General features: G+C 41.5%; 48 protein-coding genes, 3 tRNA genes and 1 pseudogene (1 of these 52 running past the window's edge). 23 read left to right on the plus strand and 29 right to left on the minus strand.

Features of this window, described 5'->3' with window-relative positions; all coding sequences use genetic code 11:
* Nucleotides 1–1,288 (minus strand): annotated as a pseudogene (locus Q1W14_RS04895) (PAS domain-containing sensor histidine kinase); the annotation flags it as partial.
* Nucleotides 1,289–1,764: 476 nt separating this feature from the next.
* Nucleotides 1,765–1,848 (minus strand) — tRNA-Leu (locus tag Q1W14_RS04900).
* A gap of 157 nt (nucleotides 1,849–2,005) precedes the next feature.
* Here Q1W14_RS04900 and Q1W14_RS04905 point away from each other — a divergent pair.
* Nucleotides 2,006–3,091 (plus strand): mannose-1-phosphate guanylyltransferase, encoded by a 1,086-nt coding sequence (locus Q1W14_RS04905; RefSeq protein ID WP_300699672.1) that lies wholly within the window; start codon nucleotides 2,006–2,008, stop codon nucleotides 3,089–3,091.
* A 99-nt stretch (nucleotides 3,092–3,190) separates the two neighbouring features.
* On the opposite strand, the gene Q1W14_RS04910 is transcribed toward Q1W14_RS04905, so the two are convergent.
* The 3 genes from Q1W14_RS04910 to Q1W14_RS04920 form a co-directional block, all read right to left on the minus strand.
* A complete protein-coding gene (locus Q1W14_RS04910) occupies nucleotides 3,191–3,583 on the minus strand; it encodes an HIT family protein (protein WP_300699673.1) in 393 nt (130 codons plus the stop codon).
* A 54-nt stretch (nucleotides 3,584–3,637) separates the two neighbouring features.
* Nucleotides 3,638–4,102, minus strand: coding sequence for a transcription elongation factor GreA (greA, locus tag Q1W14_RS04915; protein ID WP_300699674.1), 465 nt, complete (start codon nucleotides 4,100–4,102; stop codon nucleotides 3,638–3,640).
* Nucleotides 4,103–4,291: 189 nt separating this feature from the next.
* Nucleotides 4,292–5,443 (minus strand): DUF4369 domain-containing protein, encoded by a 1,152-nt coding sequence (locus Q1W14_RS04920; RefSeq protein WP_300699675.1) that lies wholly within the window; start codon nucleotides 5,441–5,443, stop codon nucleotides 4,292–4,294.
* Nucleotides 5,444–5,655: 212 nt separating this feature from the next.
* Between Q1W14_RS04920 and pnp the strand changes: the two genes are divergently transcribed.
* From pnp to Q1W14_RS04945, 5 genes are all read left to right on the plus strand, one after another.
* The gene (pnp, locus tag Q1W14_RS04925; RefSeq protein WP_300699676.1) at nucleotides 5,656–7,866 is read left to right on the plus strand and encodes a polyribonucleotide nucleotidyltransferase; all 2,211 of its coding nucleotides are present in this window, start codon (nucleotides 5,656–5,658) and stop codon (nucleotides 7,864–7,866) included.
* Between the two features lie 170 nt (nucleotides 7,867–8,036).
* Nucleotides 8,037–8,597 carry an RNA polymerase sigma-70 factor gene (locus Q1W14_RS04930; RefSeq protein ID WP_300699677.1) on the plus strand — a complete coding sequence of 187 codons (561 nt, stop codon included), beginning with the start codon at nucleotides 8,037–8,039 and terminating at the stop codon, nucleotides 8,595–8,597.
* A 123-nt stretch (nucleotides 8,598–8,720) separates the two neighbouring features.
* Entirely contained in the window at nucleotides 8,721–9,656 is a 936-nt protein-coding gene (locus tag Q1W14_RS04935) for a FecR family protein (protein WP_300699678.1), read from the plus strand.
* 250 nt (nucleotides 9,657–9,906) lie between these two features.
* A complete protein-coding gene (locus Q1W14_RS04940; RefSeq protein ID WP_300699679.1) occupies nucleotides 9,907–13,230 on the plus strand; it encodes a TonB-dependent receptor in 3,324 nt (1,107 codons plus the stop codon).
* 17 nt (nucleotides 13,231–13,247) lie between these two features.
* On the plus strand, nucleotides 13,248–14,891 hold the full coding sequence (locus tag Q1W14_RS04945; RefSeq protein ID WP_300699680.1) for a SusD/RagB family nutrient-binding outer membrane lipoprotein: 1,644 nt from the start codon (nucleotides 13,248–13,250) through the stop codon (nucleotides 14,889–14,891).
* Between the two features lie 174 nt (nucleotides 14,892–15,065).
* Here Q1W14_RS04945 and buk read toward each other — a convergent pair whose 3' ends face one another.
* Nucleotides 15,066–16,127, minus strand: a complete 1,062-nt coding sequence (gene buk, locus Q1W14_RS04950; RefSeq protein ID WP_300699681.1) for a butyrate kinase — start codon at nucleotides 16,125–16,127, stop codon at nucleotides 15,066–15,068.
* A gap of 10 nt (nucleotides 16,128–16,137) precedes the next feature.
* Nucleotides 16,138–17,085, minus strand: coding sequence for a phosphate acyltransferase (locus Q1W14_RS04955; RefSeq protein WP_300699682.1), 948 nt, complete (start codon nucleotides 17,083–17,085; stop codon nucleotides 16,138–16,140).
* A gap of 208 nt (nucleotides 17,086–17,293) precedes the next feature.
* Here Q1W14_RS04955 and Q1W14_RS04960 point away from each other — a divergent pair, with 208 nt between their 5' ends.
* Genes Q1W14_RS04960 through Q1W14_RS04970 form a run of 3 tightly spaced genes read left to right on the plus strand, consistent with a single transcriptional unit; the run spans nucleotide 17,294 to nucleotide 19,677 of the window.
* Nucleotides 17,294–18,232, plus strand: a complete 939-nt coding sequence (locus Q1W14_RS04960; protein ID WP_300699683.1) for an LD-carboxypeptidase — start codon at nucleotides 17,294–17,296, stop codon at nucleotides 18,230–18,232.
* Nucleotides 18,229–19,218 carry a M28 family peptidase gene (locus Q1W14_RS04965; protein ID WP_300699684.1) on the plus strand — a complete coding sequence of 330 codons (990 nt, stop codon included), beginning with the start codon at nucleotides 18,229–18,231 and terminating at the stop codon, nucleotides 19,216–19,218. The genes Q1W14_RS04960 and Q1W14_RS04965 overlap by 4 nt, the downstream gene beginning before the upstream one ends.
* Before the next feature lie 33 nt (nucleotides 19,219–19,251).
* Entirely contained in the window at nucleotides 19,252–19,677 is a 426-nt protein-coding gene (locus tag Q1W14_RS04970; protein ID WP_300699685.1) for a SufE family protein, read from the plus strand.
* Between the two features lie 122 nt (nucleotides 19,678–19,799).
* On the opposite strand, the gene Q1W14_RS04975 is transcribed toward Q1W14_RS04970, so the two are convergent.
* From Q1W14_RS04975 to Q1W14_RS05025, 11 genes are all read right to left on the minus strand, one after another.
* Nucleotides 19,800–20,009, minus strand: coding sequence for a helix-turn-helix transcriptional regulator (locus Q1W14_RS04975; protein WP_300699686.1), 210 nt, complete (start codon nucleotides 20,007–20,009; stop codon nucleotides 19,800–19,802).
* A gap of 13 nt (nucleotides 20,010–20,022) precedes the next feature.
* Nucleotides 20,023–20,247, minus strand: coding sequence for a hypothetical protein (locus tag Q1W14_RS04980; RefSeq protein ID WP_300699687.1), 225 nt, complete (start codon nucleotides 20,245–20,247; stop codon nucleotides 20,023–20,025).
* A 15-nt stretch (nucleotides 20,248–20,262) separates the two neighbouring features.
* Nucleotides 20,263–20,892 carry a DUF2975 domain-containing protein gene (locus Q1W14_RS04985; protein ID WP_300699688.1) on the minus strand — a complete coding sequence of 210 codons (630 nt, stop codon included), beginning with the start codon at nucleotides 20,890–20,892 and terminating at the stop codon, nucleotides 20,263–20,265.
* An 18-nt stretch (nucleotides 20,893–20,910) separates the two neighbouring features.
* The gene (locus Q1W14_RS04990) at nucleotides 20,911–21,360 is read right to left on the minus strand and encodes a DUF2975 domain-containing protein (protein WP_300699689.1); all 450 of its coding nucleotides are present in this window, start codon (nucleotides 21,358–21,360) and stop codon (nucleotides 20,911–20,913) included.
* 12 nt (nucleotides 21,361–21,372) lie between these two features.
* A complete protein-coding gene (locus Q1W14_RS04995) occupies nucleotides 21,373–22,047 on the minus strand; it encodes a DUF2975 domain-containing protein (protein WP_300699690.1) in 675 nt (224 codons plus the stop codon).
* Nucleotides 22,044–22,838 (minus strand): type II CAAX endopeptidase family protein, encoded by a 795-nt coding sequence (locus Q1W14_RS05000; RefSeq protein WP_300699691.1) that lies wholly within the window; start codon nucleotides 22,836–22,838, stop codon nucleotides 22,044–22,046. Before Q1W14_RS05000 ends, Q1W14_RS04995 begins: the two co-directional genes overlap by 4 nt.
* A 174-nt stretch (nucleotides 22,839–23,012) precedes the next feature.
* Nucleotides 23,013–23,498 carry a DUF3836 domain-containing protein gene (locus Q1W14_RS05005; RefSeq protein WP_300699692.1) on the minus strand — a complete coding sequence of 162 codons (486 nt, stop codon included), beginning with the start codon at nucleotides 23,496–23,498 and terminating at the stop codon, nucleotides 23,013–23,015.
* 785 nt (nucleotides 23,499–24,283) lie between these two features.
* A complete protein-coding gene (locus tag Q1W14_RS05010) occupies nucleotides 24,284–25,210 on the minus strand; it encodes a bifunctional riboflavin kinase/FAD synthetase (RefSeq protein ID WP_300699693.1) in 927 nt (308 codons plus the stop codon).
* Nucleotides 25,211–25,250: 40 nt separating this feature from the next.
* Entirely contained in the window at nucleotides 25,251–25,868 is a 618-nt protein-coding gene (locus Q1W14_RS05015) for an HAD family phosphatase (RefSeq protein ID WP_300699694.1), read from the minus strand.
* Between the two features lie 5 nt (nucleotides 25,869–25,873).
* Nucleotides 25,874–28,558: a calcium-translocating P-type ATPase, PMCA-type gene (locus Q1W14_RS05020; RefSeq protein ID WP_300699695.1), complete on the minus strand. Its 2,685-nt coding sequence runs from the start codon at nucleotides 28,556–28,558 to the stop codon at nucleotides 25,874–25,876.
* Between the two features lie 99 nt (nucleotides 28,559–28,657).
* On the minus strand, nucleotides 28,658–29,779 hold the full coding sequence (locus tag Q1W14_RS05025) for an ATP-binding protein (protein ID WP_300699696.1): 1,122 nt from the start codon (nucleotides 29,777–29,779) through the stop codon (nucleotides 28,658–28,660).
* A gap of 114 nt (nucleotides 29,780–29,893) precedes the next feature.
* Here Q1W14_RS05025 and rd point away from each other — a divergent pair, with 114 nt between their 5' ends.
* Nucleotides 29,894–30,055: a rubredoxin gene (rd, locus tag Q1W14_RS05030; protein ID WP_300699697.1), complete on the plus strand. Its 162-nt coding sequence runs from the start codon at nucleotides 29,894–29,896 to the stop codon at nucleotides 30,053–30,055.
* Here the strand turns inward: rd and Q1W14_RS05035 are convergent.
* The gene (locus Q1W14_RS05035) at nucleotides 30,052–31,749 is read right to left on the minus strand and encodes a Na/Pi cotransporter family protein (protein ID WP_300699698.1); all 1,698 of its coding nucleotides are present in this window, start codon (nucleotides 31,747–31,749) and stop codon (nucleotides 30,052–30,054) included. The two genes, rd and Q1W14_RS05035, sit on opposite strands and share 4 nt — an antisense overlap.
* A gap of 83 nt (nucleotides 31,750–31,832) precedes the next feature.
* Between Q1W14_RS05035 and Q1W14_RS05040 the strand changes: the two genes are divergently transcribed.
* Nucleotides 31,833–33,506: a nucleoside kinase gene (locus Q1W14_RS05040; protein WP_300699699.1), complete on the plus strand. Its 1,674-nt coding sequence runs from the start codon at nucleotides 31,833–31,835 to the stop codon at nucleotides 33,504–33,506.
* Nucleotides 33,507–33,602: 96 nt separating this feature from the next.
* A complete protein-coding gene (locus tag Q1W14_RS05045; protein WP_300699700.1) occupies nucleotides 33,603–35,108 on the plus strand; it encodes a HAMP domain-containing sensor histidine kinase in 1,506 nt (501 codons plus the stop codon).
* Between the two features lie 86 nt (nucleotides 35,109–35,194).
* Here Q1W14_RS05045 and Q1W14_RS05050 read toward each other — a convergent pair whose 3' ends face one another.
* On the minus strand, nucleotides 35,195–36,568 hold the full coding sequence (locus Q1W14_RS05050) for an aminopeptidase P family protein (RefSeq protein WP_300699701.1): 1,374 nt from the start codon (nucleotides 36,566–36,568) through the stop codon (nucleotides 35,195–35,197).
* 133 nt (nucleotides 36,569–36,701) lie between these two features.
* Between Q1W14_RS05050 and rpoN the strand changes: the two genes are divergently transcribed.
* The 5 genes from rpoN to Q1W14_RS05075 all read left to right on the plus strand — a co-directional run bounded on the left by rpoN (nucleotide 36,702) and on the right by Q1W14_RS05075 (nucleotide 41,785).
* The gene (rpoN, locus tag Q1W14_RS05055) at nucleotides 36,702–38,192 is read left to right on the plus strand and encodes an RNA polymerase factor sigma-54 (protein WP_300699702.1); all 1,491 of its coding nucleotides are present in this window, start codon (nucleotides 36,702–36,704) and stop codon (nucleotides 38,190–38,192) included.
* A gap of 33 nt (nucleotides 38,193–38,225) precedes the next feature.
* Nucleotides 38,226–38,894, plus strand: coding sequence for a hypothetical protein (locus Q1W14_RS05060; RefSeq protein ID WP_300699703.1), 669 nt, complete (start codon nucleotides 38,226–38,228; stop codon nucleotides 38,892–38,894).
* Between the two features lie 80 nt (nucleotides 38,895–38,974).
* Nucleotides 38,975–39,355, plus strand: coding sequence for a glycine cleavage system protein GcvH (gene gcvH / locus Q1W14_RS05065; protein WP_300699704.1), 381 nt, complete (start codon nucleotides 38,975–38,977; stop codon nucleotides 39,353–39,355).
* A gap of 74 nt (nucleotides 39,356–39,429) precedes the next feature.
* Entirely contained in the window at nucleotides 39,430–39,939 is a 510-nt protein-coding gene (purE, locus tag Q1W14_RS05070) for a 5-(carboxyamino)imidazole ribonucleotide mutase (RefSeq protein ID WP_300699705.1), read from the plus strand.
* 4 nt (nucleotides 39,940–39,943) lie between these two features.
* Nucleotides 39,944–41,785 (plus strand): 4-hydroxy-3-methylbut-2-en-1-yl diphosphate synthase, encoded by a 1,842-nt coding sequence (locus tag Q1W14_RS05075; protein WP_300699706.1) that lies wholly within the window; start codon nucleotides 39,944–39,946, stop codon nucleotides 41,783–41,785.
* A gap of 60 nt (nucleotides 41,786–41,845) precedes the next feature.
* Here Q1W14_RS05075 and Q1W14_RS05080 read toward each other — a convergent pair whose 3' ends face one another.
* Genes Q1W14_RS05080 through Q1W14_RS05095 form a run of 4 tightly spaced genes read right to left on the minus strand, consistent with a single transcriptional unit; the run spans nucleotide 41,846 to nucleotide 47,108 of the window.
* Nucleotides 41,846–42,616, minus strand: a complete 771-nt coding sequence (locus Q1W14_RS05080) for a prolyl oligopeptidase family serine peptidase (RefSeq protein WP_300699707.1) — start codon at nucleotides 42,614–42,616, stop codon at nucleotides 41,846–41,848.
* A gap of 24 nt (nucleotides 42,617–42,640) precedes the next feature.
* Complete coding sequence (locus Q1W14_RS05085; protein WP_300699708.1) at nucleotides 42,641–44,368, minus strand: family 43 glycosylhydrolase; 1,728 nt, start codon at nucleotides 44,366–44,368, stop codon at nucleotides 42,641–42,643.
* Between the two features lie 38 nt (nucleotides 44,369–44,406).
* A complete protein-coding gene (locus tag Q1W14_RS05090; RefSeq protein ID WP_300699709.1) occupies nucleotides 44,407–46,107 on the minus strand; it encodes a S41 family peptidase in 1,701 nt (566 codons plus the stop codon).
* Between the two features lie 20 nt (nucleotides 46,108–46,127).
* Entirely contained in the window at nucleotides 46,128–47,108 is a 981-nt protein-coding gene (locus tag Q1W14_RS05095) for an adenosine kinase (RefSeq protein ID WP_300699710.1), read from the minus strand.
* A gap of 81 nt (nucleotides 47,109–47,189) precedes the next feature.
* On the opposite strand from Q1W14_RS05095, the gene Q1W14_RS05100 reads away from it, so the two are divergent.
* Together Q1W14_RS05100 and Q1W14_RS05105 are read left to right on the plus strand one after the other, a co-directional pair.
* Nucleotides 47,190–47,263 (plus strand) — tRNA-Asn (locus Q1W14_RS05100).
* A gap of 25 nt (nucleotides 47,264–47,288) precedes the next feature.
* Nucleotides 47,289–47,362, plus strand: a tRNA-Asn gene (locus Q1W14_RS05105).
* Nucleotides 47,363–47,411: 49 nt separating this feature from the next.
* Here Q1W14_RS05105 and Q1W14_RS05110 read toward each other — a convergent pair.
* From Q1W14_RS05110 to Q1W14_RS05130, 5 genes are all read right to left on the minus strand, one after another.
* A complete protein-coding gene (locus Q1W14_RS05110) occupies nucleotides 47,412–48,113 on the minus strand; it encodes a double zinc ribbon domain-containing protein (protein WP_300699711.1) in 702 nt (233 codons plus the stop codon).
* 45 nt (nucleotides 48,114–48,158) lie between these two features.
* The gene (locus Q1W14_RS05115) at nucleotides 48,159–48,962 is read right to left on the minus strand and encodes an inositol monophosphatase family protein (RefSeq protein WP_300699712.1); all 804 of its coding nucleotides are present in this window, start codon (nucleotides 48,960–48,962) and stop codon (nucleotides 48,159–48,161) included.
* 3 nt (nucleotides 48,963–48,965) lie between these two features.
* Nucleotides 48,966–49,439 (minus strand): hypothetical protein, encoded by a 474-nt coding sequence (locus Q1W14_RS05120; RefSeq protein ID WP_300699713.1) that lies wholly within the window; start codon nucleotides 49,437–49,439, stop codon nucleotides 48,966–48,968.
* Nucleotides 49,440–49,506: 67 nt separating this feature from the next.
* Entirely contained in the window at nucleotides 49,507–50,007 is a 501-nt protein-coding gene (locus tag Q1W14_RS05125) for a 3'-5' exonuclease (protein ID WP_300699714.1), read from the minus strand.
* The gene (locus Q1W14_RS05130; protein ID WP_300699715.1) at nucleotides 50,007–51,140 is read right to left on the minus strand and encodes a Gfo/Idh/MocA family oxidoreductase; all 1,134 of its coding nucleotides are present in this window, start codon (nucleotides 51,138–51,140) and stop codon (nucleotides 50,007–50,009) included. Before Q1W14_RS05130 ends, Q1W14_RS05125 begins: the two co-directional genes overlap by 1 nt.
* 947 nt (nucleotides 51,141–52,087) lie before the next feature.
* Here Q1W14_RS05130 and Q1W14_RS05135 point away from each other — a divergent pair.
* The 4 genes from Q1W14_RS05135 to topA all read left to right on the plus strand — a co-directional run.
* A complete protein-coding gene (locus tag Q1W14_RS05135; RefSeq protein ID WP_300699716.1) occupies nucleotides 52,088–52,612 on the plus strand; it encodes an NUDIX domain-containing protein in 525 nt (174 codons plus the stop codon).
* A gap of 87 nt (nucleotides 52,613–52,699) precedes the next feature.
* The gene (locus Q1W14_RS05140; RefSeq protein ID WP_300699717.1) at nucleotides 52,700–55,732 is read left to right on the plus strand and encodes a tetratricopeptide repeat protein; all 3,033 of its coding nucleotides are present in this window, start codon (nucleotides 52,700–52,702) and stop codon (nucleotides 55,730–55,732) included.
* 44 nt (nucleotides 55,733–55,776) lie between these two features.
* Nucleotides 55,777–57,438: a TonB-dependent receptor gene (locus tag Q1W14_RS05145; protein ID WP_300699718.1), complete on the plus strand. Its 1,662-nt coding sequence runs from the start codon at nucleotides 55,777–55,779 to the stop codon at nucleotides 57,436–57,438.
* 146 nt (nucleotides 57,439–57,584) lie between these two features.
* On the plus strand, nucleotides 57,585–57,671 hold part of the coding region annotated (gene topA, locus Q1W14_RS05150) for a type I DNA topoisomerase (RefSeq protein ID WP_300699719.1) (this coding region is incomplete at its 3' end). Its footprint extends 1,896 nt past the window's final position; 87 of 1,983 annotated nt are visible.

Consider the following 57,671-nt stretch of genomic DNA (forward strand, 5'->3'; position numbering starts at 1 on the left):
AATCAGTTCTTCCAATCGCCTCCTTAGCCGGATATTCAAAGAGCTCTTCAGCCTTTTTATTTATAAAAGTATAACGCATATCATTATCGACATCCTTCACCTTGGCTGCAATAGGAAGGTTGTCGAGAATATTTTCAAGCAAATGCAGATGCTCTTGCCACTCCGTTTCTCTCACTTTTTTGATACGCTTGTGCATAAAGTAAAATAGCAGGAGTACAATAGCAGTGCCCAATACAATCACAACATAAATAATATTCTTCTGGATAAAACTGGGCGGAACATCACAATAAACCGCATTTTTAGGAAAGTGATCTAATGCAACTCCCTTGTCAAGCAGTGTCTGGTAATTAAGATAGGTATTGGGCGTACCGGCAACAACCGTTTTCGCCTCGTATGTACCATCCTTTTTCAATGCACTTCTGATTTCACTGATGACTGCACTTTCAACATCGGTACTACCGATATAATGTCCACCGGCAAATAAGGCATGTCCCCTCGTGAACTGGTCAGACAACGAGAATACCGGCTTTTTAACTATACCGGAAATATAAGAATGCATTCTCTCATCAGGATAATACTTTTCAGACAAATTCTGACCGGCCACATTCACCCATGAACAGTAGATAATACCTGTCTCTTTACCACATTCACTAATCATGCGGAGCATTGTTTCTGTATTTGTCTGAGGATATGTAATAAATTCCATATCCAAATCAGAAAAGTATTGCTGATGTATTTCTTCTGCTTTTTTCCGAATTAGAGAACAGATAAATCTGTCATCCGATAACAAGACAACCTTTTTCATTTCAGGAGTAATCTCCTTCATCAATTCTATGGTTTCTTTAATACAAACAGGAATATTTATGGCAGTCACATTATACCGCTCCAGCATTTCCGGTCTAGTGATAATCTGATCTTCAGGTATATATTCGCCATTGTAGTACTTATTTATATCAGCCGACGTATGCGGCATCGAGTGGCAAATAATTGTAGGTACTCCTTTCCAGTTAGTGTCAAAAAGCGGTTTACAAACGTACCATCCCGGATCGCCTACAAATATGACGGCTTGGGGAGGCACAGAATATTTATCCCTTAGATAATCAACCTTCTGATCTATTTCCTGTTGATTATTGAAATGCCATGTTGTGAGAGTCTCCAAATATACCTTCACTGAATTTTCTTCATTGAATGCCTTTTCTACAGTTTCAAGTAAATCATAAGCCCATTTCTCACGAAAAGTGGAAGAACTGATAAGAACAATATACTCTTGATCTTTTGTATCAGCCATCGTCTTGGGCACCAGAAATAAACAAGCGAGAATAGCAACCGCAAGTATTCGAAATGTCAAAGGGGGATACAGAAATGTATTCTGATTTGGCATATTGGATAAATATTAAAATATAAAATGGCAAAAGCTTCTCAACTATCCTTGGCAAAGTTAGGAAAAAATAAATGCCAAAGAAATATCCAATGACAAATTCGAATATTACGTTCATCTTTTTGTTGTTTATATCCGCATTGAACACTATTTGTGATATAGGATCAGGTATGACGCTGATGAAATAGAAAAAAGTGTCGCATTTATAACTTGAACTCAAGCTTACTACAATATATGGTATTCATTTGTTTTCCATCGATTGCCCGTCCTTTGAACGATTAATGAAGTGGTACAAGAACTGTAACATTTAATCTATCAGTAAACCAACGAGTTACGAGGGGTAGAAAAGAAAAACGGAGAGAGTCTTTCAACTTTCTCCGCTTCAGTACCCAGACCCGGGGTCGAACCGGGATGGAAGTGAATCCACTGGTGTTTGAGACCAGCGCGTCTACCGATTCCGCCATCTGGGCATATTTGATTTCTCAAATGCGGTGCAAAGATACGGCTTTTTTCCAATCCTGCAATACTTTTCATAAAAAAACTCGAAAAAAACAAGAAAACATATCTTAAGCATTCCTTCTTTATAAAATATACCGTACATTAGCAGAAACTTTTAAAACAAATAACATGGTAACCAATAAGGATAATTTCTGTGTGATTATGGGTGGAGGTATTGGCAGCCGCTTCTGGCCATTCAGTCGTAAAACACTCCCTAAACAATTTCTGGATTTCTTTGGAACAGGACGTTCATTACTGCAACAGACTTTTGACCGATTCAAAAAAGTAATACCAGTCGAAAACATACTTATCGTTACAAACGATTTATATGCTGATCTCGTAAAAGAACAACTTCCCGAACTTAAACCCGAACAAATATTACTGGAACCGACACGCCGCAATACAGCGCCCTGTATTGCATGGGCATCTTATCATATCCGAGCACTCAATCCAAATGCTAATATCGTAGTAGCTCCTTCGGACCACCTAATCTTAAAGGAGGGTGAGTTTCTTACTGCTATTGAAAACGGCTTAGCTTTTGTTTCACAATCCGATAAATTACTAACACTGGGTATTAAGCCTAATCGTCCTGAAACAGGCTATGGCTACATACAAATTGCAGAATCAGTAGGCAAGAATTGCCACAAGGTAAAAACATTTACAGAAAAACCGGAACTGGAATTGGCAAAGGTATTCTTGGAGAGTGGAGAATTTTATTGGAATTCCGGTCTTTTCATGTGGAATGTAAATAGCATCATAAGAGCTGTTGAAATGTTATTGCCCGAATTAGCTTCCAAATTAGCGCCCGGTAAAAAAGTGTATGGCACACCCGAAGAGAAGAAATTTATCGATGAGAATTTCCCAGCTTGTCCCAATGTTTCCATAGACTTCGGTATTATGGAGAAAGCAGATAATGTATATGTATCATTAGGTGACTTCGGATGGTCGGATTTAGGCACATGGGGTTCTCTTTATGACTTGTCGCCAAAAGATAGTGATAACAATGTGGCCCTGAAATGCCAATCAATGATTTATAACAGCAAGGATAATATCATAGTACTGCCCGACAATAAACTTGCAGTTATTGATGGTCTGGAAGGTTACCTTATTGCAGAATCGGACAATGTACTTCTGATTTGCAAAAAAGATGAAGAGCATGCAATCCGTAAATATGTCAATGATGCACAAATTAAATTGGGCGATGACTACATTTAAGTTAAAAGCTGAAAGTTAAAAGATAGGGAATAAAAAGGCGGGAGTTGAACCAGTGTTCAACTCCCGCTTCTGTTTATTTAAGGGAGGAAAATAAACTTCTTAAAGTGCTGCGCGAATAGCTTCGGCTACAGCTTGGAATTCCGCATCCGTAAGTTTCAACTTAGGATTAGAGAAAAGCATATCTTTCTCATTCTGCATCGGAATCAGATGTATATGGGCATGAGGGACTTCCAGACCTAACACTGCTTCACCTACTTTCTTACAGGGAAAAGCTTTACCAATGGCAAGTGCCACTTTTTTAGCAAATACATGCATTGCCGCCAAATCTTCGTCATTCAAATCGAAAATATAATCCACTTCCTGCTTGGGAATGATCAAAGTATGACCTTTCACCATCGGATTGATATCCAAAAATGCAAAAAACTTATCATTCTCTGCGACTTTGTAACAGGGAATTTCTCCTGCGATAATTCTGCTGAATATTGTTGCCATAGCTTTATGCGATATATAAATTAAGGCAAGCCCGCACGCGGACTTGCCTTTCAATTAAATTGATATGTTCATTACTTCCAAGTGAATCATTCCTTGCGGAACCTTAATATCTGCAACATCACCCACCTTTTTACCAAGTAGACCTTGAGCAATCGGTGTATTTACAGAAATCTTACCTTCTTTCAGATTGGCTTCACTTTCCGAAACAATGGTATAAATCATTTTCATGCCATTTTTCACATTCTTCAGTTCCACTTTATTAAGAATCTGTACAGAATCCGTGCCAAGCTTCGATTCATCAATAATCTTAGCATCGGCAATAGTAAGTTTCAGATTATTGATGCGCATTTCGAGCATACCTTGTGCTTCTTTTGCAGCGTCATACTCTGCATTTTCCGACAAGTCACCCTTATCACGTGCTTCGGCAATTGCAGCCGAAATCTTCGGACGTTCTACCGTCTCCAGTTGCCTTAGATCGGCCATCAATTTCTTGTAGCCTTCTTCTGACATATAAGCCATACTTTTTCCTCCTTAATTATTATATTAGTTTTTAATGGTACTATAAACAAAAAAGAATTCCAACATGAGCAGCATGCTGGAACCCTCTTTTCGATTTCCTTTGCAAAGATAGCCTTTTAAATAATGCGTGTCAAGCAAAAAATGCTGCTTTGTAACATATTTAAATTAAATCTTCTAATTTATAACAAGTTACAGCAATGCTTTCACTGCTGCTTCAAGGTCTTTTATAGTCTCGCCACGGGCACTTAACTCATTATTTTTATTAATGAGGAAGACTGCAGGAACTGACTGTACATTATAAGCCGAAGCAAAAGTTGAGTAAACTCCATTGGCATCACGTACGCAAACCCATGGCAGATTGTCAGCAGTTGTTTTCCAAAAATGCTCGTCAGCATCCAAAGAAATCTGGTAAATTTCCAAACCTTGACCTACATACTTATCATACAAATCGCGCAACATATAATTATGAGAAGCCGATGTAGCACTCTGATAAATTGTAAAGTCCAGAATAACCGCTTTACCTTTCAGATCGCTCAACTTACGTACATTACCTTTCATATCACGAAGGTTGATATCAATTACTCCGGTTTCAGAGATTGCATCTTCAGGAATTTCCAAGACTTTCTGCTGGGGAGTACGCGTGTTCTTCATACCCTTTATCACAATGTTATAAAGGTTCTTAGAACGGTCTGCATGAGGATAATAATTATTCAAGCTGGTTGCAACAGCAGCAAAACATTTGATATCATCCTTACTATTCAATGGATCGAATATCAAATAGTTATTCAATTTCTGGAATAAAGCAAAGTAAGCAGCAGCCGTATTAGGAGCAGCAAAAATATAGTTGATCTTTACTTCATCCTTGTAGTTCTTCAACAAGACCGCAAGACTGTCCTCAAAAACATCCGCTCCTATCTTATGCGCCTGCATGGTTTGAATCAATGCATTTACACTACTTTGAAGTTGTATTTGCTTTAGAGTCAATTCCTTTATTTTCGTACTATTAGGAGAACCTTCTACCGCATAAGCCGTAGAAAAGTCTGTGAAAGGAGCTTTCACCTGAACCGTTTCTGTAGAGTCGACAGAGAAGTTAATAACTTTATCTTCTACACGTAAACGATAAAATTCTGGAGAAGCAGGACGTACTTGTTTAAAGCTGAACGATCCGTCACCTTTCAACTTTACAGAATCCAAAGGAACAATACCTTCCAAAGCCGAGGCTTCCAAATAAAGCATATTGCCATCGGCACCCGATACCTCACCTTCCACTTTAAACTTCGGTTCGGAATTACACGCACTCAATGCTACAGCCGCAAGTGCTACAAAAAAGATTTTCTTCATATCGTATCTTAGTTTTATCTTTTCTTTGCAAACATGCTTGCAAATATACGTCTTTTCAACATTAGTCAAAGCATTTTCTTCGTATCTTCCACATAGAAAAGTGTAAAAAACGAATAAATACAAACTTTTTATCTCATTCCCACCATTTTACACGAATAAAATATGTATCTTTGCACGAATTTTGAAAGAAAATTAGATATAAAACATTTTTTATGATTAACCCAATTGTTAAGACAATCGAGCTCCCTGATGGCAGAACCATCACGCTCGAAACGGGAAAGCTGGCAAAACAGGCAGACGGTTCTGTAATGCTTCGTATGGGCAACACCATGCTTTTAGCTACTGTTTGTGCCGCTAAGGACGCAGTTCCCGGAACAGATTTCATGCCGTTACAGGTAGAGTACAAAGAAAAATTCTCCGCATTCGGACGTTTTCCCGGCGGTTTCACAAAGCGTGAAGGACGCGCTTCTGATTATGAAATCCTCACTTGCCGCCTTGTTGACCGTGCTCTCCGCCCTTTATTCCCCGATAATTTTCATGCAGAAGTATATGTAAATATCATCCTCTTCTCAGCCGATGGTATTGATATGCCCGATGCACTGGCAGGACTTGCAGCTTCTGCAGCTCTTGCTGTTTCTGACATACCTTTCAACGGACCGATTTCTGAAGTACGTATTGCACGTGTTGAGGGTCAGTTCATTATCAACCCGACTTTCGATCAGTTGGAAAAAGCTGATATGGACCTCATGGTAGGTGCTACCTATGAAAACATCATGATGGTGGAAGGTGAAATGAGCGAAGTTTCCGAACTTGATTTATTGGAAGCTATGAAGGTTGCTCACGAAGCTATCAAGGTTCAATGTAAAGCTCAGATAGAACTGGCTGAAGAAGTGGGTTCTACCGTAAAACGTGAATATTGCCACGAAGTGAACGATGAAGAACTTCGCAAGGCTATTCACAATGCTTGTTACGCAAAAGCATACGCTATTGCCGCTTCCGGCAACAAGAATAAGCACGAACGCATGGATGCTTTCGATGCTATCCGCGAAGAATTCAAGGCTCAACTCTCTGAAGAGGAATTAGCTGAGAAAGCAGCACTTATCGACCGTTACTACCACGATGTAGAAAAAGAAGCAATGCGCCGTTCTATCTTGGACGAAGGCAAGCGTCTGGACGGACGTAAGACTACTGAAATCCGCCCCATTTGGTGCGAAACCAGTTACTTACCCGGACCTCATGGTTCAGCTGTTTTCACACGTGGTGAAACACAATCTTTAACTACCGTTACACTTGGAACAAAGTTGGACGAAAAGATGGTAGACGACGTATTAGAACATGGCAAAGAACGCTTCTTGCTACATTATAACTTCCCCCCGTTCTCTACAGGTGAAGCTAAAGCACAACGTGGTGTAGGTCGTCGTGAAATTGGTCATGGTCATTTGGCATGGCGTGCGCTGAAAGGACAAATTCCTGCTAATTATCCGTATGTAGTACGTGTAGTCTCTGACATTCTTGAATCTAATGGTTCTTCTTCTATGGCTACTGTATGTGCCGGCACCTTGGCATTGATGGATGCAGGTGTGAAAATCAACAATCCAGTTTCAGGTATCGCTATGGGATTGATTAAGAACGCCGGTGAAGATAAATATGCAGTATTGTCTGACATCCTTGGCGACGAAGACCACTTGGGTGACATGGACTTCAAGGTAACAGGTACTAAAAATGGTATCACTGCTACTCAAATGGATATCAAGGTTGACGGATTGTCTTACGAGATTCTGGAAAAAGCCTTGTTACAAGCCAAAGAAGGTCGCGAATATATCTTAAGTAAACTAACCGACTGCCTTGCTGAACCGCGTGAAGATCTGAAGCCACATGCACCGAGAATCGAGACAATGACTATTCCTAAAGAATTCATTGGAGCAATCATTGGCCCTGGTGGAAAGATTATCCAAGGTATGCAGGAAGAAACCGGTGCTACTATCACCATTGAAGAAGTGGATAATGTAGGTAGAATCGAAATTGCCGGTACAAACAAAAAATGTATTGACGATGCTATACGCTTGATCAAGGGCATCGTAGCTGTACCTGAAGTAGGTGAAGTATACAAAGGTAAAGTACGTTCTATCATGCCTTACGGTGCATTTGTAGAATTCTTACCCGGAAAAGACGGATTACTCCATATTTCTGAAATCGACTGGAAACGTCTGGAAACAGTAGAAGAAGCCGGCATTAAAGAAGGCGATGAGATTGAAATAAAACTGCTGGATGTTGATCCTAAGACCGGTAAATTCAAGCTGTCTCGCAAAGTATTGATGCCAAAACCTGAAGGTTATGTTGAAAGACCTGAGAGACCTGAAAGAGGAGAAAGACACGAGAGAGGCGAAAGACCTGAAAGAGGTGAGAGAAGAGAAAGAAGATAAAATCGTATCTTAATTATATTCAAGAAACCCGATGGATAACCCATCGGGTTTTCTTTTTGTCAAAAAAAGGCAAGTTTAAAGAGAAAAACAAAGCATAATGTTTGCATATTACAAAAAGATTATGTTGTTTTGTTACGTTAAACCTTGAAAATAGTTAAAACACTAGAAAAATGCCTGACACCGGAAACCTTCATACTATGAATCTTTTCTCTCGATTCTTTCAGGAGAACCAAGAAAAATTCCTAGCTTTTGCTTATTCTTATCTTAGAGATAAAGAAGAAGCAGAAGATGTTTTAATGGAATCTATGATAGCTTTATGGGAAAACCGGGACCGTTGGGAGCAAAACAGCAACCTACATGCTCTGCTGCTTACCATAATTAAGAACAAGTCTCTCAATCTTTTAGAGCACAGGCAGATACGCATGCGTGCTGAAGAAGACATAAACAGCCACAAGCAACGTGAACTAGATTTGCGTATATCTACTTTGAAAGCTTGCGAACCCGACCAGATATTCAATTCCGAGATACAACATATAGTACATGAGGTATTGGAAAAGATGCCGGCACAAAGCAGAGCTATTTTCATGCTAAGCCGCTACCAAGATCTACCTAACAAACAAATTGCCGAACAACTGAATATTTCGCTTAAAACCGTAGAGGCACATATCACAAAGGCATTGAGAATTCTTCGCCTTGAGTTGAAAGATTATCTAGCCTCGATACTCCTTTAAATGTTAAAAACACCCTCTATCAAAAATAAATTTGATTTTTCCATAGGGTAGTCGTAACTTAGACGGTTATATATATGGAAAGGGCATGAAACTCAGATTTAATAACCAACCAATTAATTTACGATGAACCAAGAATTGTTATATAAATATTTCAAGGGCACTGCTACTATTGACGAAGAAAAGCAAATTCTGGATTGGGTAGAAGCCACCGAAGAGAATCGAGAAGTTTTCCTGAAAGAACGTATGTTGTATGATATTTCTCTATTCTCTGACAAACAGGATACCAAACAGAAAAAGACAATACGCCTTACTCCTATGCTAAGTTGGACTGCCCGCATAGCTGCTGTCATCATTATAGGTGTTTGTGGTTATTTCATGACTGCCGACTATCTATATAATAAAGATGCACAGTTGCAGACCATCACTGTGCCTGCCGGACAACGTGCCCAAATTACACTTGCTGATGGTACGCATGTTTGGTTGAACTCCAAATCCACTTTAACGTATGCAAGCAATTTCGGTCGCAATGAACGTAATGTAGAACTGGATGGAGAAGCTTATTTCGAAGTAGCCAAAAACAAGAAAATTCCATTCTACGTAAATACAGAGATGCATAATGTAAGAGTAGTGGGAACTTCTTTCAATGTTTGTGCCTACAAGGGTAGCAAAGAATTTGAAACGACCTTGGTAGAAGGTATTATAGATATATATACTACACATAATGAACAAGTAGTAACCCGTTTGAAAAAAGAGGAGTTTTTCGCAAACTATGATGGAAAATACAAAAAGGCGATTCTCCCCTCTTACGAATATTTGCGATGGAAAGAAGGATTATATTGCTTTGACGATGTACCGTTTGGTGGTATTTTGGATAAACTGGAAAAATACTATAATGTTAAAATCACCGTAACCAGTCCCAAATTGCTAGACCATGCAGGTCTTACCGGCAAGTTCAGAGAGCAAGACGGTATTGAACATATTTTGCGGACAATCTCTAAAGATCATCCGTTCAAGTATAGCATCAATGAAGATAAAGATTCTATAATCATATATGAATAATAGCAACCTCTAAATTTAGTACTAACCTTTCAAAACCTTAGAACATTATGAAAGTATAAAAGAAACAGTCAAAATAATACCCCTCACTTTTTGATAAAAAAAGATCGGAAAGTACCCCCATACTTTCCGATCATAAACAGTCAAAAATCGACCTTAATCAATTTATTAACTTAACACAATGACAAAGATATGAGAAAATTTTCTTAGATGGGACTTTTTTGCCCAAAAAGTTTAGAAATTAAGCATAACTATGAAGATTACCTTAATTCTTCTCTTGTTTGTAACATTCCAAGTATATAGTACAAACAGTTACTCCCAAAATGCCAAAGTAAGCATTCCCAATGCTCAACTTAGGGTAGGTCAGGTTCTTACTAGAATTGAGTCGCAAACTGAATACCTGTTTGTATATAACAAAAAAAGTGTAGATGTACGTCGTACTGTAAACATAGATGCAGATAATAAGTCTGTAGCCGAGGTACTGAATGAAATGTTCAAAGGCACTGATATTAAATATGTAATGGAGGGTAAGAATATTGTACTAACTAAAAATAGCAAAAAAACAGAAAGTGTACTCGGTATGAAACAAGAACAGGTAATCGTCAAAGGTACAGTTACTGATCCAAAAGGTGAACCCATCATCGGCGCCAACATCATCAAAAAAGGGACCGCAAATGGTGTTATCACAGATTTGAATGGCGAATTTGCTATAAATATTCCAACAAATTCCACGTTAACAATAAGTTATATAGGCTATCAACCCATTACCGTAACTCTAAATGGGCAGAGGATACTTAACATTCAAATGAAAGAAGAAGCATTAACTTTGGAAACAGTAGTTGTAACAGCTATGGGTATTCAGAAGAAAGCATCTTCATTGACTTACTCTACTCAACAAATAGCTGGTGAAGAACTGACACGTGCCAAAGACCCTAACATGATTAATGCACTTGCCGGTAAAACTGCTGGTGTGCAAATCAATAAAAGCGCAGCAGGACTTGGCGGATCTGCAAAAGTTTCCATCCGTGGTAGCCGTTCTGCTTTTGAAGGTGGAAACAATCAGCCATTGTATGTTATCGACGGTGTACCTATGCAAAATATATCTACCGAATCTACTTCCACCGTTATGGGCGGTCAGAACGACGGCGTTAACCGTGATGCCGGTGACGGCATATCCAACTTAAATCCGGATGATATTGAAAGCCTGAGCATTCTAAAAGGAGCCTCCGCTGCCGCTCTCTATGGTTCTCAAGCAGCTAATGGGGTTATTCTAATTACTACAAAGAAAGGTAAAGCAGGTATTCAAAGAGTTACTTTCTCTTCAAATCTGACGGTTGACCAGGCAACCAGTCTTCCCGAATTTCAAAATACTTATGGTCCCAGCGGCACTGACAGTTGGGGAAAAAACAAGGCTTTGACTGATTACGACAATGTAGGCAAATTCTTTGAGAATGGAGTAACAGCTATCAATTCAATATCTTTACAAAGTGGTAATGAGAAAATGCAAACTTATTTCTCTTATGCCAACACTACTGCTAAAGGCATCATTGACTCCAATAAGTTACAAAAACACAATGTTACATTGCGCGAAACAGCTAACTTCTTTAACGATCGGTTAAAATTAGACGGCAACGCCACTCTGATGACTCAGAAGCTTCAAAACAGTACTGCATCAGGTGGTCTCTATCTGAATCCTTTGGTAGATTTATATAGCTTCCCTCGTGGTATGGACATATCTCAATATGCTAAAGAATTTGAGGTAGGCGATCCTCTTCGTAATAATATGCCTGTCCAAAATTGGTTTACTGATATTTCGGAATGGACACAAAATCCATATTGGATTAAGAACAGGGTAATCAACAATAATAAACGTTATCGGGCATTGGTATCTCTAGGGGTTTCTTTGAAGATAAATGATTGGTTGACCTTACAAGCGCGAGGTAATATAGATTATGCGAGCGACAAGTTCAATCAAAACATCTATGCTTCAACCTCACCTACCATCACCGGTACTTACAAAGGTAAAAGCAACGGGCGTTACATTTGGTCAGAGGCAGAACAATTCCAGACTTATGCAGATGCGATGGCATTGTTTAATAAAGCATGGAATAAATGGTCACTGAACGCAGCTATCGGTACTAGCATCAATAAAACTAAAGTCAATTCCCTGATGCTAGACTCAAAGATAGCCTCACTTTATAAACCCAATTTATTTACAGTAGCCAACATCGTTACAGGTTCTAATTCATCAATTGAACAGGCAATTGACCAGAGGCGTACCATCCAATCCATATTCTGTACGGCACAAATAGGGTTTGATGCCGCAATCTATTTAGATGTTACAGCACGCAATGACTGGTCATCAACATTGGCACATACTGAAAGTATGAATTCCGGTTTCTTCTACCCGTCAGTGGGTCTATCTTGGATTATGAGCAATTCGTTTAAACTGCCCAATTGGATTTCATTCAGTAAAATCCGTGGTTCGTGGGCACAAGTAGGTAACGATTTACCTATAGGTAATACTAATCTGGTAGATATCATTACAGCTGGTGGAGTACTTCAGAGTGCCGATACATATCACAAAGGTGATTTAAAACCGGAAATCAGCAATTCAATCGAATTCGGCACAGAATGGAGATTTTTCAATAATCGCCTGAGTATTGATTTCACATGGTATCAAACCGATACAAAAAACCAATTACTGAGAATGCCTACCGCTGCCGGAGATAAATATGCATACCGATATATTAATGCTGGCAAGATCCGTAATAAAGGTATTGAACTTACAGTAGATGGTACTCCACTAATGAATGACAATTTCCGCTGGAAAACAGCTATAAACTTCTCTACTAACAACAATGAAGTAGTATCGTTACATCCTGATTACACATCATTCACATACGGCGATCCGGGCCTTTCGATGGCTTATTTAATACGCATAAAAGAGGGTGGCTCGCTGGGCGATATTTATGGAAATGCATTTGTACGCAAAGACGGTAAAATCCAATGTAACGATGATGGTACTCCGGTTGTAAATACCGGCAATAATGATTACCTAGGTAATTCAAACCCAGATTTCATGTTAGGTTGGAGTAATACTTTCACCTACAAAGGATTCAGCCTTTACTTCTTGATTGATATAAGAGCCGGTGGAAATGTTATGTCATTAACCCAAGCTATTTTAGATCAGAAAGGCGTAACAGCCGAAACAGCAAAGGCACGTGATAGAGGATACGTGGAGTTTGAAGGGAATCGTTTTAATAATGTACCCGGTTTCTATAAATCCGTTGGTGACCGCAATGGTATCTCCGAATATTATATGTACAATGCCACCAACATACGTCTCCGTGAACTGTCATTGGGATATTCATTCCCGCAATCTATTCTGGAAAAAACAAAAGTATTCAAAGGTCTTGACCTTTCACTTGTTGCACGCAATCTCTTTTTCTTCTACAAAGATGCACCTTTTGACCCGGATGCAACTCTATCAGTAAGAAACACCCTGCAAGGTGTCGATGTATTCGGTATGCCGACAAATAGGAATATTGGTTTCAATATCAAATTTACATTCTAATTCAAACTCTTGCGATTATGAAATATACTAAATATTTAGCAGTACTCTTAGCAGGTGGATTATTGGGAACCTCAGTTGCATGCACTGGCAATTTCGTGTCGGATAATAAAAACCATGCGGGTTTTAATTCTGATTTACAGGAATATGATTTCCAAAAATATCTTTTAAAGTTTGAGATTATTCAAAGTGGCATTTACTTCAATTATGATTGGGGTGCCGGAAGAAACTGGACTTTCCAGATAGCACAGAACCTAGGGCAAGATATGTTTGCAGGCTATTTTCATGATATGAATCAAACCTTCAACGATAAGAACACTGTATATGCCTTAAACGATGGATGGACATGCACACATTGGGCGTACAACTACTCTTATATTATGCCGGAGGTCCAGAAGTGCACACAAATCAATGCCAACCAACCTGCGTTATTAGCTATCACCAAAATACTAAAGGTAGAACTGATGCATCGCGTTGCTGACTGCTATGGGCCATTGGTTTACAGCAAATTCGGGCAAGAAGGGGATAATGTAGATGATCTGAAAACAGCCTATCAGCATTTTTTTGCAGATTTAGAAAGTGGTATTAGTGCATTGGGATCATTTATTAAAACTAATCCCGGAGTAGAACCCTACAAGGATGCAGATATGCTGACTCCGAGTAAAACTTTAGCGGAGTGGATAAAGTTCGGTAACTCTCTGCGTTTGCGTTTAGCAATGCGTGTAGCCAATGTGGATAAAACACTGGCTACAGAACAAGCCAAAAAATCATTCGACTTGAACGAGTTTTTAGAATTCTCTACTGAAGTGATATCCGTTTCTACCGCAGAAGTCTATACAAATCCGTTAGGGGAACTCAACAAATCGTGGGGAGAAGTATTTATGGGCGCCACTATGGAATCCGTTTTAAAAGGATACAATGACCCACGCATCGGCAAATTCTATGAAAGAGCAAGTGGCAAAGAAATTACATGGGTAGATGACAACAATGTAACACAGCATTTGACCAGCAAATTCGATTATGCCGGAACCTATAAAGGAGTACCGCAAGGGACAGGCCTGACAACAGCTGACAATCGTTATAAAATGTGTTCGAAGAGTACCGTTAGCCAAACAACAAATCCTATTCTTATGACAGCAGCAGAAGTTTGGTTCCTACGTGCAGAGGCCGCTTTGAGAGGTATTTCATCAGAGAATGCCAAAGAGTGCTACGAGAAAGGTGTACAAACATCCTTCGAGCAATGGAGTGTAGGTGGAGCCGATAGGTACCTGCAAAGTAATGCAGTGCCTATTGACTATAAAGATCCATTTGACGAGAAGTTTGATATGAAAGCTTTGATTAAAACTACTCCGAATTGGAATGATGCTAAAAGTACTGAAGAACAATTCGAGAAAATAATAACACAGAAATGGTTAGCAATTTATCCTGAAGGGACAGAAGCCTGGACTGAACAACGTCGTACAGGCTATCCTAAATTGTTTAAAGTGGTAGTAAATAAGAGCAATGGAGCTATTGACACTGATATAATGATTCGTCGCCTGCCATTTCCTGCAGATTTAGCCAAGTCGAATCCAACACAATATAGCTCACTTATATCAGCATTAGGCGGGCCCGACAATGGCGGAACACGCCTTTGGTGGGATGCAGGTAAGAATAATTTCTGAGTCACAATAAAGTATATTTTTGATTAGTGGTGTTTTCTATCTATTAGTTTCAAGGAAAGAAGGTTGGGAGGAGCAAAGTCTTTGGGGGCTTTGCTCCTTATATCTAGTACAGGAGTAGTATAAAGATGTCAGGTCGGAACTATGTTATCTGCTCGAAACAAAAAGAGGATGCATTTACTGATATATTTGTATCGGCAGCTCCCCTCTCAGAGCTCCTAAAGCATTCAATGCCAATGCTTCTAATTCATCTTCTCCGGGATAGACATAAATAGGAGCAAGGAAGGAAATACGTTCTTTCAAACGTGAAATTATATAATCGGAATGAGCCATTCCTCCCGTCAGCAAAATAGCATCAATTTTACCACAGAGCACCGTAGCAGAAGCTCCAACACCGCGGGCAATCTGATAAATCATGGCATCTAACACCAACTCAGCATGTTTGTCACCTTCTTCAATCCGTTTTACAATAACCTGCACATCGGTTGTACCTAGGTGAGCAGTAAGACCTGCACTGCCGGAAATACGTTTTTTCAATTCATCCCTAGTAAAGCGTCCGGAGTTACAAAGGTCTATCAACTGACCAGCGGGAAGTGTTCCGGCACGTTCGGGTGAGAAAGGGCCTTCACCGTCAAGAGCATTATTCACATCAATGGCACGACCGTGATAATGCGTTCCTATAGATATTCCACCACCCAAATGACAAACAATCAGACTAAGATTTTCATAACACAGATTATGCTCGGCAGCATAACGACGGGCAATGGCACGTTGATTCAAAGCATGCCAAATAGTGATTCGGGGCATCAAGGGAGATCCTGTAATACGAGCTACTTCTTCTAATTCGTCGACTACACCCGGATCAGCAATAAAAGCACGGCAATCGTGAAGTAAGGTAGCCAATTCAGCAGCAATAAGGCAGCCAAGATTGCACGCATGGCTCCTCATGGCATGAGCAATATCATCGAGCATAGCATCATTCACCTCGTACACTCCACCAGGAATGGGTTTCAACAGCCCTCCCCGTCCTACAATAGCATCAAAATCAAAAGGAATACCTTTAGCTTCCAATGCATCCAACACCAGATTCTTGCGAAACTCAAACTGGTCGATAATACGGGGAAACTCAGACAACTCCTCTACTGTATGTCGAATGTTATTTACCAAGATGGGAGTTTCATCCTCGTACACAGCTATTTTTGTCGATGTGGAACCGGGATTGATTGCTAGAATTTTCATACTTTACAAATTAAGATTTAGAGGTACAGTGCAAGCATCCTTCCATTTGCTCATTGCTGGTAAGGCATGCCATTGCAATGCTGTAGTATTTGGACAAACCGGAGTCGCTTCGCGAAGGTAATACCACCGGACAAATAGGTCCCTGGAGCAATCCCGCCATATCGGCATGCGAAAAGAGAGAAACAGCCTTATAGAAAGCATTACCCGATTCTATATTCGGAAATATCAATACATCGGCTTCACCGTCAATAGGTGAAACGATTCCCTTGATATTACCACTGGTTTTCTCGCAAGCGGTCTTTACATCCAACGGACCATCGATGATAACATTTCCAAACTCTCCTGCTTCAGCCAATTCCACGATATTGACATAGTCTAATGAATGCGGAAACTTGGCACTCACTTTCTCCGTACAATGTATCAGGGCAACACGAGGCTTTGTAATGCCAAATTGCCGGCAAGTACATATAGCATACCAAATCATCTCGATGCGTTGCTGCAACGTAGGTCGTGGAATCACCGCCGCATCGGAGAAGAATAGAAGTTTATCATACGTAGGTATCTGCATTACGGCCAGATGCGTCAATATCTTACCTTTAGGCAACAATCCTTTTTCTTTGTCCAAAATGGCATGCAGCAGGTTATCGGTATTAATAATACCTTTCATTAGAATATCTGCGCCTCCTTCGCGAATGATGCGTACTGCTTCACGAGCAGCTTCGTCGGGATCTTCGACGTGCAGGGTTTTCACATACTGAGGATATTTCTTCAAAGTGGGATATTTCTCAAGAATGGCAGAGTCGCCAATCATTAAAAACTCCGCAATTCCCTCCTCAAGGGCACGGGCTATAGCATATTCTGTATTCGGGTCTTTGGCACAAACTACTGCTATGCGTTTCCTCTTATTCATGGTTCTCAAATGAGCGGTTAACTGATCGAAATTCCGTATCGGTTCCATATAGTTAGATTTTTAGCAAATATCTGAAAAAATGTCGAGAAATACAGCATTGTACAAATTGAAAATTTATATGTTTAATATCATTTTGATAACGCACTGCAATTCTATGCATCTATTATATTTAACATCTCTTACACGCGTTTTGCTCAATCAAAGGTCATAATTTCGTTATTTTGTGTACTTTTGCGGTAAATATAGCAGAAAGTGTATGAGTAATCTTATTTTTCCTCCATATCTGCAAGAGGGTGACCGTGTCATCATCCTTTCTCCTTCCAGCAAAATAGACAAGTCTTTTTTGAGGGGAGCCACCAAACGTTTGAAGTCTTGGGGGCTAGAAGTAGTATTGGCAAAGAACGCCGGTAGTGCGAATGGCACTTATGCAGGTAGTATCCGCCAGCGTGTGAAGGATTTGCAAGATGCGATGGATGACGAAAAAGCCAAAGTTATATTCTGTAGCCGGGGAGGATACGGTGTAGTGCACCTGATGGACAAACTAAACTTTACCAAGTTCAAAAAACATCCCAAATGGCTCATCGGATTCAGTGACATTACAGCTCTGCATAATTTGTTTCAACAGAATGGCTTTGCATCGTTGCATGCCCCTATGGCACGCCACTTGACGGTAGAGCCTGAGGATGATTTCTGTGCACAGGCTTTGAAAGATATCTTATTCGGCAATGCAATAAATGGTGAAGAAGCATTCAACTATGTTTGCCCGGCACACAAGTTGAACCATAAAGGAACAGGAGCAGGCATTTTGCGCGGTGGCAACCTGTCGGTTTTTTATGGATTACGCGGCACGCCATACGATATTCCTGCTGAGGGAACCATTCTTTTTATAGAAGATGTAGGCGAACGTCCTCATGCAGTAGAGCGCATGATGTATAATTTAAAGTTGGGTGGCATACTCGAAAAGCTTTCGGGACTTATCATCGGACAATTCACCGAATATGAAGAGAACAAATCTCTAGGAAAGGATTTATACGGTGCTTTGGCAGACTTAGTGAAAGAGTATGATTATCCTATATGTTTTAATTTTCCTGTCGGTCACGTTACTATGAATGTTCCCTTAATCAATGGAGCACAAGTTACTTTGGAAGTTGGTAATAAAGAAGTCAAATTAAGTTTTAATACAGATAAAGGATGAAAAGGAATTATACATTTACCTCTCTGTTACTGTTACTTATCGTAGCGGCAGTGGCATGCAGCAATAACAGCAAGAAAACTGCGGATAGCAGTGAGGAAGCTGAGACAAAGAGCGTTGCCAATGTACCTCAGTTCAATGCAGACAGTGCCTATCAGTATGTAAAGTCACAAGTAGATTTCGGTCCACGTGTTCCGAATACGGATGCACATAAAGCATGTGGCGATTATTTAGCTCAGAAATTGGAGCAGTTCGGCGCAAAGGTTTATAATCAGAATATCAACTTACCTGCCTACAATGGAACTTTACTGAAAGCACGAAATATAATCGGCGCCTACAAACCCGAAGCTAAAAAACGTATTGCTCTTTTCTCTCATTGGGATAGTCGTCCGTGGGCAGACCAAGACCCGGACGAAAAGAAACACTATACCCCAATTCTGGGTGCAAATGATGGTGCTAGTGGCGTGGGTGTGCTTCTCGAAATAGCACGTCAGATCCAGAAACAAGAACCTGAACTGGGCATTGACATTATTCTTGTAGATGCTGAGGATTATGGTACGCACAGTGCTTACCAAGGCCAACATAAAGAAGAATCTTGGGGACTCGGTTCACAAGCATGGGCACGCAATCCTCATATAGAAGGTTATAACGCCCGTTTTGGTATCCTACTGGATATGGTAGGTGGTAAAGACCCGGAATTCCGTTACGAAAGATTATCCGAAGAGGTCGCCTCAAAAGTGAATCGTAAAGTATGGAAAGCAGCTAAACAGTTAGGTTATGATCGCTTCTTTGTCCCCAAAGATGGTGGTGAGGTTACAGACGACCATACGTTTATTAATCGTTATGCAAAGATTCCTACCATTGACATTGTGCCTTACAATTTCTTCGACCATTGGCACACAGAAAAAGATGATATGGATGCCATCAGCAAAGAAACTCTGCAAGCCGTAGGACAGACAGTGATGCAAGTTATTTACAACGAGAAATAATTATCCGAATATAAACTAAAGAATAGATAGACTATGACCATCAACGAAGTACAAGATGAAGTTATCGCCGAATTCAACGATTTCGACGATTGGATGGACCGATATCAACTCCTTATCGACCTTGGAAATGAACAAGAACCACTTGACGAAAAATATAAAACAGAACAGAACCTGATTGAGGGATGCCAAAGCCGTGTATGGCTTCAGGCAGATGAAAAAGATGGAAAGATTATCTTCCAGGCAGAAAGTGATGCACTGATTGTAAAAGGTATAATTTCATTGCTAATCAAAGTACTCTCCGGACATACAGCGGATGAGATTCTAAATGCCGATCTCTATTTTATTGATAAGATAGGATTGAAAGAACATCTTTCGCCCACCCGTAGCAACGGTTTATTATCTATGGTGAGGCAGATGCGGATGTATGCACTAGCATTCAAGGCAAAAGCAAGTAAATAATTATTTTTAAACACTACTCCAATAGGGATTCATTTACCTATAGATAGTGAAGTATTTACTACATAGTAGTTTGTTAATTACCTATAGGTAGTTGATACACTACTATGTAGTAATTTTATCATCTACTCCTCCCCTTCTTTGTATTCCAATATATCTCCCGGCTGACAATCCAGTACTTTACATATAGCCTCAAGTGTAGAAAAACGAATCGCTTTTGCTTTTCCTGTTTTGAGGATGGAAAGGTTGGCTGGCGTGATGTCAATTTTCTCCGCTAACTCTCCCAAAGATATTTTTCTTCGGGCCATCATTATATCTAGGTTTACTATAATCATATAATTTACTCCCCTATTTTATCTTTTCTTCTTCTAATATAATCCACCAATTAGTATACCGTTTTGTCAGCCAATAATAAGCAAACACACATAGATACATCCATATCATACTTATATAAATTTTCAACTTGCCTTCCAATAGCGGAAATATCAACAGAAAATAGATAGCACTTGCCACCAACAAAACTGCAACAAGTCCAGCAAGGAAATACAAACTAACTTTGACTTTCTTCTTCATTTCAAATCTCCTTTACTAAACGGTTAAATCTTGTTCTTCCTTAATCTTCACGCCAACTGCAAATATTTCGGTAAATAGAACTATAATAATTAGTAACATCCAATCAGCAGACAAATGGAATTCTTTCATCTCATACCCCTTCAGAGCAATCTGTTTAGTCACTTCCAAATGATCCAACCACTCTACCAAGCTATTCAGAAAATGAAAGATCACAAATGAATAGGTAAAAACACGCATTCTGACTACATTCACCTGAGAGAACACATTACGTTTCGAGATAGCTATCAAGAGTCGCATTAAACAATAAATTCCACCCAAAATAGCAAAAGCAGAAAATCCTCCGACAATCATGATAATAGAACTCCAAACCGACGGAAGTATAGGAACATCTATTTCTTCTATTCTATAAGGTACGTTTTCTTTTGTAAGACTATTAGTTAGAGAATCTAGTCGAGTTGTTTCCAAAGGCCTTACAGCTACAGCAACACTCCTATAAGAATTAAAAGTGTGTTCCTTCTGATATGTACTATTATAGCCTTCCATGAAACTGTCAGATACATCACCCCAACTTGCAATAATTGAAAATATAAACTGTGCTACAATTACCAATATTGCTAATATGCCTAATATTCTAAACTTCTTCATATCATTACCCTCAAGCAATTAAATAGTTAAATCCTGTTCCTCTTTCATACGGATACCAATATGAAAGACAACTCCTAACATCATGATAAACAATCCTAGCAAATACAAAGTCGTATAGCTACCAAAACAACCATTGGTTGCAGATGTATAATGCTGAACCATACTTCCTAATGCCACAATAACCCCGATTATTTTTAAGTACTGAGCATTCTTCATTACAAAGACTTCCCCTCTACGTACATTACGCACAAGTTTTACTATAAATACACTGACGCAAACCAAAACAATTGAGGGAGCAACAGTATAAGTAATCACAGAAAGTGAATAATCACCACCCTGTACTATATTATAAATAAGCTCGCAAGCACGAACAACCCCACTTATCATAAACCAATAACAGAAGACGGTAAGAATTGTAAGAACCTGTTTAAGTTTCTCACTTGTGTTCTTTGTTCTAAATAGTCCCATATTACTAAATATTTAAATAGTTAAATCCTGTTCTTCTTTCATTTTCAGTCCGATAGCAAACACTTCTCCTACAATCAGCGAACTAAGGCCAAGAACCAACATAGTAGTACCCACCACTTCTGAAATTCCCAAGTCATATCCATGAAGAGAGAACACCTCGCTCACACTACGATTACTAAGATAGGCAGAAAGAAATGAGCAACTGAAACCAACTATCAATACTATCCCCATTCTACGCAAACGACGCACATTTTTCCAATTGAAGATATCAGATTTATTGATAGATATTATTAAGCGAAGAAATAATACAATAGCCCAGGTGTACATACCAAATTGCAAGAAAAAGAACAAAAACTTATTCAAAATCACCTCCCACACAGTAGGCTTTGTATCCACACTAATTGCCATTCCGGAATAAGTGGCAGGTATATATGTCCCTGTCTTTTCATTATAGACGGAATCTTGAAATATCGCACCACCATTTCCTGACATAGAGATCCCCCGAGGAACCAGACTGACATACTTTATATTCATAAGTTCTCTTTGCACAGTCAAGTCATCTTCATTTTCGACTGCAACCTGTACACCTAATTTGGCACCGACAATGACATAATAAGCAGTTTCTAACACCGAGTAACTCAGCACCAGCATCACTATTACACAAAGGATATTCAATCTTCTTTTCATTCTTCAGTTATTGTATTTATTTTAGCAGATAATTTGTATTCATTCAGCTTCTTCAACGAAAACAGGAGCAGCCCTACAGCTACCACCAGACAAATCAGATAAGTCGGCTCTCCCAATAATTGAGCAGTAGTATCCACATTCGGGTAATTCAAAGCCAAATACACAGAAAGGCTGTTATTCAAGATGTGTATCAAGATACAGGGTATCAAGCTACCCGTTCTATAATAAAGCCAGGCAAACAGGAATCCCGAAAAACAAGCACCCACCACCTGTGCAGGATTTATATGAAAGATCCCGAATATCAAACCTGATATCAAAATAGCCTTAACCGGACTGTATTTTTTCAACAAGACTTTTGTGATTGCACCACGAAACAGCAATTCTTCCAATATCGGCCCCAACACGGCAATACATAGAATACCCAACCAACCGGATTGTAATATATCAAATGTCTGCTCCATCCAATTAGGCAGAAATGTCAAAACAGACATCAGGAAGTCTATCATAAAAATAGAAGCTGCCCCGGCACACAGGCTCCAAGCCAAATAAGAGGAGGATACAAGTGAATACAGTTTTCTATCGCCAGTGAGATAATGCGTGCGCCACAAATACAACCCCATAAAAACAAAGCCTAACAGCATGGCTGGTGCTAATGTTGAACTCGTAGCTTTGTCTACATCCAAACTGCCCGAAGTAATATATGTATATAACAGTCCGAAGGGTGAAGCTACCAATAGCCCCAACATTTGCATCAGAAAGTAAATCAAAACCAATTTAATAGCCGTCCACATTGTTCTTTTCTGTTTAAAAGTTCGCAAAGATACTTATTTTCTCTGTCAATTCATGAAGCGGAAGCGATAACTCCCAACAACAACATCATTACTGTAGATAGTGATAACACCAATAATGTAATACTCATAAATGCTTTTCTCATAACCTAAACCTTTCCTTATATTACTTATATACTATTTTATCGCCAGAAGCAGCACGTCTTCATTATCAGTAGAGTGATCTACCAGCAGATTCCAATCATTATCTTTTTCATTCCACTTGTAGCTCAGGTAGTTTACACTATCACCGTCCTGCAAGTAAACTGCTTTCTCTCTTACATCCGAATAAGAAGTTGTTTTATTGTCCCACAATGCATATTCCACATCTGTACCGGCTTCTGAGTAGTTATAGTTCAAGCAATAGGTTCGTTCGTAAGCCTGATCTATTTCATTCCATTTCAAAGTCTCTTTCTTCACTGTACGTCCGGCAGCATCATAAGTAAAATTATACTTCAAGTGGTTTTGCAAGAATTTACCATCCTCTACTTTATATACTATTTGAGATTCCACTTGATTACCGTTCATCACTTCGTTGTAAGCAAATGCTTTCTGATTATTACCACAAAATGCATTAGTTACTAACGTTACTGCGAAGATTACTGTCATTGCTAAAGTTTTCATACCAATCTTATTTTATAAGTTATTCATATTTGTTTTTCGATAATCATTTATCGTTTTTCGATATGCAAATAAAATACCTTTTTTTGATATGACAAAGAAAAACAGAAAATATTTATCGAAAAACAATAATAATAATGCGTTTTACGATAAATACACAGAAAAATCTATGTTGCGTGGGGCATCAGAAACCTGTTCGCCAATGTTCCCCATAAATAATGTACCACCCAACTCCCACTCTACACAAAAGTTTGTTTTCGAAAAAGCATCTGCCATCTGCCACACTTTTGCTTATACCGAATTATCTTTCAATAGTTTACGCTGTTGCAGATACCTGTTGCAGATGGTTGCAGATGATTTTATCTGCAACACTCCATTCTAGTCAGAAAAGAAAAGACGATAATCAAACACGAGAATACATAGTTTTAGCTTGAAGACAATATGAGTTAAATACTTAGTTCATAGCGCTGAACACTTTGTTTCCTATAGTAAAACAAAATATTTCAGCATATCAATACACTTTGTTTTGCTTGTTGAAATAAAGTATTCTGCTTGTTGAAACAAAGTGTTTTGCTTATTGAAACTAGTTGTACAGTTAGTTAAAACAAATCGTTTTGGCTTGCTGAAACGATTTGTTTTTCCATGTAGGAACAAATAAACATCGAAACAGCAAGTGGACATCGAAACAGCAAGTGATATCAATCCTGCTACTCAACAAACATATAGTTTTGACGGGGTTTGAACCAAATCCAATCGAGAAGAGTAAAGAAGAAGCAAAAATCAGAGAGTTATTTTTCAAGTACAGCCTTTACCTCCGTTTCATCCTGGCGGATACGGGCAATAAGCTCTTCAACTGAATCGAACTTCAGTTCAGGGCGCATATAGCGGACAAAGGAAATACGCATAGGCTGATTATAAATATCAGCATTAAAATGGAAGATGTTGACTTCAATACTGCGGTCAGTACCGTTAGCAAGAGTAGGACGATAACCGATGCTTAACATACCTCCGTATCTTACACCATCAAGAAAAACATAAACGGCATAAACACCATCGGCAGGTATTATCTTATCCGGATCATTAACGCGAAGATTTGCTGTAGGGAAACCTATCTTACGGCCTACACGATAACCTCCCACCACCGTACCTTCTAAGAAGAAATTATAGCTTAAACATTCAGCAGCAGACGCAACATTGCCCTGTTGCAGAAAGTGACGGATCATAGAGGAACTGACAGTTATATTTTCATCAGATGAATAGGCACGTGCAAGCAGCACTTCCATTCCCATGTCTTGTCCGTAACGAACATAATCCTCAAATCCTTCGCTACGGTTATGCCCGAAGCGATGATCATACCCCACGACCAAAGCCTGTATCTGATACCGATCTTTAAGTATCTGCATAAACTGCTTTGCCGAGAGACGAGCCACCTCAGGAGTAAACTCAAGCATCATGCAGTAATCTATACCTGTTTCGGCAAGTAAAGCTACCTTCTCTTCGCAAGAAGTTAGCAGTTCAGGACGGTAATCGGCCTGCATCACTTTACGGGGATGTACAGGAAAGGTAATAACAGAGGAAGTAAGACCGCGTGCAGCAGCAACTTCGCGTACTTGTTCTATCAAGTAGCGATGTCCCCGATGTACCCCGTCGAAGAAGCCGATAGTAGCAACGCTCGGACAAAAGTCAATATCTGATGTTTCAGTAAAAAGTTGCACTTTCTAAGTTGAGAATTGATAGTTGAAAATTGATAATAAATCACTTAAAAAGAGGGCTCCAGTCCTCACCGGCTTTTGGAGTATAGGTAGAGATACCTAAAGTTTCCGCTGTACGGCAATTCGCTTCAGAATCATCAATGAAAAGCGTTTCTTTAGGATTAATGCCGGTATCGTCCAGTACCTTTTGGAAGATTTCCACATCCGGCTTAGCCATTTTCATCTCATAAGAGAGGTAAATGTGTTCAAAGTAATCTTCCGCCCGGAAAGTCTTATAAGGAAATACATGTTGAAGTGACCATTGCCAATGGAGATCGTTGGTATTGCTCAGTAGATAAACCACATAATCCTTACGCAATCTCAACAACAAATCCAATTTATATTCAGGAATACTTAGTAGAAAACTATTCCAGGCTTCATTTATTTGGGCATCAGTGACCGGCTTATCTATCTTTTCACGAAGTATACTGCGGAATTCGTCACTGCTTATCAATCCTTTTTCATAATTGTGGAAGAAGTCCTGCTGGTGATATAAATCCAGCATGACTTCCACATTCGGTAAACCTAACTTCTTGAAGTTCTCAATACAACGTTGACGATCCAAGTCTATCAGAACTCCGCCAAAATCAATAATAAGGTTTTTTATTCCTTTTCTTTTCATTACTCTTATTTCTGTGTTAAACGTCGGATAAGACGGATAAGTTCACCCACCCATAAAACAAGTGAGGTAGAAGCTATAATCGTTATCCAAGTTGTAAAATCAAGTGGTTCGGTACGGAACACAGCTCCACCAAACTGAACAATCAATATTTGTCCGCCTAAGATGGCAAGTACAATCAATTCCATGCCATACGATTTGGATAGTCCCTTGAATGCTGAATCGTTAGTTCCAAATACACGGGCGTTAAAGAGATTCCAGAATTGAAGCATTACAAAGAAGGTAAAGAAGATAGTCAGACGTTGGGTCGTCATACCGCCTTCTGCATTATTGAACCAGAAGAGCATACCCATAAGCAATGCGAGGAATATGATACCCATACTTAATATATAGTTTCGCATGGGCTTGGTTATAATAAAGTCGGTACTCTTACGCGGCTTTTCTTTCATAACACTTTCACTGGGCGGAATAGAAGCCAAAGCCAATGCAGCAAAGGTATCCATAATCAAGTTCACCCACAACATTTGCGTTACGGTCAGCGGAAGTTCGGTACCCACTATAGAGCCCAACAATACGATGAACAGTGCCACAAAATTAATAGTCAGCTGGAATATAATAAAGCGCTGAATATTCTTATATAAAGAACGTCCCCACATCACGGCAGTACCGATGCTGTTGAAAGAGTCGTCAAGTAAAGTAATATCACTGGCTTCTTTAGCCACCGAAGTACCTGTTCCCATTGAAAGACCTACCTGAGCGTGATTCAAAGCAGGAGCATCGTTTGTTCCATCACCTGTAACGGCCACTACGGCACCTTTCTGCTGTAGCAATTGTACTAAACGTTGCTTATCTGTAGGACGTGCACGCGACATAATCTTCAGATCCATCACACGTTCCAGTACTTCTTCATCGGTAAGTTCGGCAAAAGCAGCACCTGTAATACGGTTACGATCCGTATCTTCCGGCTTCCATAAACCTATCTGACGGGCTATTTCGGTGGCAGTACCCGGAGTATCACCCGTTACAATCTTCACTCCGATACCTGCCGACTGGCATTTGGCAACGGCAGCTGGTACATCCGAACGGATCGGATCACTAATTGCTACTACACCTAAGAAAGTCAAATCATCCTCAGCAACCAACGATACACAATCAGCATTCTCCGCATCATCGACTATCTTGAATGCAAAACCAAGCGTACGCATTGCCATATTCTGATAATTGAGCAATTGAGCTTCAACGGTAGAACGATATTCATTTGCATCTACCCGCTTTCCATCCAGTACAACTTCCTTGCACTTGCCCAATACTATTTCAGGAGCACCCTTTACGTACAGAATCTTTTTCCCTATCAATGGAGATTCCACCAAGGTTGCCATAAATTTCCGTTCAGTAGAGAATGTCAACTGGTCAATAATCTTAGCACTTTCACGCAAAGCCAGGTAATTCTTACCTTGACTGTTCAGCCATAAAAGTAAAGCAACTTCAGTAGGATTACCCACTCCTTTCGGCTTCTCGCCCGGTGCAGTTTCTTCCAGGAAAGCTGTAGAGTTAGCACTAATGCCTTCCATTACCAGCTTGCTAAGATCATCCTCTCCTATTTCGCCTTTATTTTTCAGTCCGTAGAAGTTAGGCTCATATACCTGCATCAGGTTCTGGGTCAATGTACCCGTCTTATCTGTACAAATCACTGTAATCGCACCCATCGTTTCACAGGCGTGCATCTTACGAACCAGATTATTAGTAGAAAGCATGCGGCGCATGTTCAATGCCAAACTAAGCGTGACGCTCATCGGCAAACCTTCGGGAACAGCTACCACAATCAGGGTAACCGCCATCATAAAGTACTGCAAAGTAGCTTGCAGAGCCGGCAACCAATCTTGAAGAGTTTGGAATGAAGAGAAATTGTAAGCCAACAGTACATCTTTCGTAAAGAAGATGACAAAAGCCAGTCCGGCTACTGTAAACCCGATCTTTCCGATAAGATTGGCAAGTTTGGTCAATTGTATATTCAGTGGAGTAGGTTCCGTAGTCTGTTCCGTACTTTGACGGGCTACTTTACCAATTTCAGTAGCATCACCCACTGCATCTACACGCATCGTTCCATGTCCGTCTACTACGGTGGTACCACGCAAAATGTGGTTGGAAGCATAAGTGGCTTCTTCATCGAAATCGGCTTCCAAGATAGTTTTAGCGACTACCGGTTCACCTGTCAGATTCGATTCGTTCACTTGCAGGGAGATGGCTTCAATCAGTTCACCGTCGGCGGGAACTTCTTCACCGGTTTCCAGAACGATAATATCGCCTACAACTACATCTTTACGGGGAATTTCCTGCACATGTCCGTTGCGAATCACTTTCACCAAAGTTTCTTCGTTCACCGCATTCAGCAGGTCGAATTTCTTAGCGGCATCATATTCAAAGTAAAAGCCGATACCGGTAGCCAATAAAATGGCGGCGATAATACCGATTGTCTCGGCATACTCATTCTCTATTACAGAGATAACTAAGGAAAAGAAAGCAGCTACCAATAGTACTCTGACTACCGGGTCTTCAAATTTTTCCAAATATAATTTCCACAAGGAGGGGCGCTTAGGAGGTGTAAGTAAATTCACACCATGTTCAAGGCGACTTTTAAGTACCTCTTCATCGGTAAGCCCGATATGATAATAATCATCCTTTGATGCAGTCATGCAAGTCTTTATGTTTAATTTGGGATTGCAAAAATACAACAATATATCGGGATAAGCTGTGTTATTATTTTTTTTTAAGTAATGATTTTCTAACCAGTATTATTTAGGCAAAACAAACCAAAATGTAGAGCCTTTACCTTCTTCTGAATCCAAACCTATTTCGCCATTTAATTTACGAATAATAGTCTGGCAGATAGATAGTCCCAATCCAGTACCCTGCTTCTCATTTTGCAGTTTTACAAAGCGTTCGAAAATCTGTCCTTGTTTCTCCTTGGGAACTCCACTTCCAGTATCTTTTACAAAGAAGTAAAGGTCATTTTCATTAATTCTATACCCTAAAGTTATGCTTCCATTAGAAGTAAATTTCATCGCGTTTGTCATGAAATTGGCAACTACCTGAGCTAAACGGTTTCTATCTGTATGCAACGTATATCCCGATTCAGGAGTTTCACGAATAATTTCTATTCCTAAGCCTTGTTCTGCAACTCTCATTCGGAATTGCTGCTCCAAATCAGACATAACCTGATTAATATCCACATCCGAAAAGACAAAATCCAAAGTACCTGCTTCAATCTTCGATAGATCCAAAATATCAGCTATCAATTGTTGCAACAATGCATTATTACTTTGGACAATCTCAAGGAATTGTGTTTTTTCTTCTTCACTCGATGCAGAAGCTAATAATTCGGAGAAACCTACAATCGCGTTTAATGGAGTCCTGATCTCATGACTCATATTTGCCAAAAAAGCAGACTTGGAACGATCTGCATTTTCTGCTTTGTTGCGTGCTTGGTTTAATTCAGCCTCTACATGTTTCAGGCGGGTGATATCATGCACAGTAATAACCATACTATCACAGCCCTCTATTTCCATGAATTCACCTGAAATATAAGTATTACATTCCGTTAGATTACCGGCAGCATCCCTCACATTCAGCACAGCTTCCAAATCCACAAAATTTTGATGTGTACGATATGTATTTTCTATCGCATTTCGCACAGGACAACTTCCACAGAATTCATGGGTTCCACAACCTCCCACAGCAGATAGAGCATTGGCGCAACGCAACAAATCACCTACTTTTTGAGGTTCAGCAGGTTTTAATGCTCCTGTTATATCGTAATAGTTTGTATGAAATACTATAAAGTCTCGGTCAATTAACAAAACATAAGCATGAATATTTCGCATTATTGCCCTAAACAGTTCGTTTGTCATCTGCATAAGAGTGTCGCATTTAATATTTTAGAAGCAAAAGTAACTTTTTTTATTCAAGAATCAAACAAAACACGGGGGTTATTCGTTATTATTAGAGAATAAACTCAAATAAAAGTAATTATGGAAAAGTACATTTGCACTGTTTGTGACTACATTTATGACCCAGAAAAGGGTGATCCCGATAGCGGTATTGAACCCGGAACAGCTTTTGAAGATATCCCCGCCGATTGGGTATGCCCCTTATGCGGAGTAGGAAAAGAAGAATTTGAGAAAGCGTCCTAAGACGCTTTCTTCTCTTTTATATCACTACTGGCTTCTACTACATTTACTATATAGTCACCCAGTTTTTCACACTCCACAATTATATCCATATAGTAGACACCCATTTGGTAGTCATACTCTTTATTGTTTACGTCCAGAATATTCTGATTCTTCAACTGATTACGATAATTGTTTATTTCATTTTCAATATTGAACGACTTATTTACGTCAACACTTTGATGTTCGGTACGCTCTACCACTACAATCATTTGCGCTAACGCATCATCCGTCAATTTCATCATAAAATGAATATGCTCATACTGTTTTTCGGTGAAGTCTTGATTAGTCTGACGCTTGCGATTAATGGTACGTGCCAGATTATAACAGCTATCGCCAATACTTTCTATCTCAGTTACTTCACGAAGCATCGCACGTATCTGTAACTTACTTTCCGAACTCAAACGCCCTTCTGACACTTGATTCAAATAATTGGCAATCTCCAGCTCCATACTGTCACTGATATTTTCGTATTTCTCTACCCGGCTGAACAATTTATTAAAGTCATCATCCTTATCGGTATGCAGCAAGTCCTGTACCATACCAAACATACGGTGGGTACGCTCAGCAAACAGATGAATTTCTTTACTGGCCTGCAAAATAGAAAGTTCAGCAGTAGAAAGCATACCACCGGAGATATAACGCAAACGATATTCCTCATCTTGTTCTTTCAGTGGAATAATCGCACAAACCGTTCGTTCTATAAGATTCACAAACCATATTAATATCAAGACATTACAGATATTAAAACAGGTATGGAATGCTGAAAGCTTGAAAGAAACAGCCACGGCAGGATCAGTAGTCCCCATTACATTTTCCACAAACCAAGATACTCCGTTAGTAAATGGAACAAATAAACATAATACCCATATAACACCAAATACATTGAACACCAAGTGAGCCAAAGCAGCCCTCCTAGCCTGCGTATTACCCGTTAGCGCCGCCAGATTTGCGGTAATAGTAGTACCTATGTTTTCACCCAACACTAACGCTGCACCCAATTCAAAACTAATCCATCCGTTGGCACACATAATGAGGGTGATAGCCATAGTAGCCGCTGAAGCTTGCACAATCATGGTCAGTACGGTACCGATAAGTACAAAAAGCAGAATGGAGATATAGCCCATGTCGGTGTAGTCCTGTACAAAAGCCAGCATATCAGGGTTCTGGCTCAGGTCGGGAGCATTGTTCTTCAAATAGGATAACCCCATGAAAAGGAATGCAAAACCGAAAATAAACTCACCGACAGACTTACGATTACTTTTTTGAGAGAAGAGAAGAGGAATGCCGAAGGCAAGAAGGGGAAGGGCGAAAGCGGCAATGTCGACCTTGAAACCTAAGGCGGAAATAATCCATGCTGTAACGGTAGTACCGATATTGGCTCCCATAATGACACCTATGGATTGCGAAAGGGTCAATAGTCCGGCGTTTACAAAACTCACAACCATTACAGTTGTCGCTGATGATGATTGGACTAATGCTGTAATCAACACGCCCGTTAGTACACCGGTCACCCGATTAGTAGTCATTGCGGTAAGAATTCTCCGCAACCGGTCTCCGGCAAATTTTTGAAGTCCCTCACTCATAATCTTCATACCGTACAGGAATAAAGCCAACGAACCGAGTAACTTTAAAAAATCATAAAAAGAATATTCCATCTTTAATTAATTAAAGGGTTTCTTTGTTCCATCTGTTATTATACTCTATATTTAACGTATCAATCATATAAAGTAGTGACGTCATGAAACACATGTTACAAATTTGTTGCAAAAATAATAATATTTATAAAGAATTCCCTATTGGAAGTTCACTTTTGGATATTTATTACGGTTTTAATCTTAATTTTCCCTATCAAGTAGTCAGTGCAAAGGTTAATAATCGCTCTGAAGGATTAAATTTCCGAGTATATAATAATAAAGATGTAGAGTTCCTTGATGTATGCGATTCGTCGGGAATGCGCACTTATGTCCGTTCACTTTGCTTCGTACTGTATAAAGCCATCAATGAGATTTTTCCGGAAGGGAAGTTATTCGTAGAACATCCTGTATCCAAAGGTTATTTCTGTAACCTGCGTATCGGACGCCCCATTGAACTAGAAGATGTAGCTGCAATCAAAAAACGGATGCAAGAGATTATTGCCGAAGATATAACCTATCACCGCATTGAATGCCACACCGCCGAGGCAGTACGTATCTTCAGCGAGAGAGGTATGAATGACAAGGTGAAACTATTAGAGACTTCAGGTTCACTCTATACCTATTATTATACATTAGGCGATACCGTAGATTATTATTATGGTAACTTATTGCCTAGTACCGGTTTCATCAAACTATTCGACATTGTGAAGTATTACGATGGTTTGTTACTACGCATTCCTAATAAAGAGAATCCTAACGTACTGGAAGAAGTTGTAAAACAAGAAAAGATGCTCGATGTCTTCAAAGAACATCTGCGTTGGAATTACATCATGGGACTCAGTAATGTAGGTGATTTCAACCTTGCTTGTGAAACGGGCCATGCCACTGACCTTATTAATGTAGCCGAAGCTCTGCAAGAAAAAAAGATCGCACAGATTGCTGATGACATATATCATCGCGGTGAAAATGGAAATCGTGTTAAGCTAGTACTTATATCAGGTCCTTCCTCTTCCGGAAAAACAACATTCAGCAAGCGCCTTTCCGTTCAATTGATGACTAACGGACTGCGTCCATACCCCATTTCTTTAGATAACTATTTCGTAGACCGTGAAGAAACGCCACTTGACGAGAACGGGAATTATGACTACGAATCACTTTATGCTCTCGACCTCAAGCTTTTCAACGCACAACTTCAAGCTTTGCTTCGAGGAGAAGAAGTAGAACTTCCACGCTTCAACTTCAGCCTTGGAAAAAAAGAATATAAAGGCGACAAATTGCGTATCGATGAGCATATGATCCTCATTTTGGAAGGAATTCACGCCCTCAACCCCGAACTGACACCGCAGATTCCTGCCGAGAGCAAATATAAGATTTATGTATCAGCACTGACTACCATCTCCTTGGACGATCACAACTGGATACCCACAACAGATAACCGTTTGCTACGCCGCATCATCCGTGACTTCAACTATCGTGGATATTCCGCTCAGGAAACAATATCCCGTTGGCCTAGTGTACGGGCGGGCGAAGACAAATGGATTTTCCCCTATCAGGAAAATGCCGACGTCATGTTCAACTCCGCTCTTTTATTCGAGTTTGCCGTGCTCCGTTGCCATGCCGAACCGATACTAACCAGTGTACCACGTAATTGCCCGGAATATGCCGAAGCTTACCGACTCATGAAGTTTATAAAATACTTCACCCCGGTACAGGATAAAGAGATTCCACCAACCTCCTTGTTAAGAGAATTTTTAGGAGGCAGTAGCTTCAAGTACTAAAAATAGTGATTAGTGGTTAGTGAAAAAACAAACATATCACTAACCACTAATCACTATTTTTATATTACCTTTGTAACAAACAAACGATTTTACAAAATGAAAAAGATAATTGCTGTACTTTTCTTAATTACTTTATGCTTTTATAGTCAGTCACAAGCACAGAACCGCGCTGATGAGTTAATGAAACAGGCTCAAGAAAACCTTGCAAAGAAAGAATATATCAAGGCTCGCTATCTCTATCTTCAAGCCTTTAATGCCTTTTCTTCTCAAGACAAATATGACAAAGCTGTAGATTGCGGTATTAACGCCAGTGCCTTATATCATCGGGAAAATTATTACAAAGAAGCCTTCGAATTGTTGCGTAGTGCCGAACAAGTAGTGGAAACCGGCGAACAAAAAGAAGGCAAAGCCTTACCCGATTTAAAGTTCCGTATCAACAAGGAACGTTTACAAATGTATATCAACCTAAAGAATCCCGCACGTGCCAAAGAGCAGTTAACCCGATTGGAAGAAACAGCTAAAGCTTCACGCAACGATTCGTTAAACAATGACCTGCTTTATACCCAAGCAAACTATTACTACACCTTTGGACTAAACGCACAAGGTGACGCCTCTATCAACAAGCTGATAGGCCAGTACAAAGAACAAAAGAACTATTCCAAAGTAAACGAATGCTATAAAACACTTATTGACATTGCCCGCAAAGCAAACAATGCTCCTTTAGTGGCACGTACTTACGATAAGTTCATTGTATGGACCGACTCGGTAAAAGCACTCACCGCCCAGGATGAACTAAATGTCTTGAAACGTAAATATGATGAAACTCTGACGGTTGTTCAGGAAAAAGACAGCTCACTTAGCTCCAAGCAATACATCATTATCGGACTTTGTGTACTGGCTGCCATTCTTGCCGTAGCTTTAGTATTGGGTGCCATCGTATTACTGCGCTTCATTGTTCTGACCCGTAAGCAGAAAAAAGCTATCCAAATTGCTAATGAGCACAATGAACTAAAGACCAAATTCATTCAGAACATCTCCTCACAGATGGAGCCGACGTTGGATACCTTAGATCCTTCGTTGCCCGGCGTACAGGCATTGCACACCTTCTCCACCCATATACAAGAATTGTCTGAACTCGAAAATACATTGTCCGAACCATACGAAATGCAGGAAAAGAACATATCGACTTTCTGCGAGAGCATCATGGATAAGATAAAAGGGAAGACACAAGAAGATGTTACCGTTGCTGTAAATGCTCCTAAGTTGAATGTCAAAATCAACCCGGAACAACTGGAACGTATCTTATTGCATTTATTAGAAAATGCTGCCGAATACACTCCTGCCGGAGGCAAGATTTGGTTGGACTTCAAGAAACGTGGTGCACACACGCATCAGTTTATAGTTAGTGATACCGGCTGCGGTATCCCCGAAGAACAACGCGAAGACATCTTCAAACCCTTCACCGAAGTGAAAGACCTGACGCAAGGTGATGGTCTAGGACTGCCCATCTGCTCTCTGATAGCTACCAAGATGAACGGTTCGCTGACACTAGACAGCAGCTATAATAAGGGAGCACGATTTGTACTGGAACTCCACGCATAAAAGTCAAACATAGATATAAAAAAAGTGGTGATAAGGAAAGATACCTTATCACCACTTTTTTATTGTTAAACAAATCCGGTCAGGAATTAGCGTAGCGCTTCCACCTCTTCCGGAGTCAATGGAATCTTCTTACCCAGGCGACGGGCACCGTCAGCAGTAATCAGATAATCTTCTTCATTGCGGATACCACCGAAAGTGCGGTATTCCTTTAACTTATCATAATTGACGAAATCCATGAATTTCTTTTCAGCCTGCCACTTATCCATCAATTCGGGGATGAAATACACGCCCGGTTCAACAGTCAGTACAAAGCCCGGTTCCAATGGGATGGCAAGGCGCTGTGACTTACGACCGAATTGTGTGCTCTTGGGTTGTCCATTATAACCTACCCATATTTCACCTAAGTTTTCCATATCATGTACATCGAGCCCCATCATATGTCCCAAGCCGTGAGGATAGAACAACGCATGCGCACCTTCGCGCACAGCATCATCAGCATTTCCTTTCATCAAACCAAGCCCCTTCATGCCTTCAACCAATGTGCGGGCAGTCAGTTCGTACACTTCCATATAAGGAATGCCGGGACGAAGCGCATTGACAGCAGCCAGGTGCATAGCATTTTGTATTTCGTAAACTGCACGTTGTTTCGAAGTAAATGTTTTGTCAGCGGGAACGGTAGATGACATATCGCCTGCATATCCCAACTCTATTTCTGCTCCGGCATCAATCAGGAACAAATCACCCGACTTCACCTTGTTACCGTGATAATGGTTATGCAGTGTCTGACCATTGATAGTAGCAATGGTAGCAAATGAAAGCTGGCAATTATTCATCTCGGCTATGCGGTTCATCTCAGCAACCACTTCGTATTCGTACATTTCCGGACGAATCACTTTCATGGCGGTGATATGCATATCAGCTGTTACATCACAAGCCTTTTCTATCTCAACGATTTCTTCTGCCGATTTATAGCTACGCTGTGCTACTACCGCGCGGATAAACGGAACAGAACCTTCCTGACGTGCAGGCGGAATGCCCAACCAATCCATCAACTTCAGTTTGTGTTCGGCTCGATAAGGAGGAAGATAATGTACTGTACGCCCATTTTGTATGGCTTTATGCAGATAATTCACGACTTCTCCATAGGGACGGGTTTCGGCAATACCCACTCGCTCACTTTTTTCTTTCAGAGTAGGTTGCGTACCCATCCACACGATGTGGTCGATAGTCAACTCATCACCAAAAATAATATCCTTATCTTCGTCTATGTCAATAATAGCCGAAAGTCCGGCAAATGACAACCCGAAATAATAGAGGAAAGTGGAATCCTGACGATAACGGAAAGTATTGTCTTCGTAATGCAATCCTTGTTCGTCGTTACCCAGGAATAATAACACTCCTGAGCCCATGATCTTTTTCAGCTGGGCTCTTCGCTGTACATACGTTTCTTTAGCAAACATGACGCTTTGTTTTTTAAATTGATTGTCAACAAAGATAGGAAATAATACAGAAGAAGATTTCGCTTTCCCGAACTATTCACTATTTTTGCAGAAAGAATTCGAAAAGCATTGTTGTAATTCTTAATTTTAAAGTATGGCACAAGGTTCCCGACAGGTACAGACGCAGGCGCAGCAACAGATTCAAACGCTATCGCCACAGCAGATTCTGGTAGTAAAGCTACTGGAACTTCCCGCAGTGGAGCTGGAAGATCGCGTCCGTGCCGAACTTTTAGAAAATCCGGCACTCGAAGAAGGTAGAGAAGAATCTCCCAACGAAGAATATTCCGACGCCTCCGATGCTGATACCGGTCTGGAAGATGGTGGAAACACCGATTACGATTCTTTGAGCGACTATCTGACCGAAGACGATATCCCCGATTATAAATTACAGGAGAACAACCGCAGCAAAGGTGAACAAGCCGAAGAAATACCTTTTTCTGACGTTACTTCTTTCTACGAAACCCTGAAAGAGCAATTAGGTGAACGCGACTTGACAGAGCACCAGTGTGAACTAGCCGAATATCTTATCGGCTCACTGGATGATGACGGTTTGTTGCGCAAATCTTTGGATAACATCAGTGACGAACTAGCCATTTATGCCGGTATTGAAGCTACCCCTCAGGAATTGGAGGATGCGCTGAAAATCATTCAAGATTTTGATCCTGCCGGATTAGGCGCGCGTAACCTGCAAGAATGTCTCCTCATACAGATACGTCGCAAGATAGAGCAACAGAATTTCACCCCCAATCCTTTATTATATATAGAAGAAGCTATTATTTCGGAATGCTACGAAGAGTTTACCCGCAAGCACTGGGATAAGATACAACAAAAGCTCGGATTGGAAGAAGATGCTTTTGAACAAGCCATCAAGGAGATTGTCAAGCTAAACCCACGCCCCGGTGCATCTTTAGGAGAAACCATCGGCAAAAACATGCAGCAAATCATCCCCGATTTCATTGTAGATACCTACGACGATGGCACCATCAACCTGGCGTTGAATAACCGTAACGTACCTGAATTGCGCATGAGCCGCGATTTCAACGAGATGGTAGAAGAACACACCAAGAACAGGGCGAACCAATCTAAAGAGTCCAAAGAGGCTATGATGTTCCTCAAACAAAAAATGGATGCTGCCCAAGGATTCATCGACGCTGTTAAGCAACGTCAGAATACATTGATGACTACCATGCAAGCCATCATCGACCTGCAACGTCCGTTCTTCCTCGAAGGAGACGAATCGTTGTTGCGCCCCATGATTCTGAAAGATGTTGCCGAACGTACCGGACTGGATATTTCCACCATCTCCCGCGTCAGCAACAGTAAATATGTACAGACTAATTATGGTATTTTCTCATTGAAATACTTCTTCAACGACGGTTATACTACCGAAGATGGCGAAGAAATGTCTGTACGCGAAATCCGCAAGATATTGAAAGAGTGTATCGATAACGAAGATAAAAAGAAACCTTTAACCGATGATGAGCTTACCGAGCTACTGAAAGAAAAAGGGTACCCGATTGCTCGTCGCACAGTAGCCAAATATCGTCAGCAGATGAATATTCCGGTAGCAAGACTGAGAAGGTGAGATTGTAAATAACTAAATTGTAAATAGACTTAGATGGTTGAAGAACAACATATCATAGCAGATAAGACATTAATCAGGACAGCACAGGTGATCTCGGCGATATTCACGCCGTTTTCCATACCTTTTCTGGCTTTTGTCATCCTGTTTATATTTTCCTACTTGCGCATCATGCCCCTGCAATACAAGCTGATTGTGCTAGGAGTAGTTTATTGCTTCACCATTCTGATGCCTACTCTGACCATTTTTATCTTCCGCAAAATCAATGGATTCAGTCCTAAAGATCTGGTTGAAAGAAAGCGGAGATATGTTCCTTTCATCCTCACGATTACTTCATACGTATTTTGCTTACTCATGATGCACCGCCTGAATATACCTTGGTACATGACAGGTATCATCCTCGCTGCACTGGTAATGATGGTTATATGTGTCATTGTCAACTTAAAATGGAAACTCAGTGAACACATGGCGGGAGCCGGAGCCGTAGTAGGAGGACTGGTAGCTTTCAGTGCATTGTATGGTTATAATCCCGTAGGGTGGTTATGCCTTTTTATACTGGTGGCAGGAGTGCTGGGTACCGCCCGCATCATCTTGCAACACCATACATTAGGTGAAGTTATGGGAGGATTTACCGTAGGACTTATCTGTTCGTTACTGGTACTCCACCCATTAAGTAACATGCTGTTCCGTGTCTTTCTCTTTTAAATCAGACACAGAACAGTCCATTCCTTTTTAATTCTCAATTTTATATTTGAAATAGTATTAACCTCTTAAAACTAAAGATTATGAATTTTCCAAAAGATGTAAAGTACACGAAAGAACATGAATGGATTCGCCTGGAAGGTGATGTAGCTTATGTAGGTATTACCGATTACGCACAAGAACAGTTAGGTGATATCGTATTTGTCGATATTCAGGCAGAAGGCGAAACATTAGCTGCTGACGAAGTGTTTGGTACCATTGAAGTAGTAAAAACCATTTCAGACCTTTTCTTGCCTGTAGCAGGAGAAATTCTGGAGCAAAACGAAGCTCTTGCCGACCAACCGGAATTAGTAAACAAAGATCCGTATGGCGAAGGCTGGCTCATTAAAATGAAACCGGATGCAGCTTCAGACCTCGACAACCTGTTGGATGCCGAAGCCTACAAAGCACTGATTAATGGTTAATGATTAATGATTAGTGATTAGTTGGCTCATAGCGATATGACAAACTAATCACTAAACCCTAATAACTAAATAATATGTCTCCAATTGTTAGCATCATCATGGGTAGCACCTCTGACCTTCCTGTTATGGAGAAGGCTGCACAGCTACTTAATGATTTACATGTACCGTTCGAAATGAACGCCCTCTCGGCACACCGCACTCCGGAAGCTGTAGAAGATTTTGCAAAGAATGCCCGCCAACGCGGCATTAAAGTGATTATTGCTGCTGCTGGTATGGCTGCTGCATTACCGGGTGTTATCGCAGCCAACACTACACTTCCTGTTATCGGTGTTCCCGTTAAAGGTTCTGTACTCGATGGCGTTGATGCACTTTATTCTATCATTCAGATGCCTCCGGGCATACCCGTAGCAACCGTTGCTATTAATGGTGCCATGAATGCCGCCATTCTTGCCGTACAAATGCTAGCATTGAGCGATGCTTCACTAGCAGAAACCTTTGCCGCCTATAAAGAAGGTTTGAAGAAAAAAATCGTCAAGGCAAATGAGGAACTGAAAGAGGTGAAGTACGAGTATAAAACTAATTAAAACCGTGGATTTATTCAACTATTCCCGACGGGAAACATCAGAAGTAAACATTGGAGCCACCCCTATGGGCGGCTCCAATCCTATCCGTATACAGAGTATGACTAATACACCTACTCAAGATACGGATGCCAGTGTGGCACAGGCCAAACGCATTGTAGATGCCGGTGGTGAATATGTACGCCTCACTGCGCAAGGCATCAAGGAAGCCGAAAACTTGATGAATATCAATGCAGCATTACGACAAAACGGCTATATGGTTCCGCTTGTTGCAGATATTCATTTCAACCCGAAAGTGGCGGATGTAGCTGCGCAATACGTAGAGAAAGTACGAATCAATCCGGGAAACTACGTGGATGCAGCACGTACCTTCAAACATCTGGAATATACCGATGAGGAGTATGCCGGAGAATTGCAGAAGATACGTAACCGCTTCATCCCTTTCCTCAATATCTGCAAAGAAAATCATACAGCCATCCGTATAGGAGTGAACCACGGTTCGCTTTCCGACCGTATCATGTCCCGCTACGGTGATACCCCCGAAGGCATGGTAGAGTCGTGCATGGAATTCTTACGTATCTGCGTAGAAGAGAACTTCAAGGATGTGGTAATCTCCATAAAAGCCTCCAACACAGTGGTTATGGTAAAGACCGTACGACTATTGGCAGCTGTTATGGAACAAGAAGAAATGAACTTTCCGCTACACCTCGGCGTAACTGAAGCCGGTGATGGAGAAGACGGACGAATCAAATCCGCATTGGGCATCGGTGCCCTGCTGGCTGACGGACTGGGTGATACCATTCGCGTATCCTTGAGTGAAGCCCCCGAAGCCGAAATCCCAGTAGCCCGCAAGCTAGTGGATTATATCGTGCAGCGACACGATCATCCTTATATCCCCGGACCGGACGTACCCGGATTTAACTATCTCTCTCCTTCACGTCGTGAAACCTCAGCGGTACATAACATTGGCGGAGACAACCTGCCGGTAGTCATTGCCGCACGTCTGGACGGAAACATGGAATTCAATCCGCAATTTACGCCGGACTATGTTTATACAGGCCGTTCCGTACCCGAGCAATGCCCCGAAGGGATGGCATGCATCATCGACGCAGATACCTGGATAGGACAAGACAATGCTTGGCCTGCATTCAAGGGCGATCAGATACCTTTCCTCAGTGGTTGCAACGCTTCGCTAAAGTTCCTGTTTATCACTTATATGGGTTTAAACGATGAAGCCATTGCTTGCTTGAAGTACCACCCTGAAGTCGTATTAATTTCACAAAGCAACCATCCCAATCGTTTGGGAGAGCAGCGTGGACTGGTTCACCAAATGATGCAGGAAGGATTGAAGAATCCGGTTATTTTCTTCCAGCACTATGCAGAAGACGAAGCGGAGAATCTGCAAATCAAATCTGCCGCCGATATGGGAGCACTTATCTTTGATGGTTTGTGTGATGGTATCCTCTTGTTCAATCAGGGCCAGATAGATCCGATAATAGTAGATACCACTGCTTTCGGCATTCTACAAGCAGGGCGGGTTCGTACCAGCAAGACCGAATTCATCTCTTGCCCCGGCTGCGGAAGAACCTTATTCGATCTGGAAAAAACCATAGCTCGCGTCAAAGCGGCTACCAGCCACTTGAAAGGATTGAAGATAGGTATCATGGGATGCATTGTCAATGGTCCCGGCGAAATGGCAGATGCCGACTACGGCTATGTAGGCGCAGGGCGCGGAAAGATCAGCCTATACAAGAAAAAAGAATGTATCGAAAAGAACATCCCCGAAGAGGAAGCTGTAGAAAAGCTGATTGAACTGATAAAGAAAAACGGAGATTACGTTGAAGAATAAAAAGCAAAGCCTGCACAAATTGATGTGCAGGCTTTATTTATAGAATTCATTTAAAGGTGTCTATTTCTTCTTTTGACTAAATAACCAACTCATAAAATCCGGATAATTGAAAGCTGGTGTCCAACTGCCATGATTACACCCCGGAAATTCAATGTATTCCACATCAGCACCGGCAGCTTTCAGTGTTTTATAAGCAGCACGCGAACCTTCGGGAGTCACTACGTCATCAGCATCTCCGTGAAAAATACGGAACTTCACATCTTTAGCAGCCTTCAGTCGAGCAGGATTTACCGAGCCACAAATAGGCATGGCAACTGCAAAGACTTCCGGGTAGCGAATAGCCATATCAAATGTGCCCATTCCGCCCATAGAAAGCCCCATGATATAAATACGGCTCTTATCTACTTGCGGCATTTCCAGATAGGTATCCAGTAAGTCTTTCAATGTAAGGAAGATAGGAGATACCGGTACATCCAACGGCATTTCCGCAGGAGAAAATGATTTAGGGCGCTCCATATATGCCCAATATCCAGTTTCGGGACATTGTGGAGCCAGTACGAATGCCGGATACTTTTCGCGATTTACAGGGTTCAACCACATTTGTCCACCATGAGTCAATTGTTTTTCGTTGTCACTACCGCGCTCCCCTGCTCCATGCAAGAAGAGTACTAAAGGATATTTTTCACCTGCTTTCATCGTTTCGGGACGAAGCAGTCGATACTGTAGTGTATCTCCACGAGAAGAGACAAACATCTCTTTCTGAAAAGTATCTTGAGCCGAAATAGAAATGCCCAAGCATAAAAATAATACTAAACTGAAAAGTTGTTTCATGGTGTTATTCTATATATTGGTTGGTTACTCTACTTCTTTTATAGCAGAAAGTTGAGAAATACCATTCTCGTTGAACGTCTCAATGGCAAAGTAATACTTTTGGTCAGTATTCAAACTCTTCATCAAGTGCTTACCTTCATTACCATAAACCATCCAAGAGCTGTACAATTTATCCGGTGCAATGCCCCAAAGTATATTGTAACCTTGCGCACCTTTCACCGGTTCCCAATTGATAGTAATATCGCGACGGTCGGCGTGGCGGTCAAGGGTGAACTTCTTCGGTGCCAATGGTGCCTTACCACTACCCAGTCCGAAAACACGAAGTTCAGAGATAGCCAGGTTCGGCGTCGGTATATCAATGTTCTTATAGCGGATATAGCGAGCGGATGTGGGTAAAGTCAACTCTACATAATCGTTCGGAGTATCTTTATAACTTTCCTTACGATCTACTAAAACATCCCAGTTCTGTCCGTCGAGTGAACCCTCGATTACATAGCGATGGTGAAGCCCTTCGTAACGGCCATACATATTGCTTTGATAATCGTGGTAGTTGATTTGAATAGCACACACATCGGCAGGCTTCTCCAAATCGATCTGTACCCATTGACGCTCATCATTGGCTGCAGCAAGCCAGAAGGTTTTAGTCAATTCATCCGTCAAACCAGAAGGATTGAAATCACCTTTAGTAGTAGAAGCCGTCACCGGTTTACCGTATGAAAGCAACATCCAGCCACGGAACTGTCCGGCTTTGCCCGGTACAGCAGGTGCATAACGGGGATAATCTCCAAAGCGGGTATCGCAATACATGATGCCATCTTTGTCAAATCCGGCTGGAAACATACAAAGGCGACGTTCCCAGTTCACATTGACGGAAAGAGACATTGAAGCAAAATGCCAGTATTGACCGCCGGGGCCTAGTACGGTACTTCCATGTCCGGCACCATTCATGTAGCCGCCCGGTTTATAAGAAACCGGATTATGCTTCTGATAGGTATAAGGTCCCATCGGATGATCTGCTACATATACACCATCGGCATATACATTAAACTCAGTACCCGGCGCACCGTATTGCATATAGTATTTCCCGTTATGTTTTGTCAGCCACGGTCCTTCGATATAACCACCCAATATGGTATCTGCATGATTCTCTCCGAATCGTTCCCAACCATGTTTGGGCATATCCAAGCCAAAGAGTTCTTTTGTTTCACCCTTCTTGATGAAACGGTGGTTCTTATCCAATTCCATACCTCGGATAGGGAACACATTGGAAGAGCCCCAGAACATATAAGCTTTACCATCATCGTCAATAAATAGATCAGGATCCTGCAAATCGTGTAAGATGGCAGGGGTAGCCTCCCAATTACCGGAAGCAGGATTATCCGTATAAAGTATGCTCATAGCGCCGGAAGGATCTCCTGTTACATAGAGCACTGAATCTTTATAATTGTGTGCTGCCGGTGCATTGCATCCTTGTGGATACCAATTTCTACCCGGGCGTACAAACTCCCAATTCAACAAATCCTTAGAACGCCAATAACCATTCGAACGAGTTACGAACATATAATATTCCCCACGGAATTTCACTACAGCAGGATCGGCACCCGAACGATAGGAAATGTCTTTATCCGAATTGTAAATCATATACGTGTAATCGATGTTCAAGGGATTACAATAGGTATCCATGCGCATATCTTGCGCATGAAGTGTAGTCCACGCCAACAACCAAACTAAAGTCAATAAAAGATGTTTCATTTCAAATCACATAATTAATCATAATAAATAGACTTACCTCAGACCGGCTTTGCTGATTCTTTCTTCACCGCCGGAACAACCGGTACACTCAGCATCTCTTTATATTTCGGCAAATCATTAAGAACCTTCACTGCTTCCTTCAAACCATCATCATCCTTCAACTGCTGGATAATGCTTCCACGCTGATAATAATAGCGTTTGATGATTTCATCCGCAATCATATTCTTAATCTCTTTGGAGAAATGGTTGAGGTCACGATCCAGATTGTGAGTTAGTTTCTTTTCCAAAATCTTGAATTCTTCAGAGGCATCTGTCAAGTAGCCTTCAAATTCTGCCATTTCTTTGAGATTCTTCAGTATTTTCTCCGTTTGTTGATCATATTTAAAATCAGCTTTCTTCACCATCGCCTTGAAATCGGCATAATCAGCATCCGTAACTTCGAACTTCTCAGGAGAAGGAATGGTGGGATGTTTCAGACAATATTGTGTAGCATAATCAAAAATCAGATTGTCATTTACCAGATAATAAAGGATATTAGGCAGTTTGTCCTGCTTTACTTCAATATCGGGAGTAACACCACCGCCATCGCGTACTTCACGTCCTGCTGCCGTATGGAATACGGTAGTCAGACTATCAGGAATACGTCCTACACTACCATCTTCATTACGATGCTTGTAGTCAATGGCTTGTACGCAACGCCCACTAGGAATATAATATTTGGATGTAGTAATCTTCATGGTAGCGCCGTATGGTAGCGGACGGGGTGTCTGAACCAAACCTTTACCGAAAGTACGGTTACCAATAATCACGGCACGGTCAAGATCCTGTAAGGAGCCAGCAAGAATTTCAGAAGCCGAAGCCGTACCACTATTTACCAATACAGCCAAAGGAATTTCCAGATCCAATGGTTCACGCAATGTCTTGTAAGAATTGCTGGATTGAGCTATTTTACCCTTCGTTGTCACAAGCGTCTTACCGCGAGGAAGGAAGAAGTTTGCAATTTCTATAGACTCTTCGAGCGAACCGCCGCCATTGTTGCGCAGGTCTATCACCAAAGAAGTAATACCCTGTTTCTTCAAATCAAGAAAAGCTTGTTTGAATTCCTTGGAAGGATTACCGGAGAAAGTGCTGAGATTAATATAACCGATATTATTATCCAACACCGTATAATAAGGAATAAAAGGCAGTTGGATAGAACGGCGCACAATATTAAATACTAAGGGTTTATCTACACCCGGACGCTTCACTCTCAACTTAAAGCTGGTACCTGTTTGACCTTTAAGCAAAGTACTGACATCTTTATTACCTTCAAGATCCTTTCCATCGATATCCAATAAAATATCTCCGGCTTTCAGTCCCACTTCAGCAGCAGGCATGTGCTCGTATGGCTCAGCGATTACCGTACGCTTCAATTTAGGATCGTATCTGATAATGGAACCAATACCCCCGTACGAATTCTTCAGCATCATCTCCAGCTCACTCTGGTCTTCTTCCGGATAATAAGTAGTATAAGGATCTAATGAATAAAGCATGGCATCAATACCATCGCGGATAGTCTTATTAGGATCAATCGTATCTACATAGAACATATCCAATTCTTTCACTATTGAATTGAATATATCCAGATTCTTCGCTATTTGGAAACTGCGGCTGTCACCACTCTTAAAACTTAGAAACACAACAGCACCCACTACAACCAGCAGGGCAGCTATCCAACGTATCTTAGAAAATCTTTTCATATACCTCAATTATTATATCATTATAATTCAGTGATTTCTTTCTTTATCCGCTCCCAGTTTGTTTCAGGAAGTTCCGCTCCAATCACTTGTATTACATTCCACGAAAGGATAGAGCCGATTTTTGCACACTTTTCCAAAGAATAGCCGCAAGTAAGCCCGTATAAGAAACCGGCAGCAAAATAATCACCGGCACCGGTAGTATCCAATACCTTTTCAACCGGGATGGCCTGCACGCATACCACTTCTGTTCCTTTACGGATTAAGGAACCGCGAGCACCTACCTTAACGACTGCTATGCTACACATCTTAGCAATGATGTCCAGCGCTTCTTCCGGTTCTTCGCCTGTGAAAGCCTTTGCTTCTTCTTCATTGGCAAATACAATATCCACGTATTTGTTTATCAATAGAGAAAAGAAATCGAAATCTTCCGCTACAATATTATAGCTCGCCATATCCAGACAGATTTGCAATCCGGCTTCTTTCGCCAATTCAATGGCACGAAGAATCATATCATGGTCTTGCACCAGATAACCTTCAATAAACAAGTAAGCATACCCCTTGAACATATCCAATGAAAGTTCCTCTGCTTTCAAAGTGGCGGCCGCTCCCAGGTAAGTACCGAATGTACGTTCGCCATCTTTAGATATAAAAGTAGAAGCTACTCCCGAAGGAAGAGTGTTAGAAAGCAATAAATTGGCTTCCGTTCCACGTTCCAACAAACTATTACGGAAAAAGTTTCCATAAAAATCGTTGTTAATCTTACCGATGAATCCGGTAGCCGCTCCAAGGCACGCCATACCTCGAATTGCATTTCCGGCAGAGCCACCGGTAGCCAGATGAGTTTCCATCTGATCGAAGTACTCGTTGATTTTCTGTAGTTTATCCTCGTTTATAAGCGTCATACTTCCTTTGGGAAGTTGCATTTCTGTTAGAATTTCATCGTTTTTAAGGGTTGCAAGTACGTCTACTAAGGCGTTGCCTAATCCTATTATTTTGTCCATTTTCAAATATTTTTTTGCAAAGATATTGCATATTTCAAAATATCCTATTACTTTTGCAGCGCATTTGAGAAAAAACAACATTCTTCCTTAGCTCAGTCGGTTAGAGCATCTGACTGTTAATCAGAGGGTCCTTGGTTCAAGTCCAAGAGGAAGAGCGAAAGAAAAACTTGAATGCAACATTCTTCCTTAGCTCAGTCGGTTAGAGCATCTGACTGTTAATCAGAGGGTCCTTGGTTCAAGTCCAAGAGGAAGAGCAAAAAGGTTTGTCATTACGGCAAACCTTTTTTGTTTTCTATATCTTTATTATTCTGCTACCGCCAATGTCAGCACACTGATACGCACACCTTCCACTTCTTTGAATGCATCGGCACAAGCGGTGGTAGTGGCACCGGTGGTTAATACGTCATCCACAATAAGAATATGTTTTCCTTTGAATTGTTCGGGACAACGAAGGCAGAAAATACGATCTACATTCTCCCACCGCTCGTAAACTGATTTGCGGGTTTGGGTATCGGTATGCTTTATACGACTTACCGAGGCAATGTCTATAGGTATTCCTGTTACGGCAGCAACGCCATGGGCTATGCACTCGCTTTGATTATACCCACGCATCCTCTTTTTACGAGGGTGCAGGGGAACGGGAACAATTACATCAATATCGTGAAAAAAGTCCGTTGCAGCCAATTCCGCTGCCATAAAGCGCCCCATCACTCCACCAAGATCTTTCCTGCCACCATACTTCAATAGGTGCAATATACGGCGAAAATCGCTTCCTTTACTGTAATAGAAATAAGAGGTTGCACGTTCTAAAGGCACCTTACCCCAAAACATCCGTTCTACCGGATTATCTTTACTGACATGATAATTTGTACGGGGCATATCCATGTTGCACGTTAGGCAAATCCCCTCTTCACCTTCTTGCAAAGGAGCTCCACAGACAACGCATTGGCGTGGGAAAAAGAGATGAATAAAGGATAAGAGGTAAGTTTTGAGTGTGTTTTCCATACTATTAATTATTATTTCATCTGTTAATAGCCAGTCAAATTCCGTCTACATATCTAGAGGAGGCACTTCTTTTACCAAATTCAAGAAGATGGGATGTAGCGGTCCGTTAGTGGCGATGATATGATGTCCTTCCAGAAAATAGTCGTTACCATAGAAATCGGTCACATTTCCACCCGCTTCGAGTACCATAAGTGCGGCGGCAGAAAAATCCCACTTGCCGATGAAAGCTTCCAGCCAGGCATCAAACCGTCCGGCAGCCACATAGCATAATGCGAGTGCCGCAGAACCATTCATACGGATGCCTGATACTTTACCATAAAGTTCATGTATCAAGTGTTCGCCGGTACGGGCGTATTGGTCAGTATTATAAGGAAGTTCGGTTACTACGAAAGCCTCTTCAATGGAGGTCACGGGAGAAACATGTATTCGTTCGCCATTCATATAAGAACCACCACCCTGCCAGGCATAGAAGCACTCGTCACGGTTCGGCTCATAAACCACTCCTAAAAGAAGCTCCTGTTTATTGCGCAAGGCGATGCTGACACAATAAGGAGCAATATCATGGATGTAATTGGTAGTACCGTCCAGCGGATCGACCACCCAACAATAAGGTTCATTTTGATATACAGCCGAGCCTTCTTCGGTAATAAATCCGGCTTCGGGCAAAAGTTCCTTCAAGGCGGCGACAAGTCGTTTTTCCGATTCTTTATCGACGTATGATACATAATCGTGCGCATGCTTCACTTGCACTGCTTCACGGCGAAAGCTTTTTCTTTCTTCTTTCAGAAAAGCCCCCGCTTCACGAGCAATATGGCAGACTGACTCTGTCAAAGACTTCAAATCTTTCATATCTTATTTTTCTGCTTTTTCCTCTGATTGTTGATAAATGAGCTTAGCTCGTTGACTGACTGTCCATTTGCCATTTTCCAAACGTACATTCTTTGTATCATCATCTTCTACATTCCAAGCATATCCACCCGCAGGCAAATTGCGACGATCCAATATTTCATTCGGTGCACCTTCTTCCGAGAAGAACAATTCCACTTGTGTTGAATCAGGGCTGAATACAAGGAACAGAGTTTTGTCGGCATTGTTTACAGCATTCATACGAACACCTTTTTCCCACAGGCGGATGCAATCTTTCTGCACCTCACACCAAGTATAACCGGCAGAAGCAATGCAGCCATGATCATCCTTATCATTACCAACGATAGCGGCTTTTTCTGTATTTTCAGTCGTTTCCGCCTTCTTTACACTACCACTACCGCAACTTGCGAATAACGCCCCGGCACATACCAGGCACACAGACATTGATTTTACACTCATTAGTTTGATTTTTAATTGTTCAGATATGCAAAGATAGAAACAAATTGGTAATTTAAAAAGTTTCTTTTTATCTAACATCAAATACCATTAATGCTATTTGTGCACAGGCTTCTGCATCCGCCAGTGCGTGGTGATGCTGCTCCAACTCATAGCCGCAGCGTGCAGCTACTGTATGTAGCTGATAATTCGGCAGGCCTTTTATGACACGGCGTGAAGTCTGCAATGTGCAATAAAAATCATAATCCGGATAGTCCATGCTATAGGTACGGAAAACTGCTTTCAGGCAATTCTCATCGAAGCCTTTGTTGTGTGCTACCAATGGCAAGCCCTCAATGCGTGAAGCAATCTCCTGCCATACGGTGGGGAAAAGGGGAGCATTCTCCGTATCTGCCATAGTCAAACCATGCACACGGGTATTCCAATAGGTATAATATTCAGGTTCAGGACGGATCAGGCTGTAATAACGGTCTACAATCTCTCCATCCCGTACAATTACTACTCCAACGCTGCACACACTGGTACGTTGTTCGTTGGCTGTTTCAAAGTCAATGGCAGCAAAATCTTTCATTATATTATACTGATAGTTCTTCGTTCGGCTATTGAGATTTTGGACAAAGGGGTAATCGAAGTCCACAGTGCCAAATCTTGTATCGTCGCCGGATAAGGCATCTCATCTTTCAAATCAGTTTCCACCGCTTTAAGCATAATGTAGTCCATACCTTGATGATGAGTATCTATTTGCATAGCTTCTTCTCCCCACTTTTGCCAGTACAGATGCTCATAACGTTCTACGTATACCTCATCCGATTCCCAGGTTTCATCAGGGCTGACGCCTTCGATGTATATCAATCGCCTGTCGCCCTGCCAGATACCTTTCGTACCTTGGATCTCAAAATCCAGACTGCGCGGACGGGGCAGGGTAGTGTCATGGGTCAATGAGATCAGGACACCGTTTTCCGTCTCCAATTGGGTGACGACGACATCCCCCATCTTGATCTCTACTTCCGTATTCCCACCTAAATCTTTGATACGCTGTAACATTCCGGCGGGTTTAGAGGCGGATGAAGTCAGGTATTTAATCTTATCTTCCCGATTGATGCCCACCATCATACAGAGAGGAGCCAATCCGTGCGTGGGGTAGAGGTCACCGTTTTCTTCCTGATAGAACTTACTGCGCCATACGCTTTCCGTCTTCTTGCGATTGCCGATATGTCCTACATCATCGAGCAAAAGACGGCGCAAATCATGACGATAACCGCCACGCATATAAACGATGTCTCCCATCACACCGGCTCTTATCAGATTATAGATCGAAAGATTCTCACGCATAAAAAGTGTATTTTCCAATGGATATACGCGACTCCCTTGTTGTTCCGCTAACTCTATCAAAGGCCGATACTCTTCTATATACAGTCCACCCTTTATTTCCAAAGCAACATGGCAACCTCTTGAAACACATTGCAGAGCATGCCGTACATGACATTGCCAGGGTGAAGCAACAAACACTAAATCCGGTTTATGCTCCTCAAGCATATTCAGATAGTCGTCCTCGCCCCGGTTGTAGCAACAGATGCCCGGCAAGCCCAAATCTTCGAGCGCAGGATCGGCAAGCGCCACCACCTGAAAGTCAGGAAGATGCAGCAATAGTTGCAACAACTGTTTACCACGATAACCCACACCGATAAAAGCGGTCTTTATCATACTTGTCTCTTTCAATGTTCTATTCTCTTAAAAGGTGGTCAAATATAAAGGTTTCCACAAAACTTACCAAAAGGGGAAATGAAATAAAACAAAACGAAGTTTATACGTTTCTGCCTACACACTTGCACCCAGCTTCTACATTTACCTATTCATCGGCATTACAAGAGTAGTGTAAGCAAATTAAAAAAGTGGATGCAAAATTTTAAATAGCACGTACATTTCATAGGTTACAGACGCTTGTTTGTTCGTGAATAGATAGGTGTTTCTTTGCTTATGCACCTATATTTGAGCGATTAAACACAGCTATTTATCAAGGGCTCACAATTGTCAGCTTATCAGTCTACAATTGTAGACTGATAAGCTGACAATTGTAAACTGAAAGGCTGGCAAATGTAAACAGCTAACAATCAATAGAGATAAACAGAACGAAGTACATAGCTTCTACAGAACAAGTACAGGTGAAAGTCATATTAACAACAGTCATTTCAGGCGCTCAACACTGAGCTTGCAAGAAGTTTATAGCGTGTTTGCACGATATTAACTCCGTGTTGACACCAAATTAGCATCATGTTGACACGAAATACGTTCTTTGCATTGCGTCAGTTAATTCATTTATTAACAGATAATTAAATAATTTTCAAGACAATATACTATGAGGGCAAACACTTACTCCCATACTTGCTATCATAGTTGCTGTCATGCCTCAAACTACGATGAACACGGAGATACAAAGCTTCTATGAGAGCATGAGAGCAAATATGCATGCAAAACTAAAATGAAAACGTCTAGAAAATAAGTTGGTTGATAGATGGGAGTTCAATTCATAACCCGTCAAGAACGAAACAAAAGCCTCCCCCTCAGCCTTTCCGAAAGAGAGGAACTGGGATATGAGGCTTTATCAGATTTTTCAGTATCTTTGCCACGGACAAAGACTAAAAATATTAATCATGGAACATCCACTCTTTCAATTCCGATATTGCCCGAAGTGTGGCTCCGCCCATTTCGAAGTTCATAACGGCAAGTCCAAAAAATGCACCGATTGCAGCTTCGTCTATTACTTCAACCCCTCCTCAGCTACAGTAGCCCTCATACTGAATGAGCAGAACGAACTTCTGGTATGTCGCCGCGCCAAAGAACCGGCTAAAGGAACACTCGACCTACCCGGCGGTTTCATCGACATGGCAGAAACCGGTGAAGAAGGAGTTGCCCGTGAAGTAAAAGAAGAAACAGGCATGGACGTGGTAAAAACCGAATATTTATTCTCGCTACCCAATATTTATATTTATTCCGGTTTTCCTGTACATACGCTTGACATGTTCTTCAGCTGTAAGGTATCGGACACCTCTCACTTCAAAGCAATGGATGATGCTGCGGAAACCTTTTTCCTACCCCTGAAAGACATACGCACAGAAGATTTCGGACTGGGTTCCATCCGCCAGGGACTAGAGAAGTTCTTAAAGCATCGCATATAGAAACGAGAAATCCCTAAAAAAGCCAAACAAGTGTAACAAATACGGTGTGAAACCCGTATTTTTGTAAAATACCTATTTAGAAAGAAGATGAAACATAAAATCTCCCGAATACTTTGTACGGCACTTTGCTGTGCACCTTTGCTTGCCAACGCGCAAACAAGTGAGAAAAGCACTTCCCCTCAGAGACTCTATCAGGAAGGACAAACCTTGTTCCAGCAGAAAGCCTATGCTGCCGCCATTTCTCCATTGCAAGCCTTTGTACGCCAACAGAATGCAGAAGGCAAACCATTGCCTGCCACAGGAGAACGACAAGAAGCAGAATACATGTTGGTTTGCTCCGCATACGAGTTAAGAGATCCCAAAAGCGTAGAGCTGTTAAGAGCCTTTCTCGAAGAATATCCCGACACTCCATACTCCAACCGTATCTATGCACTCATTGCCTCGGCCTATTTCTTCGAAGGCAAATATGACGATGCACTTGCCATGTTCAATTCCGCCCGCCTCGAACTCTTAGGTTCCGAAGAGCGCGACGACATGACTTACCGACTGGCTACCTGTTACCTGAAAACAGGCAATGTGCAAGAAGCTGCCGTATGGTTCGAAACCCTGCGCAGCACGAGCAAGAAATATGCAGCAGATTGCAGCTATTACATCTCCTATATCCGTTATACGCAACAACGCTACGACGAAGCCCTCAGCGGCTTTCTGCCTTTACAGGATAATGCCAAATACAAGGCACTGGTTCCTTATTACATCGCAGAAATCTATCTGATTAAAAAGAATTACGACAAGGCAGAGATTGTTGCCCAAAACTATCTGTCAGCCTTTCCGGGTCAGACCTACACCGCAGAAATGTACCGTGTGCTCGGAACAGCGGAGTATCACTTCGGGAAATACCACGAAGCCATGGGCTCTTTCGAGGAATATCTGAAAAACGATTCTGAACCGACTCACAGACGGGATGCCTACTACATGCTGGGAATGTCCTGCTATCAATGCGGTGTATATTCCAAAGTACCTACAATACTAGGCGAAGTAACCACCCAGAACGATGCCCTTTCACAAAACGCTTACCTCCACATGGGTCTTGCCTACCTGCAACTGGGCGATAAGACCAAAGCACGCATGGCTTTTGAACAAGCAGCCGCCAGCAATGCCGATCTGAAAATCAAAGAGCAAGCAGCTTATAATTACGCCCTGTGCATTCACGAAACATCCTATTCCGCTTTCGGCGAATCGGTTACCGTATTCGAGAAGTTCCTGAACGAATTTCCTAATTCCGTTTATGCCGATAAAGTCAGCAACTACCTGGTGGAAGTGTATATGAACACTCGTAGCTATGATGCCGCACTTAAGTCCATTGAACGGATCGCCCATCCCAGCAAAGCTATTCTGGAAGCCAAACAGAAGATCTTATTCCAGCTTGGTACGCAGTCCTTCGCCAACACCCAATTCGAACAAGCCATCGGCTACTTCAACCAAAGTGTTGCCTTGGGACAATACAACCTACAAACCAAAGCAGATGCTCTCTATTGGCTCGGTGAGTCATACTACCGCCTGAACCGCATGCAAGAAGCCGCTCGAAACTTCAACGAGTATCTCTCTCTCACCGGACAAAGAAATACGGAAATGTTTGCCCTCGCCTATTACAACCTGGGCTACATCGCCTTCCACCAAAAAGAATATGCCGCAGCAGAAAGCCGCTTCCGCAACTTCGTCCAACTGGAGAAAGGAGAAAATCCAACAGCATTGGCAGATGCCTATAACCGTATCGGTGACTGTAACCTGCATGTCCGCCGCTTTGATGAAGCCAAGCAATATTATACCAAAGCCGAAAAACTGGAAACTCCCGCCGGAGATTACTCCTTCTATCAACTGGCACTGGTAGCCGGATTGCAAAAAGATTATTCCGGAAAGGTTTCCCTACTCGACCGTCTGGCAAGCAAATATCCTAACTCACCCTACGCCGTAAATGCACTTTATGAGAAAGGTCGCTCTTACGTACAGAGCAATAACAGCCGCCAGGCCATCGCTTCTTTCCGCGAACTACTGAATAAATATCCCGAAAGCCCCGTCAGCCGTAAAGCTGCCGCCGAAATCGGTCTGCTCTATTACCAGAATGATGAATACGACCGCGCTATAGATGCTTATAAATACGTAGTGAAGCAATATCCGGGTAGCGAAGAATCACGTCTCGCCATGCGCGACCTGAAGTCTATCTATGTAGACGCCAACCGCGTAGATGAGTTTGCCGCCCTCGCCTCACAGATGCCGGGAGAAATCCGGTTTGAACCCAGCGAGCAGGATTCACTAACCTACATCGCCGCCGAGAAGATATACATGAAGGGAGAAGCAGCCCCTGCCAAGAACAGCTTCAACCGCTATCTGCAAAGCTTCCCGAACGGTGCTTTCAGTCTGAACGCCCATTATTACCTCTGTGTAATCGGCAAAGAGCAAAAAGACGAAGAAGCCGTTCTGCTTCATGCCGGCAAATTGCTGGAATATCCTGACAATCCTTACTCGGAAGAAGCCCTGCTGATGCATGGAGAGATTCTGTTTAACCGTAAGCAATACGATCAGGCTATTGCGGATTACAAGAAGTTACAAGCCAAAGCCTCTACCACCGAACGCCGTCAGCTCGGTTCCATCGGTGTACTGCGTTGCGCTGCATTGATGGGCGATGATACAGATGTCATCCAGTCCGCCACAAATCTTCTTGCCGAAGCCAAGTTATCCCCCGAATTGCGCAATGAAGCCTTATACTATCGCGCCAAAGCTTATCTGAACCAAAAAGCAGATAAGAAAGCCATGGACGACCTCAAACTTTTAGCAAAAGATACCCGTACCCTCTATGGCGCCGAAGCTAAATTCCTGGTAGCCCAGCAACTGTACAATGCCCGTGAATATCCTGCTGCCGAAAAAGAGATACTCAACTATATCGACCAAAGTACTCCACATGCCTATTGGCTGGCACGTAGCTTCATCCTCTTGTCCGACGTATATGTTGCCATGGACAAGAAACTCGACGCACGCCAGTACTTACTAAGCCTGCAACAGAATTATCAAGCGAACGATGATATCGCCGGCATGATTAAAGAGAGACTGGAGAAGTTGAAATGAATTATTTAGTAGTTAAGTAGTAAGTAGTTAAGTAGAATAGTTATATGAAAAAGATACAATATATACTTGGAGCATTAACGCTCATTTCCTTCCCCTTGGGAGCCCAAGCGCAGAAGCTAGCTAAAGACTCTACAGTAAACCGCACGGTTGTTGTAGAACAAGAATATAACCCGGACATCATGGATGCCTCCAAAGTAAACGTGCTGCCCAAAGTAGAACCTCCTACCGTGAGCAAAAAAGAAGTGGAATATGACGCCACACTTATGCCTTCCGGTAACATTCCCGCTACCGTCATGCAAGCCTATACAGGTAAGGAAACACAGAGCAAAGCATCACCGGGATATGCCCGTCTGGGATATGGCAGCTATGGCAATCTCGATGCCCGCGCCAACTATCTGTTTACCTTGCCCAACAGTGACCGCCTCAACCTCACTTTCCATACAAATGGTATGGATGGCAAACTGAATATGCCAGACGATCAGAAAGATTGGAACTCCTATTATTATCATACCCACGCCGGCATGGACTATGTACATGCTTTCAAGAAAGTAAACCTGAATATAGCAGGAAACTTCGGTCTCAGCAACTTCAACTTCCTACCTAACTCAGTAAATAACAAGCAGAAGTTCACTTCCGGTGATGTACATTTCAGTGTAAAATCTACAAGCGACGACATGCCCTTGCAGTTCCGTGCCGAAACGAACCTTATGTTCTATGAACGCCAACACGAATTAAGTTTCAGTGATACCCAAGAAGGCATGGTACGCACTAAAGCAGAAGCGACAGGTTCCATCTCCGAAGAGCAATTCATTGGAGTGGCACTCGCCATGGACAACGTATTCTACAAGAATAATCAATTCGAGGACTATACAGCTTTAAACCTGAACCCCTACTATCTTTATGAGAATGACGACTGGAAAATCCACCTAGGCGCTCATGTAGATCTGGCTTTCGGATTTGGCAAGCAATTCCGTGTTTCTCCTGATATAACGGCAGCATATACCTTCTCCGATAGTTATACACTTTACGCCCAAGCCAAAGGCGGAAAGATTCAAAATGATTTCCGACGCATGGAGACTATCAGCCCATACGGACAAACTGCCGGACAATTAGATGCCACCTACGAACAACTTAATGCCGCTCTTGGCTTCAAAGCAAGCCCCGTTGCCGGATTATGGTTCAACATCTACGGTGGTTATCAAGACCTGAAAAACGACTTGTTGCAATCTGCTCTTACCTTTGGCATAGAAGATTTGCAACACCCTTCCGATTTCTACGGATATGCCTTACAACTCGACACCCGTAATACCGACAACATTTACGCCGGTGCCGAAGTAAGCTATGCTTATAAGGATATCGTCTCTTTCACTGCTTCGGGCATCTACCGTGACTGGAAAATATCCGATAAAGAGGCTGATTGGATGTTAGCCTTCAAACCCGCTTTCGAAGCCAACTTCCGCATCGACCTCCGCCCTATTCCCTCTGTACTCATCAACCTGGGTTATCAAAACATTTCCCGCGAAAAGGTGCAAGGACAGAAGGCAGACCCTGTCAGTAACCTCTACTTGGGTGGAAGCTATGAACTATTCAAAGGAATTTCCATCTATGCCCGCGCAAACAATTTGTTGAATAAAGACTATCAATACTATTGGGGGTATCCTACAGAAGGGCTCAATTTCCTTGGTGGAGTAAGTTTCCAATTTTAGTGAAACAAGAGCAGCAAAACACAACTAATTTGAACAAAAAAGGTCATTTTTGCTAAATTCTCCTTATATTATAAGGTAGAAAGAATCTTTTTTTTCTACTTTTGCGGGCGAATTAGGTGGCGTGAGTCACTACAAAACAGAAATTTATGCAAAAGAACCTTGTCATTGTCGAATCTCCGGCAAAAGCAAAAACAATTGAGAAGTTCCTTGGGAAAGACTTTAAAGTCCTTTCC

Origin of the sequence: Bacteroides sp. (assembly GCF_030151085.1) — a bacterium.
In the GTDB taxonomy this organism is placed as follows: domain Bacteria; phylum Bacteroidota; class Bacteroidia; order Bacteroidales; family Bacteroidaceae; genus Bacteroides.

Coding starts and splice junctions, on each gene's coding strand:
- Q1W14_RS05015 (WP_300699694.1), bottom strand. CDS start 25,868: ATGAAAAGAAAAGGAATAAAAAACCTTATTATTGATTTTGGCGGAGTT.
- Q1W14_RS04965 (WP_300699684.1), top strand. CDS start 18,229: ATGAAAAGGAATTATACATTTACCTCTCTGTTACTGTTACTTATCGTA.
- Q1W14_RS05045 (WP_300699700.1), top strand. CDS start 33,603: ATGAAAAAGATAATTGCTGTACTTTTCTTAATTACTTTATGCTTTTAT.
- Q1W14_RS04980 (WP_300699687.1), bottom strand. CDS start 20,247: ATGAAGAAGAAAGTCAAAGTTAGTTTGTATTTCCTTGCTGGACTTGTT.
- Q1W14_RS05005 (WP_300699692.1), bottom strand. CDS start 23,498: ATGAAAACTTTAGCAATGACAGTAATCTTCGCAGTAACGTTAGTAACT.
- Q1W14_RS05135 (WP_300699716.1), top strand. CDS start 52,088: ATGGAACATCCACTCTTTCAATTCCGATATTGCCCGAAGTGTGGCTCC.
- greA (WP_300699674.1), bottom strand. CDS start 4,102: ATGGCTTATATGTCAGAAGAAGGCTACAAGAAATTGATGGCCGATCTA.
- Q1W14_RS04990 (WP_300699689.1), bottom strand. CDS start 21,360: ATGGGACTATTTAGAACAAAGAACACAAGTGAGAAACTTAAACAGGTT.
- Q1W14_RS04935 (WP_300699678.1), top strand. CDS start 8,721: ATGAACCAAGAATTGTTATATAAATATTTCAAGGGCACTGCTACTATT.
- Q1W14_RS05110 (WP_300699711.1), bottom strand. CDS start 48,113: ATGGAAAACACACTCAAAACTTACCTCTTATCCTTTATTCATCTCTTT.
- Q1W14_RS04940 (WP_300699679.1), top strand. CDS start 9,907: ATGAAGATTACCTTAATTCTTCTCTTGTTTGTAACATTCCAAGTATAT.
- Q1W14_RS05025 (WP_300699696.1), bottom strand. CDS start 29,779: ATGCAGATGACAAACGAACTGTTTAGGGCAATAATGCGAAATATTCAT.
- buk (WP_300699681.1), bottom strand. CDS start 16,127: ATGAAAATTCTAGCAATCAATCCCGGTTCCACATCGACAAAAATAGCT.
- rd (WP_300699697.1), top strand. CDS start 29,894: ATGGAAAAGTACATTTGCACTGTTTGTGACTACATTTATGACCCAGAA.
- Q1W14_RS05120 (WP_300699713.1), bottom strand. CDS start 49,439: ATGAGTGTAAAATCAATGTCTGTGTGCCTGGTATGTGCCGGGGCGTTA.
- Q1W14_RS05050 (WP_300699701.1), bottom strand. CDS start 36,568: ATGTTTGCTAAAGAAACGTATGTACAGCGAAGAGCCCAGCTGAAAAAG.
- gcvH (WP_300699704.1), top strand. CDS start 38,975: ATGAATTTTCCAAAAGATGTAAAGTACACGAAAGAACATGAATGGATT.
- Q1W14_RS04955 (WP_300699682.1), bottom strand. CDS start 17,085: ATGGAACCGATACGGAATTTCGATCAGTTAACCGCTCATTTGAGAACC.
- Q1W14_RS04920 (WP_300699675.1), bottom strand. CDS start 5,443: ATGAAGAAAATCTTTTTTGTAGCACTTGCGGCTGTAGCATTGAGTGCG.
- rpoN (WP_300699702.1), top strand. CDS start 36,702: ATGGCACAAGGTTCCCGACAGGTACAGACGCAGGCGCAGCAACAGATT.
- Q1W14_RS05085 (WP_300699708.1), bottom strand. CDS start 44,368: ATGAAACATCTTTTATTGACTTTAGTTTGGTTGTTGGCGTGGACTACA.
- Q1W14_RS04960 (WP_300699683.1), top strand. CDS start 17,294: ATGAGTAATCTTATTTTTCCTCCATATCTGCAAGAGGGTGACCGTGTC.
- Q1W14_RS05080 (WP_300699707.1), bottom strand. CDS start 42,616: ATGAAACAACTTTTCAGTTTAGTATTATTTTTATGCTTGGGCATTTCT.
- Q1W14_RS04970 (WP_300699685.1), top strand. CDS start 19,252: ATGACCATCAACGAAGTACAAGATGAAGTTATCGCCGAATTCAACGAT.
- Q1W14_RS05020 (WP_300699695.1), bottom strand. CDS start 28,558: ATGACTGCATCAAAGGATGATTATTATCATATCGGGCTTACCGATGAA.
- Q1W14_RS05060 (WP_300699703.1), top strand. CDS start 38,226: ATGGTTGAAGAACAACATATCATAGCAGATAAGACATTAATCAGGACA.
- Q1W14_RS05140 (WP_300699717.1), top strand. CDS start 52,700: ATGAAACATAAAATCTCCCGAATACTTTGTACGGCACTTTGCTGTGCA.
- Q1W14_RS05130 (WP_300699715.1), bottom strand. CDS start 51,140: ATGATAAAGACCGCTTTTATCGGTGTGGGTTATCGTGGTAAACAGTTG.
- Q1W14_RS04995 (WP_300699690.1), bottom strand. CDS start 22,047: ATGAAAAGAAGATTGAATATCCTTTGTGTAATAGTGATGCTGGTGCTG.
- Q1W14_RS04930 (WP_300699677.1), top strand. CDS start 8,037: ATGCCTGACACCGGAAACCTTCATACTATGAATCTTTTCTCTCGATTC.
- pnp (WP_300699676.1), top strand. CDS start 5,656: ATGATTAACCCAATTGTTAAGACAATCGAGCTCCCTGATGGCAGAACC.
- Q1W14_RS05035 (WP_300699698.1), bottom strand. CDS start 31,749: ATGGAATATTCTTTTTATGATTTTTTAAAGTTACTCGGTTCGTTGGCT.
- Q1W14_RS04975 (WP_300699686.1), bottom strand. CDS start 20,009: ATGATTATAGTAAACCTAGATATAATGATGGCCCGAAGAAAAATATCT.
- Q1W14_RS04905 (WP_300699672.1), top strand. CDS start 2,006: ATGGTAACCAATAAGGATAATTTCTGTGTGATTATGGGTGGAGGTATT.
- Q1W14_RS04910 (WP_300699673.1), bottom strand. CDS start 3,583: ATGGCAACAATATTCAGCAGAATTATCGCAGGAGAAATTCCCTGTTAC.
- Q1W14_RS04945 (WP_300699680.1), top strand. CDS start 13,248: ATGAAATATACTAAATATTTAGCAGTACTCTTAGCAGGTGGATTATTG.
- Q1W14_RS04985 (WP_300699688.1), bottom strand. CDS start 20,892: ATGAAGAAGTTTAGAATATTAGGCATATTAGCAATATTGGTAATTGTA.
- purE (WP_300699705.1), top strand. CDS start 39,430: ATGTCTCCAATTGTTAGCATCATCATGGGTAGCACCTCTGACCTTCCT.
- Q1W14_RS05040 (WP_300699699.1), top strand. CDS start 31,833: ATGAAACACATGTTACAAATTTGTTGCAAAAATAATAATATTTATAAA.
- Q1W14_RS05095 (WP_300699710.1), bottom strand. CDS start 47,108: ATGGACAAAATAATAGGATTAGGCAACGCCTTAGTAGACGTACTTGCA.
- Q1W14_RS05125 (WP_300699714.1), bottom strand. CDS start 50,007: ATGAAAGATTTTGCTGCCATTGACTTTGAAACAGCCAACGAACAACGT.
- Q1W14_RS05090 (WP_300699709.1), bottom strand. CDS start 46,107: ATGAAAAGATTTTCTAAGATACGTTGGATAGCTGCCCTGCTGGTTGTA.
- Q1W14_RS05000 (WP_300699691.1), bottom strand. CDS start 22,838: ATGTGGACGGCTATTAAATTGGTTTTGATTTACTTTCTGATGCAAATG.
- Q1W14_RS05115 (WP_300699712.1), bottom strand. CDS start 48,962: ATGAAAGATTTGAAGTCTTTGACAGAGTCAGTCTGCCATATTGCTCGT.
- Q1W14_RS05145 (WP_300699718.1), top strand. CDS start 55,777: ATGAAAAAGATACAATATATACTTGGAGCATTAACGCTCATTTCCTTC.